Source organism: Micromonospora kangleipakensis, assembly GCF_004217615.1.
Lineage (GTDB): Bacteria > Actinomycetota > Actinomycetes > Mycobacteriales > Micromonosporaceae > Micromonospora > Micromonospora kangleipakensis.
This window is the reverse complement of the sequence record NZ_SHLD01000001.1, coordinates 3,110,000-3,167,670: the sequence shown is the minus strand read 5'-3', so window position 1 is coordinate 3,167,670 and position 57,671 is coordinate 3,110,000. Positions and strand designations below refer to the sequence as shown.

41 protein-coding genes (2 of these 41 running past the window's edge) are annotated in these 57,671 nt (G+C 71.4%); 23 read left to right on the top strand and 18 right to left on the bottom strand.

Annotated features, from left to right (window positions below; translation table 11 throughout):
- The 6 genes from EV384_RS15165 to EV384_RS15140 form a co-directional block, all read left to right on the top strand.
- A protein-coding gene (locus EV384_RS15165) for a nucleotide sugar dehydrogenase (protein ID WP_130333964.1) crosses the window boundary here: on the top strand, nt 1–70 show its 3' end. Its footprint begins 1,193 nt before the window's first position; 70 of the gene's 1,263 nt are visible here — the last part of the coding sequence; the start codon falls outside the window, past its left edge; the stop codon is at nt 68–70.
- A gap of 438 nt (nt 71–508) precedes the next feature.
- Nucleotides 509–2,257, top strand: coding sequence for a heparinase II/III domain-containing protein (locus EV384_RS15160; RefSeq protein ID WP_165439947.1), 1,749 nt, complete (start codon nt 509–511; stop codon nt 2,255–2,257).
- Nucleotides 2,254–3,441, top strand: a complete 1,188-nt coding sequence (locus EV384_RS15155; RefSeq protein ID WP_130333960.1) for a glycosyltransferase family 4 protein — start codon at nt 2,254–2,256, stop codon at nt 3,439–3,441. The genes EV384_RS15160 and EV384_RS15155 overlap by 4 nt, the downstream gene beginning before the upstream one ends.
- Entirely contained in the window at nt 3,435–5,210 is a 1,776-nt protein-coding gene (locus tag EV384_RS15150) for an ABC transporter ATP-binding protein (RefSeq protein ID WP_165439946.1), read from the top strand. Before EV384_RS15155 ends, EV384_RS15150 begins: the two co-directional genes overlap by 7 nt.
- 559 nt (nt 5,211–5,769) lie before the next feature.
- Nucleotides 5,770–6,696 carry a guanitoxin biosynthesis heme-dependent pre-guanitoxin N-hydroxylase GntA gene (gene gntA / locus EV384_RS15145; RefSeq protein ID WP_341273634.1) on the top strand — a complete coding sequence of 309 codons (927 nt, stop codon included), beginning with the start codon at nt 5,770–5,772 and terminating at the stop codon, nt 6,694–6,696.
- The gene (locus EV384_RS15140) at nt 6,696–7,298 is read left to right on the top strand and encodes a DUF1989 domain-containing protein (protein WP_130333954.1); all 603 of its coding nucleotides are present in this window, start codon (nt 6,696–6,698) and stop codon (nt 7,296–7,298) included. Before gntA ends, EV384_RS15140 begins: the two co-directional genes overlap by 1 nt.
- A gap of 429 nt (nt 7,299–7,727) precedes the next feature.
- Here EV384_RS15140 and EV384_RS15130 read toward each other — a convergent pair whose 3' ends face one another.
- The 3 genes from EV384_RS15130 to EV384_RS15120 all read right to left on the bottom strand — a co-directional run bounded on the left by EV384_RS15130 (nt 7,728) and on the right by EV384_RS15120 (nt 12,804).
- The gene (locus EV384_RS15130) at nt 7,728–8,930 is read right to left on the bottom strand and encodes a glycosyltransferase (protein ID WP_165439945.1); all 1,203 of its coding nucleotides are present in this window, start codon (nt 8,928–8,930) and stop codon (nt 7,728–7,730) included.
- 113 nt (nt 8,931–9,043) lie between these two features.
- A complete protein-coding gene (locus EV384_RS15125; protein ID WP_130333950.1) occupies nt 9,044–10,465 on the bottom strand; it encodes a phenylacetate--CoA ligase family protein in 1,422 nt (473 codons plus the stop codon).
- Nucleotides 10,466–10,635: 170 nt separating this feature from the next.
- A complete protein-coding gene (locus EV384_RS15120; RefSeq protein ID WP_130333948.1) occupies nt 10,636–12,804 on the bottom strand; it encodes a bi-domain-containing oxidoreductase in 2,169 nt (722 codons plus the stop codon).
- A gap of 180 nt (nt 12,805–12,984) precedes the next feature.
- Here EV384_RS15120 and wecB point away from each other — a divergent pair, with 180 nt between their 5' ends.
- Nucleotides 12,985–14,067 (top strand): non-hydrolyzing UDP-N-acetylglucosamine 2-epimerase, encoded by a 1,083-nt coding sequence (gene wecB / locus EV384_RS15115; protein ID WP_130340581.1) that lies wholly within the window; start codon nt 12,985–12,987, stop codon nt 14,065–14,067.
- A 327-nt stretch (nt 14,068–14,394) separates the two neighbouring features.
- Here the strand turns inward: wecB and EV384_RS15105 are convergent, their stop codons facing one another.
- Both EV384_RS15105 and EV384_RS34815 read right to left on the bottom strand, forming a co-directional pair.
- Nucleotides 14,395–15,645 (bottom strand): hypothetical protein, encoded by a 1,251-nt coding sequence (locus EV384_RS15105; protein ID WP_130333946.1) that lies wholly within the window; start codon nt 15,643–15,645, stop codon nt 14,395–14,397.
- Between the two features lies 1 nt (nt 15,646).
- On the bottom strand, nt 15,647–16,876 hold the full coding sequence (locus EV384_RS34815) for a glycosyltransferase family 4 protein (RefSeq protein WP_165439944.1): 1,230 nt from the start codon (nt 16,874–16,876) through the stop codon (nt 15,647–15,649).
- Between the two features lie 959 nt (nt 16,877–17,835).
- Between EV384_RS34815 and EV384_RS15095 the strand changes: the two genes are divergently transcribed.
- Nucleotides 17,836–19,182 (top strand): UDP-glucose dehydrogenase family protein, encoded by a 1,347-nt coding sequence (locus tag EV384_RS15095; protein WP_130340579.1) that lies wholly within the window; start codon nt 17,836–17,838, stop codon nt 19,180–19,182.
- Between the two features lie 361 nt (nt 19,183–19,543).
- Nucleotides 19,544–21,442: a polysaccharide biosynthesis protein gene (locus tag EV384_RS15090; protein ID WP_130333942.1), complete on the top strand. Its 1,899-nt coding sequence runs from the start codon at nt 19,544–19,546 to the stop codon at nt 21,440–21,442.
- Here EV384_RS15090 and EV384_RS37250 read toward each other — a convergent pair.
- Nucleotides 21,377–21,625 carry a glycerophosphodiester phosphodiesterase family protein gene (locus EV384_RS37250; protein WP_423202957.1) on the bottom strand — a complete coding sequence of 83 codons (249 nt, stop codon included), beginning with the start codon at nt 21,623–21,625 and terminating at the stop codon, nt 21,377–21,379. The genes EV384_RS15090 and EV384_RS37250 overlap by 66 nt on opposite strands.
- A gap of 374 nt (nt 21,626–21,999) precedes the next feature.
- Between EV384_RS37250 and EV384_RS15080 the strand changes: the two genes are divergently transcribed.
- On the top strand, nt 22,000–25,116 hold the full coding sequence (locus tag EV384_RS15080) for a M14 family metallopeptidase (RefSeq protein WP_130333938.1): 3,117 nt from the start codon (nt 22,000–22,002) through the stop codon (nt 25,114–25,116).
- A 143-nt stretch (nt 25,117–25,259) separates the two neighbouring features.
- Here EV384_RS15080 and EV384_RS15075 read toward each other — a convergent pair whose 3' ends face one another.
- A complete protein-coding gene (locus EV384_RS15075) occupies nt 25,260–26,486 on the bottom strand; it encodes an acyltransferase family protein (protein ID WP_242624072.1) in 1,227 nt (408 codons plus the stop codon).
- A 290-nt stretch (nt 26,487–26,776) separates the two neighbouring features.
- On the opposite strand from EV384_RS15075, the gene EV384_RS15070 reads away from it, so the two are divergent.
- Entirely contained in the window at nt 26,777–27,700 is a 924-nt protein-coding gene (locus EV384_RS15070; protein ID WP_130333934.1) for an NAD(+)/NADH kinase, read from the top strand.
- Nucleotides 27,701–27,744: 44 nt separating this feature from the next.
- Here the strand turns inward: EV384_RS15070 and pgm are convergent, their stop codons facing one another.
- Nucleotides 27,745–29,388, bottom strand: coding sequence for a phosphoglucomutase (alpha-D-glucose-1,6-bisphosphate-dependent) (gene pgm / locus EV384_RS15065; protein ID WP_130333932.1), 1,644 nt, complete (start codon nt 29,386–29,388; stop codon nt 27,745–27,747).
- Nucleotides 29,389–29,437: 49 nt separating this feature from the next.
- Nucleotides 29,438–30,670: a glucose-1-phosphate adenylyltransferase gene (gene glgC, locus EV384_RS15060; RefSeq protein WP_130333930.1), complete on the bottom strand. Its 1,233-nt coding sequence runs from the start codon at nt 30,668–30,670 to the stop codon at nt 29,438–29,440.
- 72 nt (nt 30,671–30,742) lie between these two features.
- On the opposite strand from glgC, the gene glgA reads away from it, so the two are divergent.
- The 5 genes from glgA (at nt 30,743) to EV384_RS15035 (ending at nt 38,861) form a co-directional block, all read left to right on the top strand.
- Nucleotides 30,743–31,951 carry a glycogen synthase gene (gene glgA / locus EV384_RS15055; RefSeq protein WP_130333928.1) on the top strand — a complete coding sequence of 403 codons (1,209 nt, stop codon included), beginning with the start codon at nt 30,743–30,745 and terminating at the stop codon, nt 31,949–31,951.
- 38 nt (nt 31,952–31,989) lie between these two features.
- Complete coding sequence (locus tag EV384_RS15050) at nt 31,990–34,083, top strand: alpha-1,4-glucan--maltose-1-phosphate maltosyltransferase (protein ID WP_130333926.1); 2,094 nt, start codon at nt 31,990–31,992, stop codon at nt 34,081–34,083.
- On the top strand, nt 34,071–36,182 hold the full coding sequence (gene glgB, locus EV384_RS15045; RefSeq protein WP_130333924.1) for a 1,4-alpha-glucan branching protein GlgB: 2,112 nt from the start codon (nt 34,071–34,073) through the stop codon (nt 36,180–36,182). Before EV384_RS15050 ends, glgB begins: the two co-directional genes overlap by 13 nt.
- 570 nt (nt 36,183–36,752) lie before the next feature.
- Nucleotides 36,753–37,985 (top strand): hypothetical protein, encoded by a 1,233-nt coding sequence (locus EV384_RS35370; protein WP_207232330.1) that lies wholly within the window; start codon nt 36,753–36,755, stop codon nt 37,983–37,985.
- Nucleotides 37,986–38,300: 315 nt separating this feature from the next.
- Nucleotides 38,301–38,861, top strand: a complete 561-nt coding sequence (locus tag EV384_RS15035) for an isochorismatase family protein (RefSeq protein WP_130333922.1) — start codon at nt 38,301–38,303, stop codon at nt 38,859–38,861.
- A 51-nt stretch (nt 38,862–38,912) separates the two neighbouring features.
- On the opposite strand, the gene EV384_RS15030 is transcribed toward EV384_RS15035, so the two are convergent.
- A complete protein-coding gene (locus EV384_RS15030; protein ID WP_207232329.1) occupies nt 38,913–39,953 on the bottom strand; it encodes an App1 family protein in 1,041 nt (346 codons plus the stop codon).
- A gap of 121 nt (nt 39,954–40,074) precedes the next feature.
- On the opposite strand from EV384_RS15030, the gene EV384_RS15025 reads away from it, so the two are divergent.
- The 4 genes from EV384_RS15025 to EV384_RS15010 all read left to right on the top strand — a co-directional run bounded on the left by EV384_RS15025 (nt 40,075) and on the right by EV384_RS15010 (nt 44,309).
- A complete protein-coding gene (locus tag EV384_RS15025; RefSeq protein ID WP_423202956.1) occupies nt 40,075–41,724 on the top strand; it encodes a hypothetical protein in 1,650 nt (549 codons plus the stop codon).
- Between the two features lie 22 nt (nt 41,725–41,746).
- Nucleotides 41,747–42,544, top strand: coding sequence for a peroxide stress protein YaaA (gene yaaA, locus EV384_RS15020; RefSeq protein WP_130333916.1), 798 nt, complete (start codon nt 41,747–41,749; stop codon nt 42,542–42,544).
- A gap of 94 nt (nt 42,545–42,638) precedes the next feature.
- Nucleotides 42,639–43,301, top strand: a complete 663-nt coding sequence (locus EV384_RS15015) for a hypothetical protein (protein ID WP_130333914.1) — start codon at nt 42,639–42,641, stop codon at nt 43,299–43,301.
- 99 nt (nt 43,302–43,400) lie between these two features.
- Nucleotides 43,401–44,309, top strand: coding sequence for a TAXI family TRAP transporter solute-binding subunit (locus tag EV384_RS15010; RefSeq protein ID WP_130340577.1), 909 nt, complete (start codon nt 43,401–43,403; stop codon nt 44,307–44,309).
- On the opposite strand, the gene EV384_RS15005 is transcribed toward EV384_RS15010, so the two are convergent.
- The 3 genes from EV384_RS15005 to EV384_RS14995 form a co-directional block, all read right to left on the bottom strand.
- Nucleotides 44,306–45,745, bottom strand: a complete 1,440-nt coding sequence (locus EV384_RS15005) for a sensor histidine kinase (RefSeq protein ID WP_130333912.1) — start codon at nt 45,743–45,745, stop codon at nt 44,306–44,308. The two genes, EV384_RS15010 and EV384_RS15005, sit on opposite strands and share 4 nt — an antisense overlap.
- Before the next feature lie 9 nt (nt 45,746–45,754).
- Nucleotides 45,755–46,411 carry a response regulator transcription factor gene (locus tag EV384_RS15000; protein ID WP_130333910.1) on the bottom strand — a complete coding sequence of 219 codons (657 nt, stop codon included), beginning with the start codon at nt 46,409–46,411 and terminating at the stop codon, nt 45,755–45,757.
- 108 nt (nt 46,412–46,519) lie between these two features.
- On the bottom strand, nt 46,520–46,837 hold the full coding sequence (locus tag EV384_RS14995) for a hypothetical protein (protein ID WP_242624071.1): 318 nt from the start codon (nt 46,835–46,837) through the stop codon (nt 46,520–46,522).
- Nucleotides 46,838–46,933: 96 nt separating this feature from the next.
- Here EV384_RS14995 and EV384_RS14990 point away from each other — a divergent pair, with 96 nt between their 5' ends.
- Both EV384_RS14990 and EV384_RS14985 read left to right on the top strand, forming a co-directional pair.
- Nucleotides 46,934–47,272, top strand: coding sequence for a DUF952 domain-containing protein (locus tag EV384_RS14990; protein ID WP_130333908.1), 339 nt, complete (start codon nt 46,934–46,936; stop codon nt 47,270–47,272).
- A gap of 162 nt (nt 47,273–47,434) precedes the next feature.
- Nucleotides 47,435–47,974, top strand: coding sequence for an acyltransferase (locus EV384_RS14985; protein WP_130333906.1), 540 nt, complete (start codon nt 47,435–47,437; stop codon nt 47,972–47,974).
- 57 nt (nt 47,975–48,031) lie between these two features.
- Here EV384_RS14985 and EV384_RS14980 read toward each other — a convergent pair whose 3' ends face one another.
- The 3 genes from EV384_RS14980 to EV384_RS14970 form a co-directional block, all read right to left on the bottom strand.
- Nucleotides 48,032–49,780 carry a CDP-glycerol glycerophosphotransferase family protein gene (locus tag EV384_RS14980; protein ID WP_130333904.1) on the bottom strand — a complete coding sequence of 583 codons (1,749 nt, stop codon included), beginning with the start codon at nt 49,778–49,780 and terminating at the stop codon, nt 48,032–48,034.
- A gap of 203 nt (nt 49,781–49,983) precedes the next feature.
- The gene (locus EV384_RS14975) at nt 49,984–51,267 is read right to left on the bottom strand and encodes a nucleotide sugar dehydrogenase (protein WP_130333902.1); all 1,284 of its coding nucleotides are present in this window, start codon (nt 51,265–51,267) and stop codon (nt 49,984–49,986) included.
- Between the two features lie 5 nt (nt 51,268–51,272).
- Nucleotides 51,273–52,841: a glycosyltransferase family 2 protein gene (locus EV384_RS14970; RefSeq protein ID WP_130333900.1), complete on the bottom strand. Its 1,569-nt coding sequence runs from the start codon at nt 52,839–52,841 to the stop codon at nt 51,273–51,275.
- A gap of 356 nt (nt 52,842–53,197) precedes the next feature.
- Between EV384_RS14970 and EV384_RS14965 the strand changes: the two genes are divergently transcribed.
- Nucleotides 53,198–54,379, top strand: coding sequence for a hypothetical protein (locus EV384_RS14965; protein WP_242624070.1), 1,182 nt, complete (start codon nt 53,198–53,200; stop codon nt 54,377–54,379).
- 49 nt (nt 54,380–54,428) lie between these two features.
- Here the strand turns inward: EV384_RS14965 and EV384_RS14960 are convergent, their stop codons facing one another.
- Together EV384_RS14960 and EV384_RS14955 are read right to left on the bottom strand one after the other, a co-directional pair.
- Nucleotides 54,429–56,399, bottom strand: coding sequence for a DUF6311 domain-containing protein (locus tag EV384_RS14960; RefSeq protein WP_242624069.1), 1,971 nt, complete (start codon nt 56,397–56,399; stop codon nt 54,429–54,431).
- Nucleotides 56,400–56,556: 157 nt separating this feature from the next.
- Nucleotides 56,557–57,671 carry the 3' portion of a glycosyltransferase family 4 protein gene (locus tag EV384_RS14955; protein WP_130333898.1) on the bottom strand. Its footprint extends 430 nt past the window's final position, so the window shows 1,115 of its 1,545 coding nt (coding positions 431–1,545); its start codon lies off the right edge, out of view — the gene reads right to left on this strand; its stop codon occupies nt 56,557–56,559.

Below are 57,671 nucleotides of genomic sequence, written 5' to 3'. Positions count from 1 at the left end.
CGTGCGCTGCGCGCGCTACGTCTTCGACGCCCGCGATCGCTGCCGAGGCGACAACGTCGAGCGGCTCTGATCGCGGCGCACCGACGCCCGGACTTGGACCGCCAAACCAGCCACGCTAGTGGCCGTCAGTGACCGGCACGCCGCGCCAGGCGGACAAATAATTACCTTACGCCCAGATGTGGTATAGATCGGACAGAAGCGGCCGAAGACACCGGGCGATCGCGACGGTCGCCGTACGGGGGGAAAGTCGATGGGAAACACCAGTCTGCGCACCATCGCCGCGGACACTCGCGCCCTGGGCCTGTCGGCACCGCTGCGCGCGGCGTACGAGATGTCGAAGCGCGGCGGATTCCACGCCGTCCTGTTTCGCGGCGGGGCGCACTGGCGCCACCCGGCCACGCCGGTGCCGCTGACCAACACGCTGCCCACCGGCGACGAGGTGGGGCAACGGTGCCTCGACGACGCCCGGCGTGTGCTGCGACAGGGGCTACGCGTCTTCGGGCGCCGGGTGGCGACCGGCGTATCGGAGCCGTGGTGCACCGACCCGCTGACGGAGCGGCCATGGCCGGCGCGCGAGCCGTGGTGGCGGATCGACATCCGTTCCGAGGCGCGGCTGTCGGACGTCAAGCACGTCTGGGAGGCGGCACGCCACCGTGACCTGGTCGTCCTGGCGCGCGCGGCCCGCCTCGACCCCGCCGGACCGTGGCTGGACAGGCTCGCCTGCCTGCTGCGGTCCTGGTGCGAGCAGTCACCGCCGGAGCAGGGCGTGAACTGGTACTCGAGCCTCGAACTTGCCCTGCGCGCGATCGCCTGGAACCAGATCCTGGTGCTGGCCGGCGAGCGGCTCCCCCGCGACGTGGTGACCGCCATGGAGCGGCTGCTGCTGGCCAGCGCCCGGCACCTGATGGTCGAGCTGCCTTACACGTTAAGCAGCATGCGTAACAACCACCTGCTCGGCGACGCGCTCGGGTTGATCGTGCTGTCGCGCATGTTTCCCACCGAGCGGCGCGCGACGTGGTGGGCACGCACCGGCGAGAAGATGTTCGCGGCCCAGCAGCGCCGGCACTTCGCGCCCGACGGCCGGATGATCGAGGATTCGCTGTCGTACCACCGCTTCGTCCTCGAGATGCTCATCGTGCGGGTGATGCTTGGCGGCGCGCCGGCCGACGTGCAACGTGACCTTCATGCGGCCAGCCTGCACCTGGCTCGGCTTGGCGTGTTCGACGGCGACGTGCCGCAGTACGGCGACTGGGACGAGGGACGCGTGCTCGCGTCATCCGGCGACCCGCTCGACGTGGCCGGATCGGTCGCGCTCGGCCTGATGCTGTGCGGCGAGCGGGTGCCACCGCGGTGGTACGCCGACTTCGACGAACTGGCGTGGTACGCGCCCGTACCGCCGGAGGAGACCGCGCCTGGGGCGGCCGCGCCGATCACCTACACCCGGCCGGAGGCGACGACCTCCGGTGGCATCGCACGCGTCGAGCGCGGGCCGTGGCGCGTGTGGTTCAAAGTCGACAGTGGCCCCTCGCACGGGCACGCCGACCTGACCTCGGTTTGGATCAAGCACGGCGGCACGTGGTTGATCGCCGATCCCGGCACGGGTGCGTACAACGGCCCGCTGGAGATACGGAACGGGCTGCGTACCTCCGCCGCCCACCCGGTGCGCCGGCCGGACGGGCGCGACCAACTCGTACCGCATCGCGCGTTCCGCTGGCTCAACACCGGCCGTGGGTACCTGGGGCCGCCGCTCGTGCTGCCGGACCGCACTATCGTGTTCGGCTGGCACGACGCGTACGCGCGCGGCCAGCGACCGGTGCGCGTCGGCCGCGCCGTCGTCGTGGCCACTGATTACGTGGCGATCGTCGAGTTCGCCGACCCGCCGGGTACCGCCAAGTGCTGGTCGCTGACCATCCCGTTGCATCCGGACGTCACGGTGGAGAACAACACCCTCATCGCCGGCGAGAGCACTCTCGAATTGTTCGGGCTGGACGGGCATACGGCGGTGCGCGGGCGGAAGACGCCGTTCGCGGGCTGGCACAGCCGCACCTACGGGCACTGGGAGCCGGCGACGTGGATCACGGCCGAGAGCCGGGCCGACACCGCGGTCTGGGGGCTCGGGACGGTACCCGGATCGCTGACCGAACCGACCGCGCTCGACGGTCTCCGGTTCGAGGTGAATTGGGATAGCGCCGGCGCATGCCTCGTCGTCACCCACATCGCATCGGGAGAAGTCCATCACGTGAGAGCGCCGCAATGACGCAACACACGGTCCTCGTCTTCAACCACTTCGCCGTGCCTCCGGGCTATCCGGGCGGTACCCGGCATGTCGAGCTGTTCAGCCGGCTACCCGGGTGGTCATACGTGATCATCGCGGGCCGCCGCAACATGGTAACCGGGCTGCCGCAGCGAGCGGAGCCAGGATTCCGTCCGGTCGCCGTGACGCCGTACCGGGGCAACGGTCTGGGCCGGGTGGTCAACTGGGCCAGCTACGCGGTAACGGCCACGGCGGCCGGCCTGCTGCAACCCCGCCTCGATGTCGTGTACGCGTCCTCGCCGCACCTGCTGGCCGGCCTGTCCGGCTGGATCGTGGCGGCGGTCCGGCGCGTGCCGTTCGTCCTGGAGATCCGGGACCTGTGGCCGCGCGTGCTCGTCGACATGGGACGGCTTGCGGAAACATCACTGACGTACCGTGCGCTGGAGCGCGTGGAGCGGTTCCTGTACCGGCACGCCGACCGCGTGGTCATCATGGCACCGGGCGTACGGGCGGCGGTCGAGGGCAAGGGCGCCGCGCCGGAGAAGATCGCCTTCATCCCCAACGCGGCCGACCCGGAGGACTTCGTGCCCAGCGCCGATCGCGACGAGCTGCGGCGGCGGTACGGATTCACCCGCCGCACCGCCATCTACGCGGGAGCGCACGGCCCGGCCAACGGGCTCGACCTGCTCTTGGACGCGGCCAAGGCGGTACCTGACCTCGACGTCGTGCTGGTGGGGTCGGGTGTGGAGAAGCCGCGCCTGCAGGTGGCGGCACACGGCATCCGCAACGTGCGCTTCCTCGACCCGGTACCGAAGACCGAGATCCCCGACATTCTCCACGCGGCAGACATCGGCCTGCACGTACTCGCCGACGTCGAACTGTTCCGCGCCGGGGTCAGCCCCAACAAGGTGTTCGACTACCTGGCCGCCGGATTGCCGATCGTCACCAACAGCCCGGGCACGGTCGGCGACCTCGTCATGGGGGCCGGCGCCGGGTACCTGACCGCCCCGGGCAACCTTGCCCACGGTCTCAGCCAGATGTACCAGGCGAGCAGCGAGGAGTTGACGAAGATGGGCGCGGCCGGCCGGCGGTGGATACGGGAAAACCAGTCGCGTACGGCGATGTCCCGCGCCCTCGGGCAACTCCTCGCCCCACTGGTCCAGCGCGCAGGGGGGGCGTCGTGCTGAGCATCGTCTGGCGCGCCGCCGGGTTGCTCGACCCAGGTACCCGGCGCGGGCTGGTCCTGGGCATTCCGGTCGCGCTCGCGGTGACCCTGCTCGAACTGGCCGGCTTCCTGGCGCTGGCCGCGGTCGTGCAGGTGCTCGCGGCACCGCAGCTCCTGCACGAGGCCGGACCGGACACCCTGGTGGGGCTGGCCCGCCGCGTCGCGCACCCGCACGGACTCACCGACTTCGTGGCGACGGTGGGCGGCGTCGCCGTCACGCTGCTCGTCTCGCGCGGTATCGCGGCTTGCGCGCTCGCGTGGTGGCAGGCCGGGCTGCTGGCCCGCGCCGAGGCGACCCTGTCGGCCAGGCTCTTCCGCACGTTCATGGGCACCAGCTACGAGTTCCACCTGCAACGCCACTCGGCCGACCTGATGCGCACCGTCATCATGTCGGTCCGCTACCTGACATCGCGCGTCCTGCTTCCCGGCACCACGATCATCATCGACGCGTCCCTGATCCTCGGCCTGGCCATGGCGCTGCTGGTCATGGAACCGGTGACGGCGCTCGTGTCGATCGGCGCGCTCGGCGGCGCGATGGGGACGTACCTGTTCCTGGTCCGCAGGTGGGCGCGGCGCATGGGGGTCGACGACGAGCGGCTGATGTCGCGTGATCAGCGCATCATCCAGGAGGGCCTGCGGGCGGTGAAGGTGCTGACCACCCTGGGCCGGCGCGGCGCCGTGGTGCGGCGGTTCGAGACGGCACGCAGCGAGCACACCTATGCGCTTCGCGGGCTGTTCTTCATCTCCAACCTGTCGCGGTATTACCTGGAGTCCGTGGTGCTGCTCGTCATGGCGGCGGCCGCCGGCACGGCGATCCTGGGCGACGCCGACGTACTCGCGTCGGTCGGGGTCATCCTCGCCGGGTCGATGCGGCTCCTGCCGTCGGTGCAACGCGTCCTCGCGATGGCCAACCTGGTTCGCGTGGGCGTGGGAAGCCTCGAACAGGTGGAGAAGGATCTCGCCGCGGCGGGCAACGACATCAAGAGATCGGCGGAGCACGACGACCCGCAGCCGGTCACCTTCGAGCGGTGCATCGAGTTTCGCGACCTGACCTACCGGTACCCGGCCGCACCCACCCCTGCGCTCGACTCGATCAATCTCACCGTCGGGATCGGCGAGTCCGTCGGCATCGTCGGCCCGTCCGGATCGGGGAAGACGACCCTGGTGGATGTCCTGCTGGGACTGCTCCAACCCACCTGTGGCGGCATCTACATCGACGGCGTGAGAATCACCCCCGAGCTGGTGCACGGCTGGCGCGCCCGGATCGGGTACGTCCCGCAGGACACGGTGATCATCGATGACACGGTACGCCGCAACGTCGCGCTCGGGCTCGACGACGACGAGATCGACGACGTTGCCGTCGAGCGCGCCATCGCGCAGGCGCAACTGCTCGACACCGTACTCGCGATGCCCGACGGCTTCGACAGCATGCTCGGCGAGCACGGTGTCCGGCTCTCGGGCGGGCAGCGGCAACGCATCGGGATCGCGCGGGCCTTGTACCTGCACCCGGACGTGCTGGTCCTCGATGAGGCCACGGCCGCGCTCGACACCGAGACGGAGAAGCAGATCGTCGAGACCATCGAGAAGCTGTACGGCAAGATCACCGTATTGGTCATCGCGCACCGGTTGAGCACGGTCCAGCGGTGCGACACCCGCGTGGTCCTCGACCGGGGACACGTCACCAACCGCCGAGGCCCCGACGCGCAACCGGTGGGCCAACCGGCCAGATGACGGCGGCGATCAGGACGAGGCTGACCCGGCAGCGGGGTGCGCGTTTGGCGTAGCGGATGGCCAGGTCACGCCACTGTGCGCTGGGCGTCACGCCCGCCCGGGGGTTGACTGCCGAATCGTCCCGGAACCGCGTTCGCGGCGATCGTCCTGGCGGCCGGCCAACGCCTTCGCTTGCCGCAGCAATATCCGTCCGCGCAATTTCTGTCAGTCAGCCTTGCGGCCCGCCGGCACTCTCTAGGATGGGCCTGGCCGAGTTCTCATAGCTATGAATCCCAGAAACGTTCATGATCAGATTCAACGGGAGCGCCTGTGTGCAAGATGGACTGGTTCGGAGCAGTTGGGAATATCAATGGCGGCGGTGATCTTTGGTCAGACAGCGCCCTCCCGAATGCGTTGGCGACCGACCTTTCCGAGACAGGCTCGCCAAGCGGCACACTGACGGCCACCTGGAACGGTAGGTCGTGACGGCGCGCGACAAGTTCCTCCCCCTGGCCAATCTTTTGGCGATCGGCGAGGCCAAGGTGGCAACCGGATTGTCGGGCGCCGGGGTGATGGGACGGTGACCCGCCCCGAGCTGACAGGGCAGGCTGCTGGGGGTTCCGGCGCGGCTGGGACGGAGGTCAGCGTGGAGGCGCCGACGCAGCGCACGGCGATAGCGGGGCCGCGCGCCGGGTGGGTGGAGGCAGAGATTCCACCTACGGATGCGGTACCTGCGGCTCACGGCGTGTTCACCGTCCAAGGGCGCCGGTTGTGCAGGGTCATCGACGGCCGCCCCGCCCACCCACGCACCCGACTGCTCCATGACAAGTTTCGAGCCGCGGTCCTGAGCAGTGCGTACCCTTGCCTGATGGGGGCATCAGTGATGCGCGCCGACAACTACGCCTTTGCTGTCTACGACGAGCTGGGGGCAAAAGAATCGGCCCGTTGCCTTACCAGGGATCTCGAGTGGTTCGTGCAGAGCTACGCGATCCGTCGCACGCCTCAGGAACCTTTTGCAACGTTCATCTCGATGTATGAACATCCGATGGTCGACGATGAGGGCGACTTCGAACGCTTGCTGTGGCGTCACTTGAGTTTCGTTCACGAGGAGGACACGCGGAAGTGGCCCTGGGATCCAGCCGTGTCGATGGATCCGGACGACCCGCGGTTTTCCTTCAGCGTCTCCGGTCAGGCATTCTTTGTGGTCGGCATGCATCCAAAGGCATCCCGCATCGCGCGGACCGCTCCAGTCCTCACGCTGGTCTTCAACCTACACGCACAGTTCGACGCCCTGCGACAACGGGGGCAGATGGATCGGGTCAGCCGGACTATTCGTGCCAAGGACGGACGTCTGCAGGGCCGCCCCAATCCCATGCTCATGCAGTTCGGCGAGGCTTCTGAAGCGCGACAGTACGCGGGGCGTGAGGTCGAAGCCGACTGGCAATGTCCCTTCGCTGCGCCCGCCACGAGCACCGTCGGCGCCTCTTATCCCAATGGAGCAGACTGATGACGGATACCACCACCACCCAGCGTCTCGCCCCCCAGACCGGCACAGCGTTTGAGCTACCGGCCGGGGCATATCTCCGTGTCATCGATCCGAACGGAGAACAGGTCAGCGACCTGTACGCCGTATCGGCCGATGATCGAGCGGAGCATCTCTCGTCCGGCCGCAGCCTGGACTACGCCGGGAAGCTATGGCTGACCACCGGTGACATGCTCTACAGCAATCGCAGCCAACCAATGCTACGGATCATCGAAGACACTGTGGGCAGGCACGACTTCACCCTCACTCCCTGCTCTCAGCAGACCTTCGACCTCCTCTACCCCGACCATGAGGGCTATCACCCGAGCTGCGAACAGAACATCGCTGATGCCTTGGCTCCGTACGAGGTGGCCGTTGACCACATCGGCGTAAGCTTCAACATCTTCATGAATGTGGTCTACGACTGCAGTACTGGGAAAATGCTGCTCGGGCCCCCGATGAGTCGACCGGGGGATCACATCCTTCTGCGCGCCGAGTCCGATCTCATTGTGGCACTGACGGCATGCTCGGCCGAGAACTCCAACAACGGAACCCTGAAGCCTATAGATTTCACAGTGGACCATTAGATGAACGGCGGTGGACGGCAAGTACGCCGCTGCTGGGCCGAAGACCCTCTGTAGGGACCCTGGACCGGGCGAACTTCCGCGATGGTCGGTTTCTCGGGATCGTCGCGGCGATGCCGCGTCGGCGCAGGTAGGCCCTGTTGTCCTTCGAGGTGTACGGCTTGTCGGCGAGGACCCCGGTCCGGTCGGGTCCTCGGGCGGCCGGTGGTCAAGCGGGGGCGGATGGCGGCCAGGACCGGGATGAACTGCGGGCTGTCGCCGCGCTGCCCGCAAAACTCGAACGGGATGGCCCCGCGCGCCAACAGGGGAAGGGCCAGCTCGCGCGCAGCCGGCGGTCATCACGGCACCGACGACGAGGCGTCCACCAGCGACAGGCGCCCGCCTGGCTGGCCGTCAACCAGCGGACCGCTGCGGGTCTCGGCCGCGGGTCTGTCATGCGTGCTCCGCCTGCCGATCGCCAATACCGCCCTCCGCCACCACCGGCCCGACCGCCCTACCCGCAAGGCGCGCGAACAGCTCATCCATGAGCGCCACGCTGGAAACCTGGCTGCCCAGCCAGGCTTGGTACGCATCGAGCACCCTGGTCCGCAACGCGCGCAGCTCTTGCGGCGACATGCGCGCGAGAAGCGACAGGTACTCTGCGAACCCGTCCGTGTCGGACCAGGACAGGGCGACGCCGCCGGCCTGGCGCGCGAGATCGGTCCACGGCGTCGCGTCGGAGATCACCGGACACAACCCCACGGCCATGGCCTCCCGGATCGCGTGGCCGAAATTCTCCCCGCCGGTCGGAAGGAAGAACACCTGCGCCCAGGAGAGCGCCTCGGCCACGTCCTCATGCCGTACCGGACCCACGAACTCCACGCGGACGTGCCGTGGCAGCCGCGCGACCAACTCCTGGCAGTGGTGGTAGTACGCCTGATCCGATACAGGGCCGATCACGCGCAGGTGTACGGGCTCGGCCACCCTACCCACGGCGGCTATCGCGCCCGCGAGGTTCTTCTTTGGACCAATGCGCGAGAAAAAGCAGACACGCAGCGCACCGGATGGCGCCGCAGTTTCGCCGGGCTGTTTGGCGTCGACGCACTCCTCGGGTTCGAACGCGACGGAAACCAGCTCGACCGGCCGGCCGGGCAGCCACCTTCTGATGCTGTCCATCTCATCGGTCGAGGTGCAATGGATGGTCGCCCCGAGCCTGGCCAGCAGGAACCGCAAGGCGAGGAGCCCCACCCGTTTGCGCCGCGTCTTGAGCGCGAGCGCGCCGGACAGCAATTCGCCCCTTGGCGCGAGCAGCACCGGCCGGCGCGCGATCAGGCCAAGGCACATGAGCGTTAGCGGAACCAGGGTGAACTCCCGGTTCCACAGACTGTTGAAGTAGTACACGTCATGGTCCAGCCGTACGAAACGGCGCATCGCGCGAAGATACGCCAAGCGTCTGCTGGTATCGACATACATCACGTGCCGGTGCCGGAACTCGACGACCTCCCCCGGTCGCGCGACGGGGAACGGTTCTGCGTCACCGGCGTCCCTGTCGCGCGTGAAGACCGCATACGTGATATCCGAGTCACGAGCGGCAGTGATCGCCGAAACGCTGCGGATGGGTCCGCCGGCGCGGTACGCGGGCACGAAGTAGCCCACGAACACGCCTACGCGAAACGCCCCAGTCCGGTCAGGCTCTGGCATCCGGGCCTCCGCTCAGATCACGACGGGCTTGGGCGGTCCAGGTCCGTGCCCGGAGCCTGGAAAAACGGTCACAACTGTGAGGAGACAACACGGCCCCGTTCCTCCAGGGATAGGCTCACCTGATTGGTCCGATCGTTGCCGCGCATCTCTGAAATCGCAAAGCGGACCTTCCCAGTCGGTGTCCGTTGCACTTCGTCAACTCGGACGTAGTTGACCTCCAGCGCCTGCCCGACATACTTACGTAATGAATGGTCCATCGCTTCCAGAGAGCTTGCCGACCATCCAACAGACGGTACGTATCTCACGGTCAGGCTTCCGTTCTCGTGCTGAATAACCTGCGCCTCCGCCAGCCCGAGGGCAGGTGAGAACGCGGCACCTGGCGCGGTAAACCGACCATCGGGAAGGACAATGAGGTCAGCCTCTCGGCCGTCTATAGACGCGACAACCCGTCCCGCACGCCCGCAAGTGCAGTGATCCTTGGCAGCGACCGCAAGATCGCCAGTAGCGTATCGCAGCAACACAGTAGCCCCGTTGCCGTACGGCGTCCCAACAATCTGAGACAACCCACCACCCTGATTGATCAGCTCAACCTCGGCGAAGTCTTCATCGACATGCAGCCGACCTTCGACACATTCAGAGATATTCGCGACCTGTTCGGCGAGACCGTAATGTTGGACTGGCGTCACACCGAATGCACCTTGGATGCTCTTCAACTGCCAAGGCGTTAGATTCTCGCCGCCAAGGGTGAGGACGAGAGGCTGGTAGTCAAGACCTACGCCTCTCTCAAGCATGCATCTTGCCAAATTCGCAATAACTGACGGAAACCCGTGAATCCACGGCAAACGCGAGCGATTGAGCTTGTCAACGTAACATTTCACGGTGGCTGGCGATATATGGTGCCCACTGAAACGCACTTCACGGCCTGGGTAATTCGTTCTCCAGTACGGCACGCCCTGGCTCGCTCCGATAACGCGCTTTCCACTAAAGAAGGCGCACCACGTGCCTCTCGTGATCCCATGCCGATGCCTGTAGCGCCACCAAACGGCCCACATCTCCGCGATCGCGTTGACATCCTTACATATAGCCAGAGATGTTCCTGTTGTGCCGGAAGTCCGGACGATGCTATCGCCCTTCGCCCGCGGTCGAGCAAGGAAATCGTTCGGACGGTCACGCACATCGCTTTTGTGCGTCAAGGGTATTTCAATGAAGGCGCTGTCGTCGACCAGGTCGCGCCATGTTGCGCCCATCCTTTCGAAAACACTTTTATAGTATGGAGTACGGGATGCATATTCCAGGACAGCAGCTCGCCTCGTTTTGCGGAATATTGATATCCGCTCCGGATCCCACATATCTCGATCCTCGTACTCGGCAAGGCGCCGATGGAAGAGCGCTCCGTACCTCTTTCTATTCACTCCCACGCCAGCAACTGACATCAGCATGTTCTGGGCCATTGCCGGAAGCCGGAAGTAGACGTCCTCCCGATTAATCACAACACATCCTTGTTGGTTCGACTAAGTCGTGCAGGTGAGCTGAGATCCACTCCTGCACAGCTCGCCTTTGTGCCACGCAAACAGTTGCATTCGTGTGCAGGCTTGGCGGTCATCCACTTCCGCCGAACCCGCCTGTCCTCGCGCAGCTTGAGTCAGCCGCGCTTGCGCGTTCATGAGCTGAACCCGGCGTCCACGGCGGTCGCCGGGTCCACCTGCGTCAGCAGGCGCGACGGGTTCACCTGGATGCCGGCCAAGGCGGCGACCACCGACAGCGCGGCCTTCGTCGTACCGAACGATGCTTCGAGGCCCGGTCTATCGGGCGCGCCCCCTGAGATCGCCGAGCGCAGGTGGGCGAGCAGGTCATGGTGTCCCTTGCCCGCGGGTACCCGCTTCACCTCCGAGCCGTCGATCTCCAGGCGCCGGAAGTCGTCGATCACCACCGTGTGTCCGCGGCCGAGGACCTCCACGCGTTCCTTGGGGGTACGCCGGTGCCCGCGCGTGCAATACGTGATCGTCGCCGTGGACCCGTCGGCGTACCCGAGCAGCACGCTCACGTCCTCTTCCAGCGCCGTTTCGCCGCGCCCGCTGCCGTGTGCGTGAACGACGCTCGGCTGCTCGCCAACCAGCCATGACGCGAGATCGATGAAGTGGCACACCTCGCCGCAGACGCGGCCGCCCTGGCGCCGGTCGTAGTACCAGTGCGAGTGGGGTAGCGACCCGGCGTTGATCCGGTAGGCGACGGTCAGCGGCCCGGATCCGGTCGCCAGGGCCTCCCTCGCGCGTACCACCATGGGCGCGTGCCGGCGGTTGAAGCCGGCGAACAGGTGGCCCGAGTTGCGGTCATAGGCGGCCGTGAGCTCGTCGAGCTCGCCCTGGCTCAACGCGAGTGGCTTCTCGACGAACACGTGCTTGCCGGCGTCGAGCGCCTGCACCGCCAGGCGGGCGTGAGAGTCGTGGCGGCTGAGGATGAACACCACGTCGATGTCATCGCGGGCAAGCAGGTCCTCGACGGTCGGTACCACGACGGCGATGTCGTTGCGCTGCGCGAGGTGTTGCGCTGACAGGCCCTTGGCGGAGGTGACGGCGACGAGATCGTCCGCCCAGCCGGCCGCTTTGAGCGCGGGCAGGAACGTCGCCTTGGCGTAGTTCCCGGCGCCGATCAGCCCCGCCCGCAGCCGCGGCGAGCTGCGGCGCGGCCGGATCGTGATCGCGTTGCGGGACGGCTGCGCCGGGGCCGCATAGCTGAGCTGCACCGCGAGCGAGCGTGGGTCGGAGTCCAGCACGTCGTATGCCGCCGTGGCCTGCTCCACCGGAAAGACATGCGTGACCAGGTCATCGACCGTGACCCTGCCACTGGCCACCAGGTCGAGGTACGCCTCGATGTTGCGCCGTGCCGTCCAACGCACGTGGCCGATCGGATAGTCGACGCCCCATTCCTCGTAGGTGCGGTCGTAGCGGCCGGGGCCGTAGCTGCGCGCGAACCGAAGATCCAGTTCCCGCTCGTAGAACTTCCTGCGGTCGAGCTCCAGCCCTACGTCACCGACGACGACCAGCCGGCCGCGATCGCGGGCGATCTCGGTAGCCCGCGCGACCGGCTCCGACGACCGCGTTGCCGCCGCGATCAGGATCGCGTCGACGCCGCGGCCACGGGTGATCTCAAGAATCTCTTCCGTGGTCGGCGCGCCGGCCTCGACCAGACCGACCGCGCCGGCCCTTCGGGCCAGTTCCGCCGTCCAGTCACGTAGGTCGATGCCGATGACGTTGAGACCCGAGGCGAGCGCCAGGCGTACCGTCAGTTGCCCGACGAGGCCGAGGCCAAGGACCGCGACGGAGCCGCCCACACCCACCTCGGCCTGCCGCAGTCCTTGCAGCGCGATGGCCGCGACCGCGCCGAAGGCGGCAGCCTGGTCCGATACCGCCTCGGGGACTGGCACCGCGAGCAGACCGGGCACTGCCTGATATTCGGCGTGCCCCGCCGATGCCGTGGCCACGCGCATCCCCGGCCGAATGCCATCGGTCGCGGCACCGGCGGCGACGACGACACCCGAGGCGCTGTACCCGAGCGGCATGTCCTCGTCGAGCCGGTTGCGCACGGCGGCGAGCGTCGAGCGGACGCCCTCGGTCCGCGCCTTGCTCACGACCTGGCGGACCAGATCCGGCCGCGCTCGGGCCTTGCGCAGCAGGCTCGCCGAGGCAAGCTCACGCACGGCGCGCTCGGTGCCCGCTGACAGCAGGGACCTGCGCGTGGCGACGAGCACCTCGGTGGCGCCGGGCTCGGGCTGCGGTACCTCGGCGACCTTCAACTCGCCGCCGGATACCGACTGGACAACTTGCTTCACTGGGCGTGCCTGCCTTCGTGGAGAACGTCGGGTATGCGGCTGGCGGCGCAGCAGGGCGGTCGCTGCGCCGCCGGCGTACCGGTCAATCACGATTGTAAGGGATTAAAAGGATCGGAGGGATTAACTTGTACTATTAGTACATTGCCCAGCTGGTCAACCCAGAGTGCCACGAGGAGACACATGTCAGCCGCCGTTGTCCTGCACGTCGCGGGCGCGCGCCCGAACTTCCCCAAGGCAGCGCCGGTGATCCGGGCGCTCGACCGTCCCGGTCTCCGGCAGCTGCTCGTCCACACCGGACAGCACTACGACGAGCGGATGTCGGCGGTCTTCTTCCGCCAGCTGCGCCTGCCCGAGCCCGACATCAACCTCGGCGTGGGATCGGGAAGCCACGCGTGCCAGACCGCGGGCATCATGGCCGGCCTGGACGAACTGATGACCGCGACCCGCCCGGCGCTCACGGTCGTCTATGGCGACGTCAACTCCGCGCTCGCCGCCGCCCTCGTCGCGACAAAGCTGGGGATCCCCGTCGCGCACGTCGAGGCCGGCCTGCGCAGCTTCGACCGGTCGATGCCCGAAGAGATCAACCGCATCGTCGTCGACCACCTGTCCGACCTGCTGCTCGCGACAAGTGCCGACGCCGTGGCACATCTCGGCAACGAGGGGATCGCGGCAGACAAGATCCACTTCGTCGGCAACCCGATGATCGACACGCTCCTGGACAACCTCGACCGCTTCGACGTCGCCGGTATCCGCGCCGCGCTCTCGCTGCCCGACCGCTACATCGTGGCGACGCTGCACCGGCCGGCCAACGTCGACGATCCCGCCGGCGTGATCGACCTGGTCAAGGCGATGCACGCGGTGGCCGACCAGCTCCCGGTCGTCCTGCCGCTGCACCCGCGCGGCCGGCACCACCTCGAGAACGCGGGCCTGCACTCGCATCGCGCGCTGCGCGTGGTCGAGCCGCTGGGCTACATCGAGTTCGTCAGCCTGGTACGCGGCGCGGCGGTCGTCGTCACCGACTCCGGCGGCGTACAGGAGGAGGCGACAATGCTCGGGGTGCCGTGCCTGACGCTGCGGCCCAACACCGAGCGCCCGGTCACGATCACCCACGGCACCAACCGCCTCGTCACCCGGGCGGCGCTTGCCGAGGCCGTGGCAACCACGCTGGATGCGGGGCGGCCCGCTACGTGGCGTACCCCGCCGTTGTGGGACGGCAAGGCCGGCGAGCGCATCGCGGAGATCATCGCGGGTGTACTCAGGTAGCCAGCCCATCCCCACGGTCCGGCGGCCCGACCTGCACCGACGGTAGGTGCCCTGGAACTCGGTGCGCTGCCCGGCGCGCTGATTCCTTCGCGCCGCAGCACGACGAACACCGTCTCAACGAGAATTGGCAGGTCCAGGCCGAGGCTGCGGCGGTCGACGTACTCGACATCGACGAATGGCTGACCGCATCGGCGATCTTCTACCCCTCGGCCGTCGAGGCGTTCGGCTATCCGCTCGCTGAGGCCCGGGCGTACGGCATGCCGATCATCAATCTCAATCGCGATTGGCGATCCGGCACCACTGGCATCTCGGATCCGGTCGGCGATGTCAGACGCGAAGTGCCAGGTGCGGATCGAGTGCGGGTGCTGGATGTCGCCCTGTTTTCTTCTCGCGTTTGGACAGCATGATCGCCAAGAACACGGGGAATGCCGATACGGTGTGCTGCAGCAGCCCGATCACCGTGTCGGGGTAGGTACTTACCCAGACCATGGGACCGGCGATGACCAGGCACAATAGACAGAGCCGGACGGGTCCCGGTCCTCGTCCCACCCAAAGCAGGCTGGCGACCACAAGTGCCCATAACCCATAGTAAATGACGACCCCGACCGGTCCGTCGAGGAAATACACGGTCCCCAGCGTGAGGAAGTTGAATGAGGACGTGGCGCTGCCACCGAGATATTGATTGATCTTCGCTCCGGTGGAGATGAGTGGCCGCTCCCGGTCCACGATCCTCGGCACGAAGCCGTACCGGGGAAAGTCTGCAATTCCTGGCTGACCGACGTCAACGGGAACCTCGAAGCCGCTGGCCCGGGTGAGCTGGGTATCGAACCGCAGCCGGTCGGTGGCGGAGTTGTTGGAAACAACGATGCCGTTCGCGACCCGGACCTCGTTCCGAGCGTTGAAGATCGTCGGCCAAACGAGGAAGAGCACCGCCACGGCCACGACGACGTAGCGAAACCTGATGGCACCAAGTATCAACCCCGCGGCGAAGACGAACGTCAGGTAGCCGATGAGCGGCGCCGATATCGCGGTGACGAACACCAGGCAGACCTGCACTCCGATGAGCGCCAGCGTCCAGCGGTAGAAGGCTCCGCGACGGGCGCGTCCGGTCAGGACACTGGATAGGAGCAGCGCGAACGCGACGTACTTCCAGCCCGCCACGAGCGCGCTGGCGCTGGCCACGGGGGACGCCGCGACCGTGCCGGACACCTGAGTGAAGATGGTGCCCCGCCCAGCCATCGTCCCGGCGACATCGGCGATCATGCTGCCGATCGCGACCAGCCGGGCGATCAGAAAGATTTTCGGATGGTCCGTCCGGGTGGAGATTGTTTCCTGACGCCAGGTCTTCCGGCGCCAGATCAGCAGCGCCGCGGTCTCCACCAGTGTCGCACCCGCCATCGCCAGCGCCAGCAGCCCCAGGATGAACCCGGTCTCGGGGTTGTGGTTGATCACTGCCATCGGAACGATCAGAACGGCATAGGGCGCCAGGAGCAGCGTGGTGACTGGATAGCGCTGCAGCAGCGCGAGCAGCATTGACTGGGACTTGGTCACCGTGGCCGTCGTGGCCGGTTCGGTCATCTCAGTCCTGCCGTCCGTGCCCGGCCGGAAGCGGCGTGGTTGACGACGGCCCGAGCAGCCCGTCGTAGACGGCGATGAACCGATCGATGGCGGCCCGGGAGGAGAACTGCGCCACGCACCGGCTCCGGCCGTTGATGCCCAACTCCCGCCCCTGCCCGGCCAGCACGGCCAGGACCCGCTCAGCGAACAGATCCGGCACGTCGTCGAGCTTGGCCAGCGGCACGAGCCAGCCGGTGACCCCGTCGACGATCGTCTCCCGGGCACCGTGGGTGTCGGTCGATACCACCGGGAGGCCGCACGCCATCGCCTCCAACACCGATATGCCCAGGCCCTCCTCATGGGACGTCTGGAGAAAGACCGAGGCGGTCCGGTACAACTCGACCAGTTCGGTGAGGGCGACGTCGGAACGGACGGTGACCCGGGACTCCAGCCCGAGTTGCCGCACCAGGGCGTGGATGATCGGCGCCGGAGTGCCCCGGCCGGCGAGCACCAGGGGTGGGACAGCGGCGTCCGCCGCCACCATGCGCGCGTAGGCGCGGATCATCAGGTCGAGGCCCTTGCGTGGCTCGCCCAACCGGCACACAGACAGCAGGTGGCCGTCGCCACGCCAGCCGGACGGCGCCGGCGAGAACCTGTCGGTGTCCACCCCCGGCGGTGCCTTGACCACGTGCCGCTGCCCAAGTGACATCACGTAATCCAGCATCGCGGCGTTCTCGACGAGCACGGCGTCGGCAGCACGCAACGCCACTCGCTCGATCCGGGTGGTGACGCTGGTCATGAGCTGACGCCAGCGGCGCACCGGCATGGGCCAGGCGGCCAGGCGGGATGCGCGCTCCCAACCGACTGGACTCGCCACTTGCATCGCGACCGGAACTCCGGCGGGCAACGCGGCGGCCGCCAAGGCCGGTGAGCCGGAGACCACCTGGACCAGGTCGTAGCCGCGCAGCGCGCCGGTCAGCTCACGTCGGGGCCGGTAGCGCATGGCCTCCACCTCGACGGCGTTCGCGCCCCAGTGGCGCACCGCGGGGTCCTCGACGTCCAGCCTCAACAGGCTCGACCGCGTCCAGGACGTCGGGGCCAGCAGGCGGCGACTCGACGGATCACGGCTGGAGGTCGCCAGGTCGTGGATGTCGACCACGTACGCACCGGTCGCCGCGAGGTTGGCGGCCAGCCACCGGGCGACGGCGGGTACCCCGCCCCCAGTACGGAAACCAGATGTGACGAGGGCCACACGTCGCCGCTGCGGCGCCGTCCCCCGTCCCTGGGACGCCCCCAGTGTGCGGTCCAGAATCACGTAACTACCACTCTCTCGACAGACGCCCCATCGCGGTGGCGACGGGGCGGGGTTCGGCCGCCAGCGACATCGGCGGCCGGGAGTCGCACAGGACTCGCGGCGTCTACGGACGTAAAGGCAGCCGGGCCGGGCTCCCCCCACGGCTGCACCTCGGTCAACGACCGAATCAGCACTGGGACACGCGGCCGCCCTGCCCATAGGAAATTTGAAATCGGCGCGCAAGAGCCGCAACGCATCGGAGCCCGGGATCCCACGCGATGCCGCGGCGAAGACGTGCAGCCCATTGCGTTCCGGCGGCCGGGGGTCCGCTCGCACCGCGGGAGCCACCGTCACGGCCGGTCTCCGTGGTGGACTTTCAACCGAAAAACGTGAAACAAGCGTCTTATCCTGATCGCGGTGGCTAAGCATGTATTGCCCACGTTCGGCCAGGCCCCCGCGGTTCGGAAGGCCCAACGTGGCGCACCGCCGGGTGAACGTAGCCACGAGAGAGCTCACAGGGAGCGCAGATGCAGCTGACCGACTTCCAGTTCCGCCGCCTCGAACGGGTGCTGCTCGATGCGGTTGACGGCGACCGGCGACCGGCGCGCAGAGCGGTGCGGAACAGCATCGCGGCCCGCTGAGCGTCGTACCCGACAGCGGCCGACTCATCGAAGGCCCTGCGCTAGGACCTCTGCCCAGGACGGAAGTGCAGTTCTGTCGCTACCAGATCAGCCGAAGCGCACCTCATTGGAGCCTCAGATATCAACCACCACAGCCGTACGCCCAGCACATCACTGGGGCGCGGACCCAACAACGCCTGCCACGGAGGCCTGACCGTGACCAACCAGCGCCCCACGCCGCTGGCCGACCCCGATAGGGCGGCAGTCACCCCGCCGTCGGGTGCCCCGCGTCCCCGGTTGGCCTTCCTCGGCACCGGATACCTCGGCACGACGTACGCGATCTGCTTCGCTGAGATGGGCTACGAGGTGCTCGGCTTCGACGTCGACATCGACAAGATCGCCAGACTGACCGATGGCGAGGTGCCGTTCCATGAGCCCGGCCTGGAGGAACTACTCAAACGCAACCTTGCCGCCGGCCGGCTAAAGTTCTGCACCAACCTGGCACAGACCGCCGAGTTCGGCGACGTGCACTTCATCTGCGTGGGCACCCCACAACGCGTCGACGGCATGGGCGCCGACCTGTCCTATATCGAAGCCGTGGTCAGCGGCCTGGCACGGCACCTGACCCGCAAGGCGCTCATCGTCGGGAAATCCACCGTGCCGGTCGGCACCGCCGAATGGGTCGAACAACTCGTCGGGAAACACGCCCCCGCCGAACTGGGCGTCGAGGTGGCCTGGAGCCCTGAATTCCTCCAGGAAGGCTTCGCCGTCGAAGACGTCCTGCGACCCAATCGCATAGTCGCCGGCGTCAACAGCGAGTGGGCCAGCAGCATGCTCTACGCCGCCCACAAGGGCGTGCTCGACCTGGCCGCCACCGAAGACCGCGACCTCCCCGTCGTGGTCACCGACTTCGCCACCGCGGAGCTGGTCAAAGTCGCCGCCAACGCCTTCCTCGCCACCAAAGTCTCGTTCATCAACGCCATGGCCGAGGTCTGTGAAGTCGCCGGTGGCGACGTCACCCAACTCGCCCGCGCCATCGGCTACGACCCCCGCATCGGCAACCGTTTCCTGCAAGCTGGCGTCGGCTTCGGCGGAGGCTGCCTCCCCAAGGACATCCGTGCCTTCCAAGCCCGCGCCCAGGAACTCGGCGCCGGCGAAGCCCTCCGCTTCCTCCACGAAGTCGACCTGATCAACCAACGCCGGCGCACCCGCGTCCTGCAACTCGCCGCCGACCTGCTCGCCTGCCGCTGCGGCCCCGCTGGCCCCGATCTGTCCGGTACCCGCATCGCCGTACTCGGCGCCACATTCAAACCCAACTCCGACGACGTGCGTGACGCCCCCTCCCTGGCCGTCGCCGCCCTGCTGGCCAAAGCCGGCGCATACGTGCACGTCTACGACCCCCAAGGCATGCACAACGCCCGCCGCGCACAACCCGACCTCACCTACGCACCCACCATGACCGACGCCGTCCGCGACGCCGACCTCGTCTGCGTCCTAACCGAATGGGCCGACTTCCGCAACGCCGACCCCCACGCCCTCGGCACACTCGTCACCCACCGCCGCATCATCGACGGCCGCAACTGCCTCGACCCGGCACTATGGATCCAGGCCGGCTGGGAGTACCGCGGCATGGGCCGACCCTGACCCCACCCGACCCGGGGGCCGGTTGGGTGATCTCGTCGCATGAGCCGCATCCGGCTCGGGCTGATGTTCCGCGCCAGCCGGGAAGTCGCCGAGGTGGTCCGAACCATCCTCGACCGGGCCATGCCTCGCGGCGCGGAACTCTACGCCGCGCGCACGTGACCGGGAGTTGGGCGCTGACCCGGTACCGCATCCCCGTGCCCCGGGCTACGGCCTCTGCGCGGCAAACGGCGCAAAATGGATCTAAAGAGCTAAAGACAGCGAATGCACCACAACTAGCCCTGAAAGCGGGCTAAATAGTTCTTACCTGGCGAAGAGGCCTAGTACCCGCCAGGTAAAGCAAACCAGCACCAGGGAGCCATCGATGCAGCCCAGCGCAGCCGCGCCGACCCACACCCACGCAACTGACCGGCGGAAGGAGGTCCAGCGCCGCACCGCGGCACTGCTCGCCAGCGATACCGCGGCGTGGATCGGCGGATTCACCGCAGCAGCCTGGACCAGATACGAATTCGACCTCACCACCGGCCAGATCACCCGGACCCTCGGCGCCGGGCTGATCGCCGCCGCGCTGCATTCCACCATGGCCTTGCTCCGGCGCCGGTACTGGGGGCGACACCCGATCGGCAGCCTGCACGAGGTCCGAGCGTTGGCCGGCACGGCCGCCTGCACTGCGGCGATCATGCTGCTGGCCGCCGTTCTCTCCGTGGCGGAGCGGCCGGTACCTGCCAGCACCCCGCCGATGGGCGCCGCGGTGGCCCTGCTCATCATGCTGTCGATCCGGACGGCGTACCGTCGTCGCCGCGACCGCGCCCTGCGGCCGAGTAGCCGTTCCGCGACTCCGGTAGTGCTCTTCGGGTTGGGCTCGGCCGGGCAAGCCCTGCTGCGCGCGATGGTGAGCGACCCCCGCGGCCGGTACCTGCCGGTCGGGCTGCTGGACGACGACCCGGAGAAGCAACAGATGCGCATCGACGGCGTACCGATGCTCGGCGGGCGCCGGGACATCGCCACCGCGGTCGCCCGGACCGGGGCGGCCACCCTCATCTTCTCGGTGGCCAACGCCGACGCCGGACTGATCTGCGAGGTCCGTACCGCCACCCTGGCGGCCGGGGCCGCCTTCAAGGTTCTTCCCCCCGTACGCGAACTGGTCGATCACCGGATCAGCGTGGCCGACGTACGCGACGTGGACATCAACGACCTGCTCGGCCGCCGGCACGTCGTTGCAGACATCAAGTGCGCCGACACGGGACTCGCCGGCCGCCGGATCCTGGTGACCGGCGCCGGCGGCTCGATCGGATCGGAGCTCTGCCGGCAGATCGCCCGCGCAAACCCCAGCGAGCTGTTGATGCTCGACCGCGACGAGTCCGCACTGCACAGCCTGCAGCTGTCGCTGTCCGGCCGGGCGCTCCTGGATACGTCCGAGCTGATCCTCGCCGACGTGCGTGACGCCGAACGGCTCGCTCGCATCATGACGGAACGCCGCCCGGACATCGTCTTCCACGCCGCCGCGCTCAAGCATCTGCCTCTGCTGCAACAACACCCCGGTGAGGCCGTGCAGACCAACGTGTGGGGCACCCTCGCGGTCCTCGAGGCGTGTCGTGGGGTGGCGAAGTTCGTCAACATCTCCACCGACAAGGCGGCGAACCCGATCAGCGTGCTCGGCTACTCAAAGCGGATCACGGAACGGCTCACCGCGTACGCAGCGGCCAACTTCCCCGGGACCTTCCTCAGCGTCCGCTTTGGCAACGTGCTGGGCAGCCGCGGGTCCGTGGTCACCGCGTTCCGGGCGCAGATCGAGGCCGGGCTGCCGATCACGGTCACCCACCCCGAGGTGACCCGCTACTTGATGACGATCCAGGAGGCGGTGCACCTGGTGCTCCAGGCCGCCGCGATCGGCCGGGACGGCGAGGCGCTCGTACTCGACATGGGCACGCCCGTTCGCATCGACGATGTTGCCCGGCAACTCGCGGCCCAGGCCCCCGGCCCCTCACAGATCGTCTACACCGGGCTGCGGCCCGGGGAGAAACTCCACGAGGAACTCTTCGGCCCCGGCGAGGCCGACGTCCGGCCGCTGCATCCACTGATCTCGCACGTCACCGTGCCCGCGCTCGACCCCATCGAGGTCAATTCCCTCGACCCCGCCGACGAACCGGAGAAGCTGATCGCACGGTTGGCCGCGCTCTGTGACCAGCCGGGCCAGCTACCTCCGGCCGCGCTGGTGCCGAACAGCCGGTCGGCCGACACCCCCGCCGCGCCGCCGCTGTGAGCGGCAGCGCGGCGGCCGGGTGGGATTGCTGTCAGCGCAGACCGTTGCGGATCGCGACGCTGACCAGCAGATCCGGTTGTCGGTGATGATCCCGTTGACGCCGAGGTCGATCACCCGCTGCATGATCGCCGGTTCGTCCACCGTGTACGGCACGACCTTGAGCCGGTCCCACCGCTGCAGCACGGACACGTTCGGCCCTTGGTAGCAGGCGGGACTCGCCTCTTCCCGCTGCTCGTCACGGAGATCTGCCTCGCCCCGTACCGGGTGGCCGCCCGGGCGCTGCTCGACGGCGGATGGCGCTGCTGGCCCGCCGGGTCGGCGGCCCACACGACCGGATGCCGGTCACCGCCGCGCGGTGCGACGGTGGAAGGCGTCCGCATCCACAGTTGAGGCGCCGGTGACCGCACCCGTCGGCGCTGGCCGGTAGGGCGCCGCGGCGTGACAGCTGGTCCGGGCGATGCCGCGGAAGTCGCAGGGCTGGACCGATCGAGCCATTGACATGCCTGCTCTGCGGCGAAAGGCTCGCGCCTACAGGTCCTTCCACCGAAGGAGGCGCAATGAGGCGCACACGGCTGGCGATCGCCGGCGTGTTCACTCTGGTCGGCGCGATGGCGCTGACCGCACCGGCGAGCGCGCGGCCACCGTCCGACCCGGGCGGCCGCGACAGCTTGGAGGTGTACGTCGGCACGGTCAACGCCGAGCAGCTCGACCGGCTGCGGGCCGCCGGGGTCGACCTCGACGAGGACCACCGGTCCGCCGGCGCGAACGGCAGCACGACGATCGAGACCGTGCTCACCCGGCGGGAGGCGGCCCGGCTCACCGGCCAGGGCGTCCCGCTGACCGTCAAGAAGGTGCACGGCAAGGACGCCTCGCAGGCGCTGCGCGAGCAGGCCGCCGCCGGCTGGCAGGCGTTCCGCTCGTACAGCGAGCCCGGCGGCATCCGGGACGAGATCACCGCCACCGCCGCCCGGTTCCCCGGGCTGGCCAAGGTGGAAACCCTCGGCCGTACCGTGCAGGGGCAGCCCATCCTCGCCGTCAAGGTCACCAAGAACGCCCGGACGGTCGCGGACGGGAAGCGTCCCGCGGTGCTCTACGCCAGCACCCAGCACGCCCGGGAGTGGATCACCCCGGAGATGACCCGCCGGCTGCTGCACCACGTGCTGGACAACTACGGCACCGACGCGGAGATCACCCGGCTGGTGAACACCACCGAGCTGTGGTTCCTGCCGGTGGCCAACCCCGACGGCTACGACCACACCTTCACCCCGGGCAACCGGCTGTGGCGCAAGAACCTGCGGGACAACGACGGCGACGGCCGGATCACCAGCGCCGACGGCGTCGACCTGAACCGCAACTTCAGCTACAAGTGGGCGTACGACGACGAGGGCTCCTCGCCCGAGCCGAACAGCGACACCTACCGCGGCGCCGGCCCCAACTCGGAGCCGGAGACCAAGGCCCTGGACCAGCTCTTCAAGCGGGTCGGCTTCGAGTTCTTCGTCAACTACCACTCGGCCGCGCAGCTGCTGCTCTACGGCGTGGGCTGGCAGGTGAGCACGCCGACCCCGGACGACCTCATCTACCAGGCGATGGCCGGCGACGACGCCCACCCGGCGGTGCCCGGCTACGACCCGGACATCTCGGCCGAGCTGTACACCACCAACGGCGACACCGACTCGCACGCCCAGGTCCGGTACGGCACCCTCGGCTTCACCCCCGAGATGTCCACCTGCCAGACCGCCGCCGCGTCCGACCCGGACGACCAGTGGCGGCCGGAGGACTGCGTCAGCGGCTTCATCTTCCCCGACGACGAGAAGCTGATCTCGGCGGAGGTGGCGAAGAACCTGCCGTTCGCCCTCGCGGTGGCGAAGTCGGCGGCCGACCCGGACGACCCGGTCTCGGTGGTCGGGCGGAGCACCCCGGACTTCGACGTGGACGCCTTCGACACCTCGTACGGGCGGACCCAGCAGGTCGCCACGACCGCCCGGCGGGCGCTCAAGGACGTCCGGATGCACTACGCGGTCAACGGCGGCCGGCCGAAGAGCGTCCAGGTCCGCGAGTGGCAGGGCGGTGAGCGGTACGGCGACACGAACGACGACTACTACGCCGAGCTGCGCGGCACGGTGACCGGCACGAAGCCGGGCGACCGGGTGGAGGTCTGGTTCACCGGGGTCAAGCCGCGCACGGGCCCGGTGGCCAGCGAGCACTTCACCTACCGGGTGCACACCGACGTCGGCGGTGACGTGCTGGTGCTCGCGGCGGAGGACGTGACCGGGCTGAGCCCGACGCAGAACGCCACCACCGCCAGGTACGCCGGCCAGATCGCCGCCTCCGTCGAGGCCGCCGGCCACCACGCCGACGTGTACGACTTCGACGCGATGGGTCGCAAGGCGCCGCACCCGCTCGGCGTGCTGTCGCACTACCGGGCGGTGGTCTGGGAGACCGGGGACGACATCATCCTCCGCTCGCCCGGCCAGGTCGGCGGTACCACCGCCGAGGCCGCGCTCACCACCGAGCTGGCCGTCCGCGACTACCTCAACGAGGGCGGCAAGGTGCTGGTCAGCGGCAAGTACGCGCTCTTCGCCCAGGGCGCCAACGGCAGCTACGTCTACCGGCCGGACGCCCCGCCGGAGTGCACCGACCCGGACGACGTGACCTGCCTGCCGGTGCTCAACGACTTCCAGCAGTACTACCTCGGGGCGTACAACTACGTCAGCGACGGCGGCACCGACCCGAACGGCGACCCGTACCCGGTGCGCGGCTCGGACGGGGCGTTCGCCGGCTTCGACGGGCAGCTCAACGCGGCCGGGTCGGCGGGCAACCAGGACCACACGGCGTCGTTCCTCACCACGTCGAGCTTCCTGCCGCCGGAGCAGTTCCCGCAGTTCGCCAGCTCCGCGACCGTGGACTGGGCGCGGCCGGGGGCGGCGCCGTTCGACCCTCGGACCGGCGACTGGTACCTGTACAGCGGCCGCGCCGACGAGTCGTACAAGCGGCTCACCCGGACCGTCGACCTGACCGCGGCCGCCGCCGGCCAGCTGCGCTTCTTCACCTCGTACGACATCGAGCGGGACTGGGACTACCTGCTGGTCGAGGCGCACGAGGTGGGCAGCGACTCCTGGACCACGCTGCCCGACCTCAACGGGCACACCGGCACGGCGACCGGGGAGAGCTGCCAGTCCGGCTGGGTGGCGCAGCTGCACCCGTTCCTCGGTCACTACCAGGGCGCCGACTGCTCCCCGACGGGCAGCACCGGCACCTGGAACGCGGCCACCGGGGCGTCCGGCGGGTGGCAGGAGTTCGCCGTCGACCTGTCGGCGTACGCCGGCAAGAAGGTCGAGGTCTCCATCTCGTACGTCTCCGACTGGGGCACCCAGGGTCTCGGGGTGTTCCTCGACGACGCCCGGGTGGTCGCCGACGGGGCGGTGGTCTCGGAGACCTCGTTCGAGACGGCCGACCTGGGCGGCTGGACGGTCGCCGGCCCGCCGGCCGGCTCGGCCGGCGCGCCGAACGACTGGGCGCGCAGCCAGCAGGCGTTCGAGGAGGGCTCGGCGGTGGTCACCGACGACTCGGTGTACCTCGGCTTCGGCCTCGAAGGGCTGACCCCGGCGGCCCGGGACGACCTGGTCGCCCGGTCGCTGACCCACCTGAGCGGGGGCAACCGCAGCCGGTCGTGACGCTGATGGCGGGCAGGTGGCCCGGGGACGTCCCGGGGCACCTGCCCGCTCCCAGGTTGTGGACCGGTGGCACGGGCCTCGAAGGCGGAACCAGCGCGGGAACGGCCCCGGTCAGCCGCGGCGAGGGCCCTGCCCCGGTCGGCTCAGCGGGAGGTGCCCGCCGTCGCCGGGGCTAGGGGCAGCGGCGCGGGGGGCCAGTGTTCCTGCTGCCCGGCCACCGGGTCGGCGGCCACCGGCGAAGCCGCCTTCCGGTCGAGGTCGGTCCGCGCGGCGGACGACTGGGCGGGCGGCGACTGCCGGAGGAAGTCCGAGGAGAGACGGGCCTCGGCGAACCGGCGCCGCAGCCAGCCGGCAACCGGCTTCTCGACGAGCCGGTACACCAGCCACGAGATCACCAGGAACGTCAGCACCACGACGAGCAGGGTCGCCCACGGTGGCAGCACCCGGCGGAGGTGGTGGATCATCGTCCAGCCGATGAACTCGTGCAGGAGGTAGAGCGGGTAGGTCAGCGCCCCGGCGGTGGTGAGCCAGCGCCAGCCCACCGCGAGACGGCGGGTCGCTACGGCGGCCATGATCAGGAAGAACACCGTCATCACCGCCGCCTCGACGACGGCGACCTGCGTCGGGGAGAACACGTTGCGGACCGGTCCGGTTGGCGTCATCGAGCCGATCATTTCCAGCGCGACGAGCCAGGACGCCCCGACCAGGCCCCAGAGGTAGATGTTGGAACCGTGCCGGTAGATGAGGTACAGCGCCATGCCCGCAACGAAGCAGGCGGAGTCCCTGGGGACCAGCAGCTTGGTGAGCAGCGGGAAGTGGCTGGTGGCGAAGAGGCTGGCGACCAGCCAGCCCGCGGCGAAGAGCAGCACCCGGCGCGGGGTGTAACCGCGGACCAGCACGAACACCCCGAACAGCAGGTAGAAGCGCAGCTCGACGGAGAGGGTCCAGTAGACGACGTCGACCCGCTTCACCCCGATCAGGTCCTGGAACATGGTCAGGTTGGTCAGCACGTCACCGGGCGACAGCGGCTTGGCGACCACCGGCCACAGGGTGAGCACCGCCGTCGTCGCGAGCACCGCAAACCAGTACGCGGGGTAGAGCCGGGTGATCCGGGCGGTGGCGAACTGTGCCACGCTCCGCCCCTCGGCGCTCATGCAGATCACGAAACCGCTGATCAGAAAGAAGAGGTAGACGCCCAGCCAGCCGAACTGGGTGGCCACGGCCAGCTCGGGCAGCGCCGAGCCGTTCGGGACGCCCCAGGGCTTGGCGAAGATCGTGAAATGGAAACCCACGACGAGGAGTGCGGCGACGAGCCGCAAGCCGTCGAGGACGTACAGGCGCGATGAGGGGGCCTGGGAGGGCGCTCTCACATGATCTCCCGGTGACGGTGCTCGGCCCCGCCGCCGTTGTGCGACTAGAGCTCTCATGACTGGTCCGCCGCCCCCGCCGGCTCAGACCAGCCGGAAAGTTAGCAGTTCAGCCCAAAGTGCAGCAAGGTCACGCTTTGCATGGTCGACGGTCCGCCCGGGTGAGGGCGGCGATGGCCGAACGGCGCGGAAGGTGGACCCGTACGGCGGACCGCCGCCGGCGGTGGACGCCACCGCCGGCGCACCTTCCGGTACGCCGGGCGAGTCCGACGCCGATGTGGTGAGCTGTACGGGTGGCGGGGCTGGGTCTGGTACTGCACCCCACCCGGGACGTCTCCGAGGTGGTCGAGATCATCGAACGGTGGGCGTCGCGCCACCGCAAGACGCTGATGGTGCGCGCGGAGGACGCGCACCGGGTGCCGCGCACCGTCGAGCCGGTCCCCGCCGGCGAGGTGGCCGCCCGCGCGGACGCCCTGATCAGCATAGGCGGGGACGGCACCATGCTCGGCGCACTGCGCTTGGCGGTACGGGATCCGAAGCCCGTGCTCGGGGTGCACCTGGGGCGGCTGGGTTTCCTGATCGAGGTCGAGCCGCCGGACCTGCCGGCGGCGCTGGACCGGATCAGCGCGCACGACTTCACCGTCGAGTCGCACGCCTGCCTGGCCTGCGACGTGTGCGGCGACGACGTGGTGGCCTTCAACGACATCGCGATGGTCCGCCAGCCCGGCTCCGGCTTCGTCACCGCCACCCTTGCCGTGGACGGCCAGCGATATGGCTACTACCGCTGCGACGCCCTGGTGGTGAGCACGCCGACCGGCTCGACGGCGTACAGCTACGCCGCGGGCGGTCCGCTGGTCTCCCCGGCGGCGGACGCGGTGGTGGTGACCCCGTCGGCGCCGATGGCGGGCATCTCCCGGTCGGTGGTGCTCTCGCCGCAGGAGCGCATCCGGCTGGAGCTGGAGCCGAACTCGGCGGCGGTCGCCGTCGAGATGGACGGGGTGATTTTCAAGGACGCGGCGACCGAGGGGTGGGTGGACATCAGCTACCGCCGGGACGCCGGCCGGGTGGTCCGCTTCGACCCGCTCCGTCACCAGGAGCGCAACCAGCTCAAGTTGAGCCTGCTCGACCTGCCGTTCCTGCCCGACCAGCTCCGCGAGCTGCTTCCCGACGAAATACGGCGGCAGCGCCACGAGCGGGAGCTGCCGCCGCCCTGCTGACCGGAGCCGCCCGCCCACCCGGGGTGGACGGGCGGCGGGTCTGCTCAGGCCTTGGCCAGCACCCCGTCCACCAGTGCCTTCGCCTCCTCCTGGATCTGGGCGAGGTGGTCGGCCCCGCGGAACGACTCGGCGTAAATCTTGTAGACGTCCTCGGTGCCGGACGGGCGGGCGGCGAACCAGCCGGACTCGGTGGTCACCTTCAGCCCGCCGATCGGCGCGCCGTTGCCCGGGGCCGTGGTGAGCGTGGCGGTGATCGGCTCGCCGGCCAGTTCGGTGGCGGTGACCTGCTCCGGGGAGAGCTTGCCGAGCACCGCCTTCTGCTCGCGGGTCGCCGGGGCGTCGATCCGGGCGTACGCGGGGGCGCCGAAGCGCTCGGTCAGCTCGGCGTAGTGCTGGCTGGGCGTCTTCCCGGTGGTCGCGATGATCTCCGAGGCGAGCAGACAGAGCAAAATGCCATCCTTGTCGGTGGTCCAGGTGCTGCCGTCGCGGCGCAGGAACGACGCGCCGGCGCTCTCCTCGCCGCCGAAGCCGACCGCCCCGTCGAGCAGCCCGGGCACGAACCACTTGAAGCCGACCGGCACCTCCAGCAGCGGGCGGCCCAGGTCGGCGGCCACCCGGTCGATCATCGAGGAGGAGACCAGGGTCTTGCCGACCGCCGCCGCCGGTCCCCAGGCCGACCGGGTCCGGAACAGGTGGCCGATCGCCACCGCCAGGTAGTGGTTCGGGTTCATCAGGCCGCCGTCCGGGGTGACGATGCCGTGCCGGTCGGCGTCGGCGTCGTTGCCGGTGGAGACCTGGTAGGTCCCGCGGGCGGCGATCAGCGAGGCCATCGCGTTCGGCGAGGAGCAGTCCATCCGGATCTTGCCGTCGCCGTCCAGGGTCATGAACCGCCAGGTCGGATCGACCAGCGGGTTGATCACCGTGAGGTCCAGGCGGTGCCGCTCGGCGATCTCCCCCCAATAGGCGACGCTGGCCCCACCGAGCGGGTCCGCGCCGATGCGCACCCCCGCGTCCCGGATGGCGTCGATGTCGATCGCGGCGGGCAGGTCGTCGACGTAGCGGGCGAGGAAGTCGTACGTCCCGGTGGTGTCGGCGGCGCGCGCCCGGGCGTACGGGACGCGCTTCACCTCCTTGAGACCGGCGGCGAGGATGGCGTTGGCCCGGTCCTGGATCCACTTGGTGACGTCGGTGTCGGCGGGGCCGCCGTTGGTCGGGTTGTACTTGAACCCGCCGTCGTCGGGCGGGTTGTGCGACGGGGTGATCACGATGCCGTCGGCGAGCCCGCTGGTGCGGCCCCGGTTGTGGGTGAGGATCGCGTGCGACGCGGCCGGGGTCGGGGTGTAGCCGTCCCGACTGTCCACCAGCACGGTGACGTCGTTGGCGGCGAGCACCTCCAGCGCGCTGACCTCGGCCGGGGCGGAGAGCGCGTGGGTGTCCCGGGCCAGGAAGAGCGGCCCGTCGAGGCCCTGCTCGCGCCGGTAGTCGCAGAGCGCCTGGGTGACCGCGAGGATGTGGTCCTCGTTGAAGGCGTTCTTCAGGCTGGACCCGCGGTGCCCCGAGGTGCCGAAGGAGACCTGCTGTGCCGGGTCCGCCGGATCCGGGTGCTCGGCGTAGTAGGCGGTCACCAGCCGGGGCACGTCGACCAGGTCGGCGGGCTCGGCGGGCTGGCCGGCACGGGGATGGGCCACTGCGGGGACCTCCTGACGGGTTGCTGCGTTCTGCGGGGACGGGGCGGGCTCAGGGCTCGACGCGCTGGCCCTTGCCGATGACGACGATGCCGTTGTCGGAGACGGTGTAGCGCTGGCGGTCCTTCTCCAGGTCGACGCCGATCTCGGCGCCCTCGGGGACGTACACGTTCTTGTCCAGGATGGCCCGGCGGACCACCGCGTGCCGGCCGATCTCCACACCCTCCATGAGGACCGCGCCGTCCACGTGCGCCCAGGAGTGCACCTTCACCTTGGGCGAGACGATCGAGTTCTCGACCAGCGAGCCGGAGATCACCGCGCCCGGCGAGACCATCGAGCCGACCGCCCGGCCGACCCGCTCGCCCCACTGGTGGACGAACTTCGCCGGCGGGTACGGCGGCTGGTTGCTGTAGATCGGCCAGTCGAAGTTGTAGAGGTTGAACACCGGGTGGACGTTGATCAGGTCCATGTGGGCGTCGTAGAAGGAGTCGAGGGTCCCCACGTCGCGCCAGTAGCCGCGGTCCCGGTCGGTGCTGCCCGGCACCTCGTTGTCCTTGAAGTCGTAGACGTTGGCCTCGCCGCGCTCGACCAGCATCGGGATGATGCTGCCGCCCATGTCGTGCTTGCTGGTCTTGTCCTCCGCGTCGCGCTCGACGGCCTCGCAGAGCGCGCCGGTGCTGAAGACGTAGTTGCCCATCGAGGCGTAGATCTGGTCCGGCGCGTCGGGCAGCCCGACGGCGTCGGTGGGCTTCTCGCGGAACGCCCGGATCCGCCGGCCGTCCTCGCCGACCTCGATCACGCCGAACTGGTCGGCCATCGACAGCGGCTGGCGGATGCCGGCGACCGTCACTCCGGCCCCGGAGGCGATGTGGTCCTCCACCATCTGCCGCGGGTCCATCCGGTAGATGTGGTCGGCGCCGAAGACGATCACGTGGTCCGGCTGCTCGTCGTTGATCAGGTTGAAGCTCTGGTAGATGGCGTCGGCCGAGCCGGCGAACCACCACGGGCCGCGGCGCTGCTGCGCCGGCACCGGGGTGACGTAGTTGCCCAGCATCGTCGACATCCGCCAGGTCTGGGTGACGTGCCGGTCCAGCGAGTGGGACTTGTACTGGGTCAGCACGACGATCTTCAGAAAGCCGGCGTTGGCCAGGTTGGAGAGGACGAAGTCGACCATGCGGTACATCCCGCCGAACGGGACGGCCGGCTTCGCCCGGTCGGTGGTCAGGGGCATCAGGCGCTTGCCCTCCCCGCCGGCCAGGACGATCGCGAGCACCTTGGCAGCCATGCTCAGACGCTATCCACCCGGCTGCGACTTCACCACTCGTACGGGCGGACTTCTGCACTAGGGTGCGGGGGCATGACGGAATCCGCTCGCCTGCGCGTTGACCTGCTCACCCGGGAGTACCCGCCGGAGGTGTACGGCGGCGCCGGGGTGCACGTCGAGTACCTGGCCCGCGAGCTGCGCCGGCTCGCCGACGTCCGGGTGCACTGCTTCGGCGTGCCGCGCGCCGAGCCGGGCGTCACCGCGTACGCCGAACCGCCCGGCCTGACCGGCGCGAACGCCGCGCTGCGCACCATGGGTGTGGACCTGGAGATGGCGGCCGGCTGCGCCGGCACGGACGTGGTGCACAGCCACACCTGGTACGCCAACCTGGCCGGGCACACCGCGAAGCTGCTGCACGGGGTGCCGCACGTGGTCACCGCGCACAGCCTGGAGCCGCTGCGGCCGTGGAAGGCCGAGCAGCTCGGCGGCGGTTACGCGCTCTCCTCCTGGTGCGAGCGGACCGCCGTGGAGAGCGCCGACGCGGTGATCGCGGTGAGCGAGGGGATGAAGCGGGACGTGCTGACCGCGTACCCGGCCGTGAACCCGGACCGGGTCCGGGTGGTCTACAACGGCATCGACACCAGGCAGTACGCCCCGGACCACAACACCGACGTGGTGGACCGGCTCGGCATCGACCCGGCCCGCCCGAGCGTGGTGTACGTGGGGCGGATCACCCGGCAGAAGGGCCTGCCGTACCTGCTGCGGGCGGCCCGCGACCTGCCCCCCGACACCCAGCTGGTGCTGCTCGCCGGCGCGCCCGACACCCCGGAGATCGCCGCCGAGGTGGAGGGGCTGGTGGCCGAGCTGCGGGCCAACCGGTCCGGGGTGGTCTGGGTGGCCGAGATGCTGCCCAAGCACGAGGTGATCCAGGTGCTCACCCACGCCACGATCTTCGTCTGCCCGTCGGTCTACGAGCCGATGGGCATCGTCAACCTGGAGGCGATGGCCTGCGAGACGGCGGTGGTGGCGACCGCCACCGGCGGCATTCCCGAGGTGGTCGCCGACGGCGAGACGGGCCTGCTGGTCCCCATCGAGCAGGCGACCGACGGCAGCGGCCGGCCGCTGGACCCGGAGCGCTTCGTGGCCGACCTAGGCGCGGCGATCAACGAGCTGCTGGCCGACCCGGCGCGGACCGTCGAGTTCGGCCGGGCCGGCCGCCGGCGGGCCGTCGAGCACTTCTCCTGGGACGCGATCGCCGCCCGCACGATGGAGGTGTACCGGTCGGTGGGAGCGGCAGGTTGACCCGAGCGCGAAGCGATCTCGCGCAGTAGGTTGACGGGGTGACTGGACGGTTCCCGATCGAAGACGTCTCCCCCGTCGTCTCCTGCGGTCGCTACCCAGCGAAGGCGGTGGTCGGGGAGACCGTGCCGGTGTCGGCCCGGGCCTACCGTGAGGGGCACGACGCGCTCGGCTGCAACGTGGTCTGGCTCGGCCCGGACGGCGCGGCCCGCCCGTTCACCCGGATGCGCCCCGGCGAGCCCGGTCAGGACCGCTGGCACGCCACCATCCGGCCGGACGCGGTCGGCGACTGGGTCTTCACCGTCGAGGCCTTCCAGGACCCGTACCTGACCTGGCAGAACGCAGTCGCCAAGAAGATCGCCGCCGGCCAGGGCCCGGCCGAGCTGGCCAACGACCTGGCCGAGGGCGCCCGGGTGCTGGAGGCGGCGCTCGACCTCGTACCGGCCGCCGACCGGGGCCGGGTCCGTGCGGCGGCCAGGGCGCTGCGCGACGCCAAGCTGCCACTGCCCGGGCGGGTCACCCCCGCCCTCGACCTGGCCGACCTGCTCTGGGACCACCCGGTCCGGGAGCTGGTCACCACCGGCGAGGAGCACCGGCTCTGGGTGGACCGCCCCCGGGCGCTCTTCTCCGCCTGGTACGAGTTCTTCCCCCGCTCCGAGGGGGCGGTCCCGGCCACCGTGGACGAGCCGGCGCGGTCGGGCACCTTCGTCACCGCGACGGACCGGCTGCCCGGCGTCGCGGCGATGGGCTTCGACGTGCTCTACCTGCCGCCGATCCACCCGATCGGCCGGGTCAACCGCAAGGGCCGCAACAACTCGCTCACCGCCGGGCCGGACGACGTCGGCTCGCCGTGGGCGATCGGCGCCGCCGAGGGCGGCCACGACGCCATCCACCCCGACCTGGGTACGCCGGCGGACTTCCGCGAGTTCATCGCCGCCGCCGCCGAGCAGGGCCTGGAGGTGGCGATGGACCTGGCGTTGCAGTGCGCCCCGGACCACCCCTGGGTGACCGAGCACCCGGAGTGGTTCACCACCCGGGCCGACGGCAGCATCGCGTACGCGGAGAACCCGCCGAAGAAGTACCAGGACATCTACCCGCTGAACTTCGACAACGACCCGGAGGGCATCCGGGCCGAGGTGCTGCGGGTGGTGCTGCACTGGGTCGGCGAGGGCATCCGGATCTTCCGGGTGGACAACCCGCACACCAAGCCGTTCGACTTCTGGCACTGGCTGATCCGGGAGGTGAAGCAGGTCGACCCGGACGTGCTGTTCCTGGCCGAGGCGTTCACCCGGCCGGCGATCATGCACGGGCTCGGCAAGATCGGCTTCACCCAGTCGTACACCTACTTCACCTGGCGCACGTCGGCGGTGGAGATGCGGGCGTACTGCGAGGAGCTGATCGCCGCGGCCGACTACATGCGGCCGAACTTCTGGCCGAACACGCCGGACATCCTGCACGAGTCGTTGCAGCACGGCGGCCCGCCGATGTTCAAGATCCGGGCGGTGCTGGCCGCGCTGCTCTCCCCCTCCTGGGGCATGTACGCCGGCTACGAGCTCTTCGAGCACGTCGCCCGCCCCGGCGCCGAGGAGTACCTGGACAACGAGAAGTACGAGCTGCGCCCCCGGGACTGGGCGGGCGCGCAGGCGCAGGGCCGCTCCCTGGCGCCGTTCATCGCCACCCTCAACCGGGTCCGCCGCGACAACCCGGCCCTGCACCAGCTGCGCAACCTGCGCTTCCATGACATCGACAACCCGGCGTTGCTCTGCTGGTCCAAGCACGACCCGGTGACCGGCAACACGGTGATCGTGGTCTGCTCGTTCGACTCGCACACCGTGCAGTGGGGCAACACCACGCTGGACATGCCGGCGCTCGGCTTCGACTGGCACGAGCGGTTCACCGTGCACGACGAGCTGACCGGCGCCAGCTACGACTGGGGGCAGCGCAACGCGGTCCGGCTCGACCCGTACCTGCAGCCCGCGCACGTGCTGACGGTCCGCCGCCCGGCCGCGTCCGGCCCGGAACCGGCCATGCCGGCGGCGCCGGGGCTGACCGTCGAAGACGTACCCGCCGACCTCTCGGGCGGCACCGCCCCGACCGCACCGGCTGTGAAGGACGACGCACGATGGACGAGCTGATCGCCGGCGAGACGCACGACCCGCACGCCGTCCTCGGCGCGCACCCCGCCGACGGGCGCACCACCATCCGCACCATGCGCCGGGGCGCCGCCGACGTGGCGATCCTCGTCGGCGACGAGCGGCACCCGACGAAGCGGGTGCACGACGTCGGCGTCTTCGAGACCGTGGTGCCGGGCGAGGTGCTCGACTACCGGGTCGAGGTGGACGGTGCCACCCACGACGACCCGTACCGCTACCCGCCCACGCTGGGCGACCTGGACCTGCACCTGATCGGCGAGGGGCGGCACGAGCGGCTCTGGGAGGCGCTCGGCGCGCGGGTCTTCGACGAGGGCGTCGCGTTCACCGTCTGGGCGCCGAACGCGCGCGGGGTGCGGGTGGTCGGCGACTTCACCGGCTGGGGGCCGGACGACGGCTGGCCGATGCGTTCCCTCGGCGCCAGCGGCGTCTGGGAGATCTTCGTGCCCGGCGCGCACGTGGGCGCCCGGTACAAGTACCGGATCCTCGGCGCCGACGGGCACTGGCGGGACAAGGCCGACCCCCTGGCGGCGTACGCGGAGGTGCCACCGGCCACCGCCTCGGTGGTGCACCACTCGACGTACCAGTGGCACGACGCGGCCTGGCTGGAGCGGCGGGCGAAGCGGCAGCCGCACCAGGAGCCGATGAGCGTGTACGAGGTGCACCTCGGCTCCTGGCGCCCCGGCCTCGACTACCGGGAGCTGGCCGAGCAGCTCACCGCGTACGTCACCGAGCTGGGCTTCACCCACGTCGAGTTCCTGCCGGTGATGGAGCACCCGTTCGGCGGCTCGTGGGGCTACCAGGTCACCGGCTACTACTCCCCCACCTCCCGCTTCGGCGACCCGGACGACTTCCGCCACCTGGTGGACCGGCTGCACCAGGCCGGCATCGGCGTCATCCTGGACTGGGTGCCCGCGCACTTCCCGAAGGACGAGTGGGCCCTGGCGCGGTTCGACGGCACCCCCCTCTACGAGCACCCCGACCCGCGCCGCGGCGAGCACCCCGACTGGGGCACGTACGTGTTCGACTTCGGCCGCCGCGAGGTGCGCAACTTCCTCGTCGCCAACGCCCTCTACTGGCTGGACGAGTTCCACGTCGACGGGCTGCGGGTCGACGCGGTCGCCTCGATGCTCTACCTGGACTACTCCCGGCAGGAGGGGCAGTGGCTGCCCAACCGGTACGGCGGCCGGGAGAACCTGGAGGCGATCGCCTTCCTCCAGGAGGTCAACGCCACCGTCTACAAGCACCACGCCGGGGTGGTGATGGTCGCCGAGGAGTCCACCGCCTGGCCGGGCGTCACCCGGCCCACCGCCGAGGGCGGCCTGGGCTTCGGCTTCAAGTGGAACATGGGCTGGATGCACGACACCCTGCTCTACACCTCGAAGGACCCGATCTACCGGCAGCATCACCACCACCAGCTCACCTTCTCCCTGGCGTACGCCTGGAGCGAGAACTACGTGCTGCCGATCAGCCACGACGAGGTGGTGCACGGCAAGGGCTCGCTGGTCGGCAAGATGCCCGGCGACACCTGGCAGAAGCTGGCCAACGTCCGGGCGCTCCTCGCGTACATGTGGGCGCACCCGGGCAAGCAGCTGCTCTTCATGGGCTGCGAGCTGGCCGACGACCGGGAGTGGAGCGAGGAGCGCGGCCTCGACTGGTACCTCACCCACGACCCGGCCCGGGCCGGCGTGCAGCGCCTCGTGGCCGACCTCAACGCCGCGTACCGGGCCACCCCGGCGCTCTGGGCGCAGGACACCGAGCCGGCCGGGTTCCGCTGGATCGCCGGGGACGATGTCGCCAACAACGCCGTCTCGTTCATCCGGATCGCCCCCGACGGCGCGACCCTGGTCTGCGTGGCGAACTTCTCCGCCCTGCCGCTCGAGGAGTACCGGGTCGGCCTGCCCGCCGGCGGCACCTGGACCGAGGTGATCAACACCGACGCGCACCACTACGGCGGCTCCGGGGTGGGCAACCTCGGCACGGTGCACGCCCAGGACGTCCCCTGGCACGGGATGGTCGCCTCGGCGCCGCTGCGGGTGCCCCCGCTCGGCGTGCTCTGGCTGCGCCGCGACGAGCGGCCGTAACGGGTCTTGTCCCCGATCCACCCCCGTCGCTTGCCTGACCGGCGCAACGGGCCGGTCGACCCGGCGACCCGGCCTGCCATCTCTTGATCCACTCCAGGTCGCCGATCCAGCGGCATGGCGGCCTGTTGGATACCGCCAGCTCGCGGAGCTGGCCGCCACGATCCCGCATGCCTGTGCGGAGAGTGACCAATCCGGCGGGTGAGGAACACCCTGCGTCGAACATGCCGCCCCGATCACCGTCCCTCATGAACGGTGCCGGCCGTCCGCCCGTACCGCTGCACGGATGCCGGACACCCGTGGACGACGAGGCGGAGGAGCTTCGATGGCGTGGAGCAGAGGCACAACCAGGAGGCGGGGGACGGCGACGTCGTCCCGGAACCGGAAGATCGCTGGCGGGGTCGCGCTGGCGGTGACCGCCGGCGCGGCCTTCGCGGTGGCGACCGGGACCGGGCAGGCCGCCGAGAACTGCCAGGGCCTGGACGGCGCGCTGCGCAACAACCTGACCTTCATCGCGGACCAGCGGCGGAACCCGGACGCGAACTCGCGGCCCGGATCGCCAACCGGCAGGCGGTGGTCGACCTCATCCAGCAGCGCCGGGCGGCGGCCGGCTGCGACGGGACGGTGGACGTGGCCGGTGCGGCCTGCCCGAGCGTCCCCTGGGAGGTGGCCATGTCGACGCAGTTGGACCAGGCGTGGGCGGTCACGGAGGAGATGACCGGTGAGCGGTCCGGTCAGCTGGTCGATCCGGCGGCCACCGAGGCCCGGGTGAAGCGGCTCGGCGGGCTCTTCGGCGGCATCCGGGACATCGCACGGGGCGCTGCCCAGGGCGGCGCGGCGCAGGGCGGCGGCGCCGCCGGCGGCGCGGGGAAGGCGGCCGGCATCATCAACGCGGTCGGCGGGCTGATCGGGCAGATCGCCGGCATCGTCCAGGCGGCCCGCGCGGCCCGGCAGGCAGCCGCGGACCAGCAGGCGGGCGCCGCCCAGCAGGCCGGCGATCAGCAGGCCGATCAGCAGGCCGGCGGAGAGCAGGGTGCGGAGGGCCAGCAGGCCGGCGGAGAGCAGGGTGCGGACGGCCAGCAGGCTGGTGGGCAGCAGGCCGACGCGGACCGCCAGCAGGCTGCCGACCAGGAGGGTGGCGGCGCGGACGGCCAGCAGGCCGGGGGCGGCGCGAACGGGCAGCAGGATGCCGGCGGGCAGCAGGTGGGCAACGCCGGTCAGCGGATCGCGAACCGGCTCCAGCAGATCCGCGTCCGCATCCAGCAGTTGCGGGCGATCGCGCAGCAGGTCCGCGCGGCACGCCAGGCCGCCCGGGACCAGCGCGCCGCACAGGGCCAGGATGCGGCGCAGGCGCAGCCCGGCGCGCAGGGCCACGGCAACGCACAGGGCCAGGGCAACGCACAGGGCCAGGGCAACGCGCAAGGACAGGGCAACGCACAGGGCCAGGGCAATGCGCAAGGACAGGGCAACGCACAGGGCCAGGGCAACGCACAGGACACGTCGCGCGGCAAGGCGGCTCGGGGCGGCGGCGAGTCGGGCTACCTGGTGGCCGACCCGAGCGTGCCGGGCTGCGCGAACATCCCCGCCGGCCCGGGGCAGGCGGCCGGCTCCGCCGGCGACGCCGCGGACCAGCAGGGCGGTGCCGGCCAGCAACCCGGCGCGGGCAACGCCGGCGACGACCAGCAGGCCGGCACCGGCATGGCCGGCCACGGCGACATGGCAGGTGACGGCGCGCAGAACGGTGGCATGGACGCCGGTGCCGGCATGAACGCCGACGGCGGTCTGGTCGGCGCCGGCGCGAACTAGGTGTATGCGGCGGGGACGCTGGTGACGGTGGGCGGTCGACCCAGGAGAACCTCCGGGCGGGATGCGCTCGTCGAAGGCGCAGACCACCCGGAGGTTCCCCGGTCCGACACTGACGCTGGCCCGCATGTTCACGGCGCTGCCCCGCCGGTCGACCGGCTCCGCCGCCAGGACCGGGCGGTGGCACCCGCTGCGAGGGCGATCGACGTCTCGTGGCAGCACGCGCCCCGCCGGCTGGTTCAGCTCGTTCCTGTCCACTGTCGGTGGGTGGGACTAGCGTCGGTGGTCGCAGGAACTCAGCGTGCGTAGGGGGAGATCATGGCCACACTCGAGAACCGGCCGAACACCGCACTCCTCGTGGTCGACGTGCAGAACGACGTCGTCAACGGGGCTCACGAGCGCGACGCCGTCGTCGCGAACATCGCCAGCCTGGTCGAGAAGGCGCGGCAGGAGCGGGTCCCCGTCGTCTGGGTCCAGCACTCCGACGAGCATCTCGCCAGGGGCAGCGACGGCTGGCGGATCGTCCCCGAGCTGACTCCGGGCGACGCCGAGCCGCTGGTCGAGAAGAACTACGGCGACTCCTTCGAGGACACCACCCTTGAGACGGTGCTGTCGGGCCTCGGCGTCGGACGGCTCGTCGTCGTCGGCGCGGAGACCGACGCGTGCATCCGCTCGACGCTCCACGGCGCGTTCGCCAGGGGATACGACGCGACCCTGGTCGGTGACGCCCACACGACCGGGGACAAGACGTCGTGGGGGGCGCCGCCGCCGGACCAGGTCATCGCGCACACGAACCTGTACTGGACCTACCAGACGGCGCCGGGGCGGACGGCCGGGACGGTCGAGACCAAGACGGCCGACTTCGGCGCCACGTCCTGACGCCGCACACGACGTGGGCGCGGGCCGGGTCGAGCGTCGGACCGGCCCGCGTCAGACCAGGCCCGCCTCCCGCAGCAGCTTCCACAGCCCGGCGCCGTCCGGCGCGGAGAGCCACTTCTGCCCGACCGGTCCGGAGGACGGGCGCCCCGCGGGCGCGGGCAGGCTGCCAGCGAGCACCGACTGGGTGGGTGAGAGCCGGCGGATCGCCACCCCGGCGACGTTGTCCGGGTGGGCGGCGGCGAACTCGCGGTAGATCTCCTGGTCGTGCTGGCCGTCGTCGCCGATGAGCAGCCAGCGCACGTCCGGGAACTCCCGGGCCAGCCGGGCCAGGGTGGCCCGTTTGTGCTCCCGGCCGCTGCGGAACCAGCGGTCGGCCGTCGGACCCCAGTCGGTGAGCAGCAGCGGTCCGGCCGGGTACAGGTGCCGGGAGAGGAACCTCGTCAGCGTCGGGGCGACGTTCCAGGCGCCGGTGGAGAGGTAGAAGACCGGTGCACCGGGGTGCGCGGTGACCAGCCGCTCGTAGAGCACCGCCATGCCGGGCACCGCGGCCCGGGCGTGCTCGTCGAGGACGAAGGTGTTCCACGCGGCGAGAAACGGCCGGGGCAGCGCGGTGACCATGACCGTGTCGTCAATGTCGGAGAGGATGCCGAACCGGACGTCCGGGTCGAGGATGCGGACCAGCGCCTCGACCGGCTCGGCGTCGGCCACGCTGAGGCGTACGCAGGCCCAGCCGGGGGCGAAGTCGGCCTCGATGACGGTGTCGACGAATCCGCTGCGGTCGGCGGTCGCCTCGTGCCGTACGCCGCCGGCCTCGATGGTGATGGTGGCGTGCTTGGCGGGCAGGGTGGCGAAGCTGCGCCAGCCGCGTACCTTCTCCAGCCGGCCTTGCTGGCGGGTGTCCGGCCGGCCGAGCAGCACCCGGCAGAGCACTCGCGCCCAGCCCGGGCCGCCGTAACCGGCGTACGCGATGATGTTGACCTTCCACCCGGTGCGCCGCAGCCGGCGTTCCACCAGGTTGTGCACGGCGTCCTCGATCCGCGCGGCCCGGTGCAGGTTCGGTACGGCCAGTTGGCCAGCGGGTGTGGGTGGCACGCTGCAACCCTGCCACACCTGAGCGAGAGCGGCCACGCGAGGCGGCCCGGGTGAACTCCGCCGATCCACCTCGCCGCCGGTCGTCACCGTGACAAACTGCGGTCGGGACGACGACGGGGGCGTGGTCGTGTCGACACCAGTGCAGGACCCGGGGCGGTGGCGCCCGGCGTTCGACCGGCCGGCGCTCGTCGCGCTGCTGCTCGGGCTGGCCGGGGTCGGCTACCGGCTGGTGCTGACCCTGCTCACCCTGCCCGCCTCCAACAGCGACGAGGCGACGTTCGGCCTGGCCGCGATGCACATCGCCGCCGGCCGGGACCGGCCGGTCTTCCTCTACGGCCAGCGCTACATGGGGGTGCTGGAGTCCTACCTGGCGGCGCCCCTGATCGGGCTGGCCGGGCCGAGCTGGCCGGTGCTGCGGCTGCCGCTGCTCGTGCTCTACGCGCTCTTCCTCTGGCTGATGTACCGCCTCACCCGCCGGCTCTGCTCCCCGTGGTTCGCCGTCCTGGTCGTCGGCGTGCTGGCGCTCGGCTCGGAGCGGGTGGTCCGGGACCAGCTGACCGTGGTCGGCGGCCGGCCCGAGGTGAAGCCGGCGGTGGTGGCGATGCTGCTGATCGCGGTGGCCCTCGCCGAGCGCCGGGTCCGGCACCGCTGGCTGGCCACCGGCCTGTTCGGGCTGCTCGCCGGGGCGGCGCTCTGGTCGGACTGGCTTATCGTGCCGTACCTGGTGGCGGCCGGGCTGCTGCTGGTCTGGGCCGCGCCCCGCGACCTGGTGGGCTGGCCGGGGGTGCTGCTGGTGGCCGGGTTCCTGCTCGGGGTGTCGCCGATGGTCAAGGACAACCTGGTGGCCCCGGACGGGCAGGACTCGCTGTCGGTGTTCCGGGAGATCAGCACCAAGGCCGGGCCGGTGCCACCCTGGTCGGAGCGGCTGCGCGGCGGGCTGCTGGAGGGGGTGCCGCTGGCCTCCGGGCTCTGCCCGATGGACGGCTGCGCCCGCTGGCAGCAGTGGTTCGGGCTGCTCTACCCGGTGCTGCTGGTGGCCGCCGCGCTGCTCGCCGTGGTCGCGTACCGGCGGGCCGGCCACCGGGCCGACCGGGTCCGGGCGGTCGCGCAGCTCGCCCTGGTCGCCGGCGCCGGGTTGACCCTGCTCGCGTACGTCCGCAGCCCGCTCGCCGCGACCGACCCGCTGGCCAACTCCCGCTACCTGTCGGTGCTGCAGATCTCCCTGCCGGCGGTGCTCTGGCCGCTCTGGCTGGCGGCGACCCGGGTCCGGCGGGGCGCGGCCGGGGCGGCGGGCCGGCCCGGGCGGGACGGGGCGGCGGCGGCCCGCCGGCTCGGCGGCGCGGTGGCAACGGTGGCGCTGCTCGTACTCACCGGCACCGCCGTGGCGGCCACCGGGCGTTTCGTCGCCGACGCCGGCTCGCTGCGCGCGGAGGAGCGGCAGGCCCGCGAGCTGGCCGACGCGGTGCGCGGGGCCGGCCTGCGCGAGGTGTACGGCGACTACTGGACCTGCAATCGACTGATCTTCAACACCGGCGAGGCGGTGGTCTGCGGGGTCCTCGACGGCAACCTGACCCCGGGGCAGAACCGCTACCCGGCGTACTGGAAGCGGGTGGGCCGGGCGGACCGGCCGGGGTACGTGCTAGCGGTGGGGTCGTCGGCGGAGCGGGGGCTGCGCCGGCTGCTCGGCGACCGGGCCGACGCCGCCGTCGTCAGCGAGGTCGGCGGGTATCGCGTGTACCACCCGGAGGCGGCCGTGCGGCCCTGGCGCTGAGCCCGGGCCGTACGCTGACCCGGTGCTGATCCTGCTGCCGCCCTCGGAGGGGAAGGCCGACGCCGGCACCGGCCGGCGGCTCGACCCGTCCCGGCTCTCCCTGCCGGAGCTCACCGAAGCCCGGGAGGAGGTGCTGACCGCCCTGGTGGCGCTCTGCGCCGGCCCGGACGAGGCGGCGGCCCGGGCGGCGCTCGGCCTCAGCGAGGGGCAGCGCGGCGAGCTGCGCCGCAACGCCCGGCTGCGGGAGGCGGCCACCGCGCCGGCCGGCCGGATCTACACCGGGGTGCTCTACGAGGCGCTCGACCTGGCCACGCTGCCGCCCGCGGCGGAGCGGGCCGCCCGCCGGTCGGTGCTGATCAGCTCCGGCCTGTGGGGCGCCGTCCGGCTCACCGACCGGATCCCGCCGTACCGGTGCCCGGTCGGGGCGCGGCTGCCCGGGGTCGGCGCGTTGTCGGCGTACTGGCGGCGGGCGCTGGGCCCGGCGATGTCGGCGGCCGCCGGGGCGGGTCCGGTGCTGGACCTGCGTTCCGGGGCGTACGCGGCGACCTGGGCCCCGCGGGGCGAGCTGGCCGACCGGACGGTGACCGTCCGGGTGCTGCACGAGCGGACGGTCGACGGGGTGCCGACCCGCGCGGTGGTCAGCCACTTCAACAAGGCGACGAAGGGTCGCCTGGTCCGGGACCTGCTCACCGCCGGGGTCCGGCCGCGGACCGCCGACAGCCTGGTCGGCGCGCTACGGGACCTCAAGTACACGGTCGAGGAGCAGCCCGTCGCGGCCGGCCGACCGCGCCAGCTCGACGTGGTGGTGACGGAGCTGTAGCCGCAAGTTTTGCTCAAGGCTGGCGCGGACCGGTTTCGCCGCACCCGCGACCGGGCCACGGTTAGGGGACCCGACGCCGACAAGGAGCGGTCCGATGGCCCTCGAACCCACCACCCTGCTCGACCGGCCCCGCCTGCCGTCGACACCGCCACCACTGGACTGGCTGACCCTGACCGACGCGTTCGAGGTCGCCTGCCTGGTCCGTTGCACCCCGCCGCCGGCCACCGACGGCCGCCGCCCGACCGTCGTGACGTACCGGGGCGGGGTCGCCGAGTTCAACCGGGAGGACGCGGCGCACCGGATGCGGCAGCTGCTCGGCCGGCTCGACGTGCCGGTGGAGCACGAGCTGACCACCGGCGGCCTGCGCCGCCGGTACGAGCTGCACCGGCTGTACGTGCCCCGGGAGCACCGGTCGGCGTACGCGACGCTGCTGGAGGCCGGCTGGCGGCAGGGCCGCCGGGAACTGCTCGGCGGGCCGGTGCCCGGCGCGTCCACCGCCCGGCGGGTGTGGCGTCCCCGGCTGGCCGCCGCGGCCTGGCGCTCGGCGCTGCTGGCCGGCGGCCGGCACGTCCGCCGGCACATCCTCGGTGTCCGGCTGACCGACCGGGAGCTGGCGGCGGTGCTGGTCCGCGGCGCCGCCCTGCTGGACGTCCCGGCGCTGCTCCGGCCGGGCGCCGGCTGCTTCGTGGTGAGCGTCGCGCACGGCCCGCACCGGGACCGGATCCTGGACAGCGTCACCCTCGGCCCCGCCTGCTGACCCGGCCGGGCTTGCGCGCGGCGGCGTGCACGGCGCACAGTGCAGCCCGTGAGCCGTAGCTGGTCTGTCCGCGGTCCGCGCCGGGCCGCCGCGCCGCTGATGGTGCTGATGTTGGTGACCGCGCTGGCCGGGGTCGGCGGGTGCCGGGACGAGCGCGCCGAGCCGGTGCGGATCCGGATCGCGACGGGCAGCCCGACCGCGGTCTACCACGCCTTCGGGCAGTCGCTGGCGGCTGTGCTCAACCGGGAGCTGCCCGGGGTGCGGGCCAGCGTGGTGGTCACCGCCGCCTCCGCGCAGAACGTCCGGCTGGTCGGGTCCGGCCAGGCCGAACTGGGCTTCAGCCAGGCCGACGTGCTGCCGACCGCGCCGCCGGAGCAGCCCGGCGTGCTCGCCGTGGCCCGGGTCTACGACGACCTGCTGCACCTGGTCACCACCGCCGGGGCGCCGGTGCGGACGCTGGCCGACCTGCGCGGGCGGCGGGTCTCGGTGGGCGCGGAGGGCTCCGGCACCGAGGTCACCGCCACCCGGCTGCTGGACGTGGCCCGGCTCGGCGGCGACGAGGTCCGGCAGGAGCACCTGGGCCTGGACGACTCGGTCGCCGCGCTGCGCGCCGGCCGGATCGACGCCTTCTTCTTCTCCGGCGGCCTGCCGGTACGCGCCGTCGAGGAGCTGGCCGCGGCCACCGCCGTCCGGATCGTCGACCTAGGGGAGTGGACCGAGCCGCTGCGCCGCGGGTACGGGCAGGTCTACGTGACCCGGGACGTCCCCCGGTCGGTGTACGGGGTGCCGCCGGTCAGCACGGTGGCGAACCCGAACTACCTGATCGTCCGCGCCGACCTGCCCGAGGCGCTGGTCCGCGAGGTGACCCGGCTGCTGATGGAGCGCCGGGCGGAGCTGGCCGCCGCCCACCCGGCGGCCGGCCGGATGAGCCCCCGCTCGGCGATCGCCACCACCCCGCTGCCGCTGCATCCCGGCGCCGCCGCCTGGTACCGGTCGAGCAAGCCTTAACCGGCGTCGGAGCCGACCGGCTCGGCGGACCCGGCCCCGGCCGCGCCCACCTCGTCGACGCCGACCTCCTCCGGGGCCGGGAACCACAGCTCCGCGACCAGCCCCCGGGGCTCCCCCTGGCGCATGGTGAGCCGGCCGTCCGAGGCGTCCACCAGCACCGCGACGATGGTGAGCCCCAGCCCGGCGCCGTCGACGTTCTGCACGTCCGGGGCCCGCCAGAACCGCTCGGTGGCCTGGTCGAGCTGGCTCGCGGTCATGCCCGGGCCGGTGTCCCGCACCTCCAGGGCGGTGCCCCCGTCGGCCGGGCGGACGCTCACCGTCACCTCTCCCCCGGCGCCGCTGAACTTCACCGCGTTGTCGATCAACGCGTCGAGCGCCTGGTCGATGGCGGTGGGGACGGTCCGGGCGTACGCGGGGGCGTCGACGGTGACCAGCCGGAGGGCGACCGACCGGTGCCGGGCCAGCGGCTGCCAGGCGGTCACCCGGGAGGCGGCCAGCTCGGCGGCGTCCACGGTGACCCGCTGGTTCTCCTCGCGTTCCGCCCGGGCCAGGGTGAGCAGCGCGTCGAGCACCCGGGCCAGCCGGTCGGTCTCCTCCAGCGCCAGGCGGTGCTCGGCGCGGCCGTCCGGGTCGGTGAGGCTCGGCCCGAGCTCCTCCACCCGCAGCCGCAGCGCGGTCAGCGGGTTGCGCAGCTGGTGGCTGGCGTGCGCGACGAAGGCGCGCTGCCGGTCCATCACGTCGGAGACCGCGTCGGCCATGTTGTTGAAGCTGGCCGCGAGCCGGCGCAGCTCCGGCGGGCCCAGCCGCGGGCGCACCCGGGCGCCCCGGTCGCCCTCGGCGATCTCGTGGGTCACCGCGTCCAGCTCGGTGACCGGGCGCAGCACCCAGCCGGCCAGCCCGAACGCGGTGGAGACGCAGGCCAGCACCGCGAGCAGGCCCATCCCGGCGAGCAGCAGCCACCAGGAGGTGACGGTACGCCGGACCCGGTCGACCGGGGTGGCGGTCACCACCGCCCCCAGCACCTCGCCGCCGTCGTTGATCGGGACCGCCACCACCACCGGCCCGTCCGCCCAGGGCCACACCGACTCGGGCCCGCTGAACTGCTGCCCGGAGAGCGCGGTGTCCAGCGCCGACGCGGTGCCGTGGCCGGGTCGCCAGCTCGTGGAGGCGACCACCGTGCGGCCGTCCCGGTCGACCACCGCCGCGCCGATGCCGTACAGCTCGTCATAGGCGCCCAGCTCACCGTCGAGCGGGCCGGGTCCCCCGCCGCGCAGCGCCGGACCGGCCAGCGAGGCGAAGCGGGTGGCGTCGGCGAGCCGGTCCGCGCGGACCCGGTCGGTCTCGCGGCTGGCCAGGGTGGCCGCCAGCGGCGTCTCCAGCGCCAGGAGCACCAGCACCATCAGCAGCAGGTAGCTGATCACCAGCCGACGACGCACCCGGCCTCCTCACTCGCCGCGGAGCCGGTAGCCGACCCCACGGACCGTCTCCACCAGGGTCGGGTCGCCGAGCTTGCCGCGCAGCGAGCCGACGTGCACCTCCACGGTGTGCCGGTCGGCCCAGGTGGTGCCCCAGACGTCGAGCAGGATCCGGTCCCGGGGGACGGCCACCCCGGGCTGCCGGGCGAGGGAGACCAGGATGTCGAACTCCTTGCGGGTGAGGGCGACCGGTCGACCGGCCACGCTCACCGTCCGCCCGCCCACGTCGATGCGGATCACGCCAACCTCGATCAGGTTCCGCTCCGGGGCGGTGTGGGCCGCCCGGCGCAGCACCGCCTCGATCCGGGCCTGCAGCTCCACCATCGAGAACGGCTTGACCACGTAGTCGTCCGCGCCGAGCCGCAGGCCGAGCACCCGGTCGCGTTCCTCGCCGCGGGCGGTCACCGCGATGATGCCGAGCGTGCTGCTGCGCCGGCGCAGCTCCCGGCACAGGTCGGTGCCGTCGCCGTCGGGCAGGGTCAGGTCGAGCAGCACCAGGTCGCAGGGGGCGGCGGAGAGCGCGGCGGCGACGGTGGCCGCGTGTTCCACCTCGTACCCGCGTCGGGTGAGCGCGGACGACAGGGCGGCGGCCACCCGACGGTCGTCCTCGACCAGGAGGATCCGCACCCGTGCCCCCAACCCCTCGACGTGCTGCCCACGAATGGTGGCAGACGGGCCCGCGCGGCGGGAGTCTGGGCACCCTGGCCGGCGACGGCCCGGGGAGCACCCCCCGGGTCAGAGCCCGAAGACCTCGTCGGCGGTGGCGTCCCGGACCCCGTCGACGAAGCCCCGGAAGCCGGGATCGTGGTGGCTGGCGGGCACGCTGGTCACATTCACCCCGGTGGCCTGGGTCACGGCGTCGACCAGCGGCGGAAAGTCGGTCTCCGCGTCGCCGAAGGTGTCGTCGTCCGCCTCCGCCAGGTTGATCACGTGCTGCACGTCCTCACTGGGGGTGGCCGGGTCGCCGGCCCACTCGGTGCCGGCCTGGTGGCACTCGTCGTAGACGGCCCGCTGGCCGTCGGTCCAGTCCTCGTCGTAGCTCGTCATCGCCATCCCTCCGCACCTGTCGCATCCGAGCATGCCGGCTGGGCGGGCCCGGTCGGGGCGGTACCGGTGAACGCACCGTCGCGCCCGCCCTAGGCTGCAGTGATGATCTACAAGATTCTGTCGACCGACGAGTGGGACCAGGCCCGCGGCGCGGGGCACTTCAGCGGCACCGCGATGGACCACCAGGACGGGTACATCCACCTCTCCGGGGCGGACCAGGTGGTGGAGACCGCCCGCCGGGTGTTCGGCGGGGTCACCGGGCTGACGCTGCTCACCGTCGACCCGGACCGGCTGGGCGGCGCGCTGCGCTGGGAGCCGTCCCGGGGCGGAGCGCTCTTCCCGCACCTCTACGGCGTGCTGCCGGTGGACGCGGTGGTGGCGGCGGAGGCGTTGCCGGCGGACACGCCGGCCGCCGACGCGGTGGCGGCGCTGCTTGGCTGACGGGCTCGTTATGCTACGCCGAGCCCGTGCCCCGGCCTCGGCACCGAGAGCCCGGGGCGGCCGGGCGGTCCTGGCCCGCGCGGGCCGCGGCGGTCAGCCGGCGCGGTCCCGACACGGCACCGACGGCGCGACGACGCGCCCTGCGACGATGCGAGTTGAAGGATGACTGACACCAACGACCGGTCCCCTGTCTTCGTCCACCCGACGGCCGACGTGGAGGTGGGCGCCAAGGTCGGCGACGGCACCAAGGTCTGGCACCTGGCCCACATCCGCTCGACCGCGCAGGTCGGCGCCGGCTGCGTCATCGGGCGCAACGTGTACGTCGACGCCGGCGTCACGGTCGGCGACCTGGTGAAGATCCAGAACAACGTCTCCGTCTACCAGGGCGTCACCATCGAGGACGAGGTCTTCGTCGGCCCGTGCGCGGTCTTCACCAACGACTTCCGCCCGCGCGCCCAGAACCCGGACTGGAAGATCACCCCGACGCTGGTCCGGCGGGGCGCCTCGATCGGCGCCAACGCCACCCTGGTCTGCGGGATCGAGGTCGGCGAGTTCGCGATGATCGCCGCCGGCTCGGTGGTGACGAAGGACGTCCAGCCGTACCAGCTGGTGGCCGGCAACCCGGCGCGGCCGAAGGGCTGGGTCGACGAGCGGGGCGAGGTCATCTCCCGGGACGTCGACAACCCGCCGCAGCGGGGCTGAGCACGCGACAGGGGGCGACGGCCGCCGCCGTCGCCCCCTGTTTCCGCGTACGCGGGGTCAGCCGCAGAGGCGGTCGATCTCCGCCCGGAACCGGTCCATCGGGCTCACCCCGGCGGGTCCGAGCAGGTACTCCTTCAGCTCCCGCCGCGCCTCGGTCATCGGGTCGTCCCCGGCCGGGGTGACGGCGAGGATCTTCTCCAGCTCGCCGCAGTCCGACGAGAGCAGGTACGCCGCCCGGGCGGTGGGGAACGTTCGGCGGAACTCGTCCTCGGGCAGGTCGGCCGGGTTGGCCACCACGTACGGCCGCTCGCTCTGCACGAAGTCGGAGACCACGCTCGAGACGTCGCTGATCAGCAGGTCGGTGGCGTTGAAGCAGTCGAACAGGGCCGGGGTGCGGCCGGTGACCACCAGGTGGGCGGTGCCGTCCAGCGAGATGGCGTCGGTGTCCCCGCCGGCGGCCCGGATCCGGGCGACGATCCGGTCGTGGACCGCGCCGGCCTTCTTCGACCGGGTGCCGGTCAGCGGGTGCGGCTTGTAGATCACCCGCACGCCGCCGGCGGCGAGCAGCCCGGTGACGATCCGCTCCCCCATCAGCACCAGCGAGGTGTGGTACGGGTCGTCGTCCAGCCAGCCCTCCCAGGTGGGGGCGTAGAGGACGGTGAAGGTGGGGTCGGCCTCGGCCGAGCCGAAGGTGTGCACCCCGGCGAGCTGCGGCCGGCCGATCTCCACGATGTCGCGGTCCTGCACGCCCACCCCGGCCCGGGCGTACCGCTCCCGGCCGGCCGGTCCGGCCACCCAGACCTCGTCGTACACCTTGCTGTACGGGTTGACGCTGGCCTGCTTGTCGCTGTCGCCGTGCCCGACGAAGACGTGCTTCATGCCCGGCTCGCGGAGCATGTGGATGTTGGCGCCGACGTTCGCCGCGTACAGGGCGGTCCGGATGCTGCTCAGGTCGAGGTTCATGAAGTCGACGCCGGACGGTACGCAGACCACCGGCAGCCGGGTGTCGGCCAGCTCGCGGAACGCGTCCTCGCTGCGCAGCAGCACGACCGCGCGGTGCCCGGCCGCCTCGATCGGGGCGAGCCACATGTTGGCCTGGTAGACGTCCTTCGCCGGGCCGGCGAAGTAGAGCGCCACCTCGGGCCGCTCCCGGGCCAGCCAGGCGTGCAGCGCCGGCAGCACTCCCGGCGTCCGGCCCCGGCCGCGCAGCCAGCTCAGCGCCAGCACCGCCGCAGTGGCGGCGCCCACGGCGAGGGTGACCAGCCCGGTGACCACCACCGGGGTCACCCGGTCGGTCAGCGCGGCCAGCACGGCCGCCGGCACGAGCAGCACGTTGAGCAGCGGCAGCTGGTCGCCCTCGATCCGGCGCGCCCAGGCCGGCGGGGCCGGCACCCGGCGCGACCCGTCGAGGTCGATGTTGCGGGTGAGGGCCGGGGCGGCGGCCCGCCGCTCGCCCAGCACCGCGAGGGCGCCGGTGCCGACCGCGAGGGCCCAGAGCACGGCGGGCAGCAGCATGACCGCGACGGTGGCGCCCACGCCGGGGCGGACCGCGCTGACGGTCAGCAGGACGACCGACAGGTCCCGGGTGAGCTGCCGCCAGACCAGCCCGAGCCCGCCCTTCTCCAACAGCTCGCCGGTCGCGGCGAACCGGGTGGCGAGGGCGAACTCACCGGCGATGGCGACCAGCCCGGCGACCGCGAACGGGATCACCCAGCCGAGGACGCCGGCCAGGACCATGACCCCGTAGGCCAGCAGCACCGCGCCGACCGTGGCGATGCCCTGCTGGCTCCGTGCTCTGCTGAACAACGACACGCTCCCTGTCTGCCCACCGGTAACGATCTCGTCCGATACCCGGGCAGCTGCGGCCTCAACCTGGCAAGTACTTCAAGTATTGCCGGGGTGTCCGGTGGACCAACGGGTCATGGCGCTGGTCACAGTCGGTGTCGGGCGGGCCGCGCAACGCAGTGGGCCCCGGCCGACCGGCCGGGGCCCACTGGCGGGCGGGCGGGTCAGCCGCCGATGACCACCCGGCGGACGCCGGTCCAGCGGGCCGGGTCGGTGACCCGGCGGCCGTCGACCAGCACCGTCACGCCCGGCAGGTCGGCCGGGGCGAGGGTGCGGTACTCGGCGTGGTCGGCCTGGATCACGGCCGCGCCGAGCGGCTCGCCGTCGTAGCCCGGCAGGCCGTGCGCGACCAGCTCCTCATTGGTGTACATCGGGTCGGAGACGTACGGCTTGGCGCCCCGGGCGCGCAGCGCCTCGACGGTCGGGAAGACGCCGGAGAACGCGGTCTCCTTGACGCCACCCCGGTAGGCGGCGCCGAGCACCAGCACGCCCACGTCGGTGAGGTCGCCGTAGGCGGCGGCGAGCAGGTCGACCGCGTACTCCGGCATGGCGGCGTTCGCCTCGCGGGCCGAGCGCACGACCGTGGCGGCCGGGTCGTTCCACAGGTACATCCGCGGGTAGATCGGGATGCAGTGCCCGCCGACCGCGATGCCCGGCGAGTGGATGTGGCTGTACGGCTGGGTGTTGCAGGCCTCGATCACCTTGGTGACGTCGACGCCCACCGTGTCGGCGAACCGGGCGAACTGGTTCGCCAGGCCGATGTTGACGTCCCGGTAGGTGGTCTCCGCGAGCTTGGCCAGCTCGGACGCCTCCGCCGAGCCAAGGTCCCAGACGCCGTTCGGGCGGTTCAGGTCGGCGCGCTCGTCGAAGTCCAGCACCGCCTCGTAGAAGCGCACGCCGTGCTCGGCCGACGCCTCGTCGATGCCGCCGACCAGCTTCGGGTAGCGGCGCAGGTCGGCGAAGACCCGGCCGGTGAGCACCCGCTCCGGGCTGAAGACCAGGTGGAAGTCCTTGCCCGCGGTGAGCCCGGAGCGTTCCTCGAGCATCGGCGCCCAGCGGCTGCGGGTGGTGCCGACCGGCAGGGTGGTCTCGTAGCTGACCAGGGTGCCCGGCTTGAGGCCCGCGGCGATGGCCCGGGTGGCGTCGTCCATCCAGCCGAAGTCCGGCACCCCGTCGGCGTCCACGAAGAGGGGGACGACCACGACGACCGCCTCGGACTCGGCGACCGCCGCGGCGGTGTCGGTGGTGGCCGACAGGAGCCCGGCGGCCACCGCCTCCTTCAGCTTGACGTCCAGGTCGGTCTCACCCGGGAACGGCACGGCCCCGTCGTTGACCAGCCGCACGACCCGCTCGGAGACGTCGGCACCGATCACCCGGTGCCCCTTCGAGGCGAACTGCACGGCGAGCGGCAGACCGATCTTTCCCAGCGCGACGACGCAGATGTTCATGACTACTACTTTCCTCCTAGCGGAAGCCGGCGCCGCAGGCGGGCCATCATTCGACGGAGTGTCACCGGAGACGCGGCGAACACCAGCTGACCTTTGTGGTTGGTGGTGGCGGTGATGAGGTGAAGCTGACCGCCGTCGCGGTGCAGTACCCGCTGCACCACCGGGGGCCGGGGGCCGCGCAGCGGCGTGCCGTCGCCGGTGGCCCCCGCCGCCCAGGCCCGGACCACCCGGTGACCACCCTCCGGCGCGAGCTCGGCGAGCAGGTCACGCACCCGGAACGTGGCGTGCACGGTGGTGCCCATCGGGTCCTGCCCCAACGGTCGCACGGTGGCCTCGGCCCCGCCGGCGCGCACGGCCAGGACGCCGCCGACCAGCTCCGACAGGTCCGGTCGGGGGCTGCGGGCGGTCACCGCCAACACCCGTTCCCCGTCGGCGTCGACGGTCATCCGTACCGAGACGGTGTCCAGTCGGGCCAGCCACCGGGCGGACGGGTTGGTCAGCTCGAACCACTCGTCTGAGAGGCCGGAACGCGGGTCGCCGAAGCCGGGGTAGACCGCGAACCAGCGGTCGCCCTGGAGCACCATCGGCGGGAGGCCGTCATCGACGTCCTGTCGGATGACGGCGAGCAGGTCCCCCAGCGAGCCGTGGGCGGCGGTGCCGATCCGGATCCGAGAGGTGACATCGAGCTGGTCGCGGATCTGGTCGGTGAGGTACTGCCGGGCCAGCTTGCCGACGCCGTTGCGGACCCGCTCCTGGCTGTCCCGGCCCAGCTTGAGGAAGTCGGCCCGCAGCAGCTTGGCGATCTCCCAGGCGAAGTGCCGCCGCAGCACCGCGTCGCGGCGGTCACCCGGCTCGATCTGCTCGGCGGCGAAGTGCACGATCCGCTCGACGCAGTCCAGCCGGGCCAGGTGGTCGCTGCGGTAGGTGATGTTGCCGGCGTTGAGCCGCTTGACCGCGTAGTAGTAGTCGTAGTCGGCGAGGACGGAGATCCGCCCGGCCCGCAGGCAGGCCTCCAGCGTGAACGGCTGGTCGCTACCGACCGGCATGTCCTCCGGGAAGCGCAGGCCGTACTTCTCGACCAACTCCCGCCGGAACAGCTTGGTGTTGGAGAGCGAGAAGGGCAGCGCCGAGGTGAAGAGGTCCACCTCGGGGCAGGTCTGGTCGAAGATCTCCTGGTGGATGTAGCGCTTGTTGACCCCGACGGTGCGCCCGAGCAGCACGTCGGAGCCCCACCGGTCGGCGGCGTCCACCATCCGCTGCAGTGCCTCCGGTCCGAGGTGGTCGTCGGCGCCGATGAAAAAGACGTACCGACCGGTGGCATGGTCCAGCGCCCGGTTGCTCGGGGCGGCCGGGCCGCCGGAGTTGGCCTGGTGCAGCACCTTGACGGTGCCCGGGTACGCCTCGGCGAAGCGGTCCAGCTCCGCGCCGCCGCCGTCGGTGGAACCGTCGTCCACCGCGACGACCTCCAGCCGGTCCAGACCGATCGTCTGCTCCACCAGCGAGGTGAGGCAGGTGGTCAGGTCCGGCATCGTGTTGTAGACCGCGACGACGACCGTCACGTCCGGCTGGGTCACGCCTCTGCCTTCCGCGCCCGGGAGTCCCCGTCGGTCCGGTTGTCGACCCCGATGGCGACCCATCCCCGGGTGTCCACCCCTGCGGTCGTGCCGTCAGATCCCATTACCGCCCGTCTCCGTCCCAAGCCCGGCGTCGTCACCAGCGGACCCGAGCGAGTCTACGACAGGCGCGTGGGCGGGAGCGGGAGCGCCGTCGGTGTTCCCCGCCCCGGCGCGCCGGTTGCTACCCTGCATCCGGTTCCCGGTCAGGTGATTACGCCGGCACCGCTGGCCAGGGGCGGTGCCGACGCCCTGCGGTGGACCACCCACCCCACCCCACCGCGGCGCGGACAGGACACAGACACATGGACGTGGTGATGACCAACGAGCGCGGCCCGGAGCAGCGCACCGCAGCGGACCTGGGCGGGGCAACACCGTCGCCCCGCCCGACCGGGTGGCCGAAGCGGCTGCGCGCCGCGACCCAGGATGCCCTGCCCGCCCTCGCGGGTTACCTCGCGGTCCGGCTGATCGGCCTGCTGACCCTGTTCCTCTGGGCCCGGAGCGCCGGCAAGGGCACCGCCGCCCTGCTCACCAAGTCGGACGGCGCCTGGTACCTGGGCGTCGCCCAGCACGGGTACGACAGCTACGAGCGCGTGCAGAGCAACATGGCGTTCTTCCCGCTCTACCCGGGGCTGATCCGGGCGCTGGAGCCGCTCACCCCGCTCGGCGCCCGGGCCACCGCGCTGGTGGTGGCCTGGGTCGCGGCGCTCGCCGCCGCCTGGGCGCTCTTCGCCATCGGCACCCACCTGTACGACCGCCGGGTCGGCCTCCTGCTCGCCGTGCTCTGGGGCGTGCTGCCGCACAGCATCGTCCAGTCGATGAGCTACAGCGAGGGCATCTTCACCGCCTTCGCCGCCTGGAGCCTCTACGCCCTTCTGCGCGCCCGCTGGGTCACCGCCGGGGTGCTCTGCCTCCTCGCCGGGCTGACCCGGCCCACGGCCTCGTCGCTGCTCGCGGTGGTGTGCCTGGCCGCGCTGATCGCCGTCGTGCGGCGTCGGAACGGCTGGCGGCCGTGGGCGGCGCTGGTGCTCGCGCCCGCCGGCTGGGTGGGCTACCTGGCCTGGGTCGGCTGGCGCACGGGCCGCCCGGACGGCTGGTTCCACATCCAGGACGCTGGCTGGGGCACCACGTTCGACTTCGGGGCGGACACGGTGACGGTGGCGCGAAAGGTGCTCGCCCACCCGTCGGCGCTGACGCTGTACGTGGTGACCCTGGTGGTGCTGCTGGCGGTCGCGCTCTTCGTGCTGAGCCTGCTCGACCGGCAACCGTGGCAGTTGCTGCTCTACAGCGGCCTGCTGCTGATCACCACCCTCGGCGCCGCCGGGTACTACCATGCGAAGGCTCGATTCCTGCTGCCCGCTTTCCCGCTGCTGCTGCCGGTGGCCGTCGCCCTGGCCCGGGCGGGCCGGGCGAAGGCGGTCACCGTCCTGGCGACCCTCACCGTCGTCTCGGCCTACCTGGGTGGACACCTGCTGATCATCTGGACCTACTCGCCGTGACGGTCCCGGCGCGCCTCCGGGTCGCCCCCGGGCCGGACCGCCGGGGCGGTCAGCGGCTGTACGGGCGGACGTCCCAGAGCCACACGTCGTCGACCTGCCGGCCCGGCCCGTAGAGGGCGTCGAGCACGGTCCGCAGCGCGGCCCGGCGGTGGGTCCGGGGCAGCACCACGGCGTCCGCCTTCCAGTACCGCACGTCGGCGCGGGCCTGCGCGACGTCGGCCGGGTTGACGGCGGTGTCCCGCTGTCCGCGGGCGACCGCGGTGAGCAGTTTCGCCGTCGGCTGCGGGTCGACGCCCCACCGCCCGGTCGGGTCGGTGGCGGAGGCGGGCGCGAGGAAATATCCCTGCGGCACGGCGAAGTCGGCCAGCGCCGCCGTGCTCCAGTGCAGCGAGGTCATGTCGGCGACCGGCACCGGCACCAGGGTCCGCCCGGGGGCCACGTGTTCCCGCCAATGGCCGCTGGTCACGAAATCCGGCACCGGGGGCCGGCCGGTGGCCGGCAGCGGGGTCGGCAGAATCGGCAGCAGGGCGGCCAGCGCCACCACTGCGGCGAGCCCGCCGGCCAGCCGGCCCGCCGGCTGCGCCCGCAGCGCGGGGGCGGCGACCCGGTCGCCGGCGACGGCCAGCAGCACGCCGAGGGCGGCGGTGGTGATCAGGGCGAACCGGCCCGCCACCATCGAGTCGAACACCGGCAGGTTGTCCACCAGCGCGAACGGGGCGGGGACGGTCGTGCGCCTGGTGTCCCAGGTCCAGGTGGTGCCGACAGAGAGGACCGCCGAGACCACGGCGACCACGGCGAGCACCCGGACCACCACCTCCCGGCGCAGCCACCAGCCGGCAGCCAGCGCCAGCACGAGCAATGACCAGCCGTAGAAGCTGGCCTGCTCGGTGGCGTTGGGGGCCCAGCCCGAGGCGCTGGTCGGGCTGCCCGCAATCGACTCGGTGGCGTAGCGGACGTAGGAGCCGAGCTTGAGGGCGTACGCGTCCGGGTTGCCGGGGTGGCCGACGCGGTGCTGCGGCCCGGCGAACTGCATCCAGAGCGGGTACGCGGCGGCGAGCCCGACCAGCACCCCGGTGACGGCGAGGCCGGCGAGCAGCGGGCGGGCCCGGCGCAGCGCCTCCCGGGGGCGGGCGACCAGGAAGCCTACGACCACCATCGCGCAGCCCAGCGCGGTGAGGAAGAGGATCTCCAGGCTGACGAAGAACTGGGCGGTGACGAAGGCGCCGAGGACCAGGCCGTCGCGGACCACGTGCCCACCGCGGGCCAGCCGGACGACCCGCCAGAGGATGAACGGCACCAGCCACTGCGCGGTGATGTGCGGATGCCCGTTGCTGTGCGACACCAGGGCCGGGGCGAAGGCGCAGAACAGCCCGCCGACGAAGGCCGCCGCCCGGGAGGCCACCAGGTGCCGGGAGAGCACGTGGTACCAGGCGTAGCCGGTGCCGGCGAGGTTCAGCGTGATGAACAGCAGGTAGGAAAACGGCGCGCCGAAGAGCAGGGTGAACGGCGCCAGCACGAGGCCCGGGAGCTGCAGCCCGACGTTGGTCATCAGGTTGACCCCGGACGGGGCGTTCTGCAGCGTGGTGAAGAACGGGTTCTCCAGCTGGCTGACGGCGTGCGCCGCGTATGCCAGCATCCACTCGTTGAAGCCCTGGTCGTCGGGGCGGGCGCCGAGGAACCGGCCGTCCACGTCGAGCCAGCCGCGGGCGGTCACCCAGAGCGCCCCGGCAAGGTAGGCCAGAGCCACCAGAAGATCCACCCGCCGGAGGCGGGGCGGCGCGGCAGGTTCGGCGAGGGCGGCGTCCCTGCCGGTGTCGGCCGTCCGGTCCCCGCGCGTCGAGGCCGGCCCCGCGGCGGCGGTGCCCCCGGCAACGGCGTCGCTGGTGCCGGCCGGCGCCGGACCGGGGCGTTCGTCCGTCCGCGTGACGGTCGCGTTGGTCGCGTCCGCATCGCCCTGGGGCGCCGACGCGGCGCCGTGGGACGGGACAGGGTCATGGGCGCGGGCGCCGGGGGCGGTCATGAGGCGAGAGTCTACGAAAGCGACCGGCGGGCGCCCTGACGGCCTCTCCGCCGCCCACCTCCCGCGATCGACGCCATGTCGGTGACCTGGCGGGATCCACGGGCAAGGGACGCACCCCGACCTCGGCGACCGTGCCAGACCCACATGCCAGGGGCGGTCAGGCCTCCGCGCCGACCGGGGTCGACTCGGGCGCCCGCCGGGTGGCCGGCACCGGGCCGGGGCGGCCCGGCAACAGCCGGGAGTAGACCCCGTCGAGCACCCTCGCCTGCGCCTCCCAGGTCCACTCCTCGAGCAGCCCGGGCCGGTCGTAGACCGCCCGGTAGCGCTGGGGGTCGGCCAGGACCGCGCGGACCGCGCGGACGAAGTCGGCCACATCCTCGGCGCGGAACACTTCGCCCTGCCCCGTCGACCGCACCGTTCCCGCCATCGTCTTCACGTCGGAGACGACCAGCGGCAGCCGGGCGTGCGAGTACTCGAAGAACTTGGTGATCAGGGCGATCTCGTGGTTGGGCCAGTGGTGGATCGGGATCACGCCGGCGTCGGCGGCGGAGAGGAACGGCACCACCTGCCAGTGCGCGACGTAGGGCAGCGCGTGCACCCGGTCGGCCACGCCGAGCTTGGCCGCCCGGGCCAGCACACCCGAGACGTACGGGCCGGCCGGCTTGTTGACCACCAGCGCGACGTGCACGCCGGGCAGCTCCCGGAGCGCGTCGACCATGATGTCCAGGCCGCGCTGCTTGGCGGCGGCGCCGCTGTAGACCAGCAGCGGCACGTCGGGGCCGACGCCGCAGAGCGCCCGCAGGTCAGGCGCTGGCGCGTCGGGCACCAGCTCGCCGTGGTCCGCGGCCGGGGCGTTGAGCACCACGTCCGGCGTCTGGGTCAGCCCGTGCTCACGCTGCAGCAGCTCGGCCAAGCCGTCCGAGACGGTCATCACCGCGTCGGCGTACGGGGCGTACTCCCGTTCGTGCGCCCGGTGCGCCGGCAGCCACCGGCCGTTGTCCTGCCAGGGCTTGATGCCGGGGAGGAACTCGTGAGCGTCCCAGACCAGCTTGATCTCCCGCCCGGCGGCGGCCGCGCGGATCTTCGCCCGGGCGGCCACGCCCAGCATCCGGAAGTCGTTGGCGTGGATCAGGTCCGGCGCCAGCTCGTCGATCACCGGCCCGTACGCCAGCTCGTAGTCCCACAGCCCCGGCTCCAGCCGGCGCCAGGCGCGGTCGCCCTGCACGGTCTGCCAGAACCTGGTGTAGGCGCGGTCCCACGGGCTGCGCAGCT

Coding starts and splice junctions, on each gene's coding strand:
- EV384_RS15080 (WP_130333938.1), top strand. CDS start 22,000: ATGAGGCGCACACGGCTGGCGATCGCCGGCGTGTTCACTCTGGTCGGC.
- EV384_RS15140 (WP_130333954.1), top strand. CDS start 6,696: ATGACGGATACCACCACCACCCAGCGTCTCGCCCCCCAGACCGGCACA.
- EV384_RS14965 (WP_242624070.1), top strand. CDS start 53,198: ATGACCAACGAGCGCGGCCCGGAGCAGCGCACCGCAGCGGACCTGGGC.
- EV384_RS14975 (WP_130333902.1), bottom strand. CDS start 51,267: ATGAACATCTGCGTCGTCGCGCTGGGAAAGATCGGTCTGCCGCTCGCC.
- glgA (WP_130333928.1), top strand. CDS start 30,743: ATGACGGAATCCGCTCGCCTGCGCGTTGACCTGCTCACCCGGGAGTAC.
- glgB (WP_130333924.1), top strand. CDS start 34,071: ATGGACGAGCTGATCGCCGGCGAGACGCACGACCCGCACGCCGTCCTC.
- EV384_RS14985 (WP_130333906.1), top strand. CDS start 47,435: ATGACTGACACCAACGACCGGTCCCCTGTCTTCGTCCACCCGACGGCC.
- EV384_RS15015 (WP_130333914.1), top strand. CDS start 42,639: ATGGCCCTCGAACCCACCACCCTGCTCGACCGGCCCCGCCTGCCGTCG.
- EV384_RS14960 (WP_242624069.1), bottom strand. CDS start 56,399: ATGACCGCCCCCGGCGCCCGCGCCCATGACCCTGTCCCGTCCCACGGC.
- glgC (WP_130333930.1), bottom strand. CDS start 30,670: ATGGCTGCCAAGGTGCTCGCGATCGTCCTGGCCGGCGGGGAGGGCAAG.
- EV384_RS15090 (WP_130333942.1), top strand. CDS start 19,544: ATGCAGCCCAGCGCAGCCGCGCCGACCCACACCCACGCAACTGACCGG.
- EV384_RS15010 (WP_130340577.1), top strand. CDS start 43,401: ATGGTGCTGATGTTGGTGACCGCGCTGGCCGGGGTCGGCGGGTGCCGG.
- EV384_RS15035 (WP_130333922.1), top strand. CDS start 38,301: ATGGCCACACTCGAGAACCGGCCGAACACCGCACTCCTCGTGGTCGAC.
- EV384_RS15155 (WP_130333960.1), top strand. CDS start 2,254: ATGACGCAACACACGGTCCTCGTCTTCAACCACTTCGCCGTGCCTCCG.
- EV384_RS14995 (WP_242624071.1), bottom strand. CDS start 46,837: ATGGCGATGACGAGCTACGACGAGGACTGGACCGACGGCCAGCGGGCC.
- EV384_RS14990 (WP_130333908.1), top strand. CDS start 46,934: ATGATCTACAAGATTCTGTCGACCGACGAGTGGGACCAGGCCCGCGGC.
- wecB (WP_130340581.1), top strand. CDS start 12,985: ATGTCAGCCGCCGTTGTCCTGCACGTCGCGGGCGCGCGCCCGAACTTC.
- EV384_RS15105 (WP_130333946.1), bottom strand. CDS start 15,645: ATGACCGAACCGGCCACGACGGCCACGGTGACCAAGTCCCAGTCAATG.